The 52,500-nt window shown below is 63.3% G+C and carries 47 protein-coding genes, 1 tRNA gene and 1 riboswitch (1 of these 49 only partly in view); of the genes, 27 read left to right on the top strand and 21 right to left on the bottom strand.

Annotation, left to right across the window (positions count from 1 at the left end; genetic code table 11):
- The 3 genes from NWI01_RS04875 to NWI01_RS04865 all read left to right on the top strand — a co-directional run.
- Positions 1-966: the 3' portion of an FAD-dependent oxidoreductase gene (locus NWI01_RS04875; RefSeq protein ID WP_141382810.1), read on the top strand. Its footprint begins 555 nt before the window's first position; 966 of the gene's 1,521 nt are visible here — the last part of the coding sequence; its start codon lies off the left edge, out of view; it ends in the stop codon at positions 964-966.
- 235 nt (positions 967-1,201) lie between these two features.
- Positions 1,202-1,756 (top strand): methylated-DNA--[protein]-cysteine S-methyltransferase, encoded by a 555-nt coding sequence (locus NWI01_RS04870; RefSeq protein WP_141382809.1) that lies wholly within the window; start codon positions 1,202-1,204, stop codon positions 1,754-1,756.
- A 206-nt stretch (positions 1,757-1,962) separates the two neighbouring features.
- Positions 1,963-4,449, top strand: a complete 2,487-nt coding sequence (locus NWI01_RS04865) for a TIGR02302 family protein (protein ID WP_141382808.1) — start codon at positions 1,963-1,965, stop codon at positions 4,447-4,449.
- On the opposite strand, the gene NWI01_RS04860 is transcribed toward NWI01_RS04865, so the two are convergent.
- Both NWI01_RS04860 and NWI01_RS04855 read right to left on the bottom strand, forming a co-directional pair.
- Entirely contained in the window at positions 4,436-4,828 is a 393-nt protein-coding gene (locus tag NWI01_RS04860) for a response regulator (protein WP_141382807.1), read from the bottom strand. The genes NWI01_RS04865 and NWI01_RS04860 overlap by 14 nt on opposite strands.
- 3 nt (positions 4,829-4,831) lie before the next feature.
- Entirely contained in the window at positions 4,832-5,680 is an 849-nt protein-coding gene (locus tag NWI01_RS04855; protein ID WP_141382806.1) for an MJ0042-type zinc finger domain-containing protein, read from the bottom strand.
- Between NWI01_RS04855 and NWI01_RS20020 the strand changes: the two genes are divergently transcribed.
- The 5 genes from NWI01_RS20020 (at position 5,673) to NWI01_RS04835 (ending at position 9,260) form a co-directional block, all read left to right on the top strand.
- Positions 5,673-5,795, top strand: coding sequence for a hypothetical protein (locus NWI01_RS20020; RefSeq protein WP_283809238.1), 123 nt, complete (start codon positions 5,673-5,675; stop codon positions 5,793-5,795). The genes NWI01_RS04855 and NWI01_RS20020 overlap by 8 nt on opposite strands.
- Before the next feature lie 40 nt (positions 5,796-5,835).
- On the top strand, positions 5,836-6,495 hold the full coding sequence (gene ftsE, locus NWI01_RS04850; RefSeq protein ID WP_141382805.1) for a cell division ATP-binding protein FtsE: 660 nt from the start codon (positions 5,836-5,838) through the stop codon (positions 6,493-6,495).
- Complete coding sequence (locus tag NWI01_RS04845; protein ID WP_141382804.1) at positions 6,488-7,459, top strand: cell division protein FtsX; 972 nt, start codon at positions 6,488-6,490, stop codon at positions 7,457-7,459. The genes ftsE and NWI01_RS04845 overlap by 8 nt, the downstream gene beginning before the upstream one ends.
- Positions 7,460-7,680: 221 nt before the next feature.
- Positions 7,681-8,406: a YdcF family protein gene (locus NWI01_RS04840; RefSeq protein WP_141382803.1), complete on the top strand. Its 726-nt coding sequence runs from the start codon at positions 7,681-7,683 to the stop codon at positions 8,404-8,406.
- 80 nt (positions 8,407-8,486) lie between these two features.
- Entirely contained in the window at positions 8,487-9,260 is a 774-nt protein-coding gene (locus NWI01_RS04835; RefSeq protein ID WP_141382802.1) for a lysophospholipid acyltransferase family protein, read from the top strand.
- A gap of 194 nt (positions 9,261-9,454) precedes the next feature.
- Here NWI01_RS04835 and NWI01_RS04825 read toward each other — a convergent pair whose 3' ends face one another.
- Positions 9,455-10,039: a gamma-glutamylcyclotransferase gene (locus NWI01_RS04825; protein WP_141382800.1), complete on the bottom strand. Its 585-nt coding sequence runs from the start codon at positions 10,037-10,039 to the stop codon at positions 9,455-9,457.
- A gap of 230 nt (positions 10,040-10,269) precedes the next feature.
- Here NWI01_RS04825 and NWI01_RS04820 point away from each other — a divergent pair, with 230 nt between their 5' ends.
- Positions 10,270-11,466, top strand: coding sequence for a DUF2125 domain-containing protein (locus tag NWI01_RS04820; RefSeq protein WP_141382799.1), 1,197 nt, complete (start codon positions 10,270-10,272; stop codon positions 11,464-11,466).
- 102 nt (positions 11,467-11,568) lie between these two features.
- Here the strand turns inward: NWI01_RS04820 and NWI01_RS04815 are convergent, their stop codons facing one another.
- The 3 genes from NWI01_RS04815 to NWI01_RS04805 are packed head-to-tail and all read right to left on the bottom strand — an operon-like array spanning position 11,569 to position 14,489.
- A complete protein-coding gene (locus tag NWI01_RS04815) occupies positions 11,569-12,504 on the bottom strand; it encodes a prephenate/arogenate dehydrogenase family protein (RefSeq protein ID WP_141382798.1) in 936 nt (311 codons plus the stop codon).
- Complete coding sequence (gene hisC, locus NWI01_RS04810; RefSeq protein WP_141382819.1) at positions 12,501-13,598, bottom strand: histidinol-phosphate transaminase; 1,098 nt, start codon at positions 13,596-13,598, stop codon at positions 12,501-12,503. Before hisC ends, NWI01_RS04815 begins: the two co-directional genes overlap by 4 nt.
- A gap of 36 nt (positions 13,599-13,634) precedes the next feature.
- Positions 13,635-14,489: a chorismate mutase gene (locus tag NWI01_RS04805; RefSeq protein WP_141382797.1), complete on the bottom strand. Its 855-nt coding sequence runs from the start codon at positions 14,487-14,489 to the stop codon at positions 13,635-13,637.
- 149 nt (positions 14,490-14,638) lie between these two features.
- A riboswitch (SAM riboswitch) is annotated at positions 14,639-14,718 on the top strand.
- 93 nt (positions 14,719-14,811) lie between these two features.
- On the opposite strand from NWI01_RS04805, the gene metX reads away from it, so the two are divergent.
- From metX to NWI01_RS04790, 3 genes are all read left to right on the top strand, one after another.
- Positions 14,812-16,011 (top strand): homoserine O-acetyltransferase MetX, encoded by a 1,200-nt coding sequence (gene metX / locus NWI01_RS04800; protein ID WP_141382796.1) that lies wholly within the window; start codon positions 14,812-14,814, stop codon positions 16,009-16,011.
- 1 nt (position 16,012) lies between these two features.
- Entirely contained in the window at positions 16,013-16,702 is a 690-nt protein-coding gene (metW, locus tag NWI01_RS04795; RefSeq protein WP_141382818.1) for a methionine biosynthesis protein MetW, read from the top strand.
- A 330-nt stretch (positions 16,703-17,032) separates the two neighbouring features.
- Positions 17,033-17,647, top strand: a complete 615-nt coding sequence (locus tag NWI01_RS04790; protein ID WP_141382795.1) for a TIGR02594 family protein — start codon at positions 17,033-17,035, stop codon at positions 17,645-17,647.
- 68 nt (positions 17,648-17,715) lie between these two features.
- Here the strand turns inward: NWI01_RS04790 and NWI01_RS04785 are convergent, their stop codons facing one another.
- A complete protein-coding gene (locus NWI01_RS04785; RefSeq protein ID WP_141382794.1) occupies positions 17,716-18,492 on the bottom strand; it encodes an MOSC domain-containing protein in 777 nt (258 codons plus the stop codon).
- 217 nt (positions 18,493-18,709) lie between these two features.
- On the opposite strand from NWI01_RS04785, the gene clpB reads away from it, so the two are divergent.
- From clpB to metB, 4 genes are all read left to right on the top strand, one after another.
- Entirely contained in the window at positions 18,710-21,346 is a 2,637-nt protein-coding gene (gene clpB / locus NWI01_RS04780) for an ATP-dependent chaperone ClpB (RefSeq protein WP_141382793.1), read from the top strand.
- Positions 21,347-21,658: 312 nt separating this feature from the next.
- Positions 21,659-23,494: an assimilatory sulfite reductase (NADPH) flavoprotein subunit gene (locus NWI01_RS04775; RefSeq protein WP_141382792.1), complete on the top strand. Its 1,836-nt coding sequence runs from the start codon at positions 21,659-21,661 to the stop codon at positions 23,492-23,494.
- A 10-nt stretch (positions 23,495-23,504) separates the two neighbouring features.
- Positions 23,505-25,235 (top strand): NADPH-dependent assimilatory sulfite reductase hemoprotein subunit, encoded by a 1,731-nt coding sequence (locus NWI01_RS04770; RefSeq protein WP_141382791.1) that lies wholly within the window; start codon positions 23,505-23,507, stop codon positions 25,233-25,235.
- A 230-nt stretch (positions 25,236-25,465) separates the two neighbouring features.
- The gene (gene metB / locus NWI01_RS04765; RefSeq protein WP_141382790.1) at positions 25,466-26,650 is read left to right on the top strand and encodes a cystathionine gamma-synthase; all 1,185 of its coding nucleotides are present in this window, start codon (positions 25,466-25,468) and stop codon (positions 26,648-26,650) included.
- Between the two features lie 155 nt (positions 26,651-26,805).
- On the opposite strand, the gene NWI01_RS04760 is transcribed toward metB, so the two are convergent.
- The 10 genes from NWI01_RS04760 to NWI01_RS04715 form a co-directional block, all read right to left on the bottom strand.
- On the bottom strand, positions 26,806-27,180 hold the full coding sequence (locus tag NWI01_RS04760; protein WP_141382789.1) for a BA14K family protein: 375 nt from the start codon (positions 27,178-27,180) through the stop codon (positions 26,806-26,808).
- Positions 27,181-27,539: 359 nt separating this feature from the next.
- Positions 27,540-28,649 (bottom strand): ATP-dependent DNA helicase, encoded by a 1,110-nt coding sequence (locus NWI01_RS04755; RefSeq protein WP_141382788.1) that lies wholly within the window; start codon positions 28,647-28,649, stop codon positions 27,540-27,542.
- A 110-nt stretch (positions 28,650-28,759) separates the two neighbouring features.
- Positions 28,760-30,139: a sigma-54-dependent transcriptional regulator FlbD gene (gene flbD / locus NWI01_RS04750; RefSeq protein ID WP_141382787.1), complete on the bottom strand. Its 1,380-nt coding sequence runs from the start codon at positions 30,137-30,139 to the stop codon at positions 28,760-28,762.
- A gap of 42 nt (positions 30,140-30,181) precedes the next feature.
- Complete coding sequence (gene fliN / locus NWI01_RS04745) at positions 30,182-30,532, bottom strand: flagellar motor switch protein FliN (protein WP_011313924.1); 351 nt, start codon at positions 30,530-30,532, stop codon at positions 30,182-30,184.
- 17 nt (positions 30,533-30,549) lie between these two features.
- Positions 30,550-31,179 (bottom strand): FliH/SctL family protein, encoded by a 630-nt coding sequence (locus NWI01_RS04740; RefSeq protein WP_141382786.1) that lies wholly within the window; start codon positions 31,177-31,179, stop codon positions 30,550-30,552.
- Positions 31,179-32,270 carry a flagellar motor switch protein FliG gene (gene fliG / locus NWI01_RS04735; protein WP_141382785.1) on the bottom strand — a complete coding sequence of 364 codons (1,092 nt, stop codon included), beginning with the start codon at positions 32,268-32,270 and terminating at the stop codon, positions 31,179-31,181. The genes NWI01_RS04740 and fliG overlap by 1 nt, the downstream gene beginning before the upstream one ends.
- Positions 32,271-32,276: 6 nt before the next feature.
- Positions 32,277-33,902 carry a flagellar basal-body MS-ring/collar protein FliF gene (gene fliF, locus NWI01_RS04730; RefSeq protein ID WP_141382784.1) on the bottom strand — a complete coding sequence of 542 codons (1,626 nt, stop codon included), beginning with the start codon at positions 33,900-33,902 and terminating at the stop codon, positions 32,277-32,279.
- 171 nt (positions 33,903-34,073) lie between these two features.
- The gene (sciP, locus tag NWI01_RS04725) at positions 34,074-34,349 is read right to left on the bottom strand and encodes a CtrA inhibitor SciP (protein WP_002714638.1); all 276 of its coding nucleotides are present in this window, start codon (positions 34,347-34,349) and stop codon (positions 34,074-34,076) included.
- Between the two features lie 184 nt (positions 34,350-34,533).
- Entirely contained in the window at positions 34,534-35,226 is a 693-nt protein-coding gene (locus tag NWI01_RS04720; protein WP_141382783.1) for a flagellar hook assembly protein FlgD, read from the bottom strand.
- A gap of 10 nt (positions 35,227-35,236) precedes the next feature.
- Positions 35,237-36,706, bottom strand: coding sequence for a flagellar hook-length control protein FliK (locus tag NWI01_RS04715; RefSeq protein ID WP_244613643.1), 1,470 nt, complete (start codon positions 36,704-36,706; stop codon positions 35,237-35,239).
- 325 nt (positions 36,707-37,031) lie between these two features.
- Here NWI01_RS04715 and mnmA point away from each other — a divergent pair, with 325 nt between their 5' ends.
- The 8 genes from mnmA to NWI01_RS04675 all read left to right on the top strand — a co-directional run bounded on the left by mnmA (position 37,032) and on the right by NWI01_RS04675 (position 44,813).
- Positions 37,032-38,234, top strand: a complete 1,203-nt coding sequence (gene mnmA / locus NWI01_RS04710) for a tRNA 2-thiouridine(34) synthase MnmA (protein WP_141382781.1) — start codon at positions 37,032-37,034, stop codon at positions 38,232-38,234.
- A gap of 22 nt (positions 38,235-38,256) precedes the next feature.
- Positions 38,257-38,895: a class I SAM-dependent methyltransferase gene (locus tag NWI01_RS04705; protein ID WP_141382780.1), complete on the top strand. Its 639-nt coding sequence runs from the start codon at positions 38,257-38,259 to the stop codon at positions 38,893-38,895.
- Positions 38,896-38,935: 40 nt separating this feature from the next.
- On the top strand, positions 38,936-39,280 hold the full coding sequence (locus tag NWI01_RS04700; protein WP_181410368.1) for a hypothetical protein: 345 nt from the start codon (positions 38,936-38,938) through the stop codon (positions 39,278-39,280).
- Positions 39,281-39,387: 107 nt separating this feature from the next.
- Positions 39,388-39,464, top strand: a tRNA-Met gene (locus NWI01_RS04695).
- Between the two features lie 93 nt (positions 39,465-39,557).
- Positions 39,558-41,282 (top strand): cation:proton antiporter, encoded by a 1,725-nt coding sequence (locus NWI01_RS04690; protein WP_141382778.1) that lies wholly within the window; start codon positions 39,558-39,560, stop codon positions 41,280-41,282.
- A gap of 137 nt (positions 41,283-41,419) precedes the next feature.
- Complete coding sequence (ribB, locus tag NWI01_RS04685; RefSeq protein ID WP_141382777.1) at positions 41,420-42,496, top strand: 3,4-dihydroxy-2-butanone-4-phosphate synthase; 1,077 nt, start codon at positions 41,420-41,422, stop codon at positions 42,494-42,496.
- 88 nt (positions 42,497-42,584) lie between these two features.
- A complete protein-coding gene (locus NWI01_RS04680) occupies positions 42,585-43,799 on the top strand; it encodes an acyl-CoA dehydrogenase (RefSeq protein WP_141382776.1) in 1,215 nt (404 codons plus the stop codon).
- A gap of 84 nt (positions 43,800-43,883) precedes the next feature.
- Positions 43,884-44,813 carry an MBL fold metallo-hydrolase gene (locus tag NWI01_RS04675; protein ID WP_141382775.1) on the top strand — a complete coding sequence of 310 codons (930 nt, stop codon included), beginning with the start codon at positions 43,884-43,886 and terminating at the stop codon, positions 44,811-44,813.
- Between the two features lie 3 nt (positions 44,814-44,816).
- Here NWI01_RS04675 and NWI01_RS04670 read toward each other — a convergent pair whose 3' ends face one another.
- Entirely contained in the window at positions 44,817-45,665 is an 849-nt protein-coding gene (locus tag NWI01_RS04670; RefSeq protein WP_141382774.1) for a DUF1499 domain-containing protein, read from the bottom strand.
- A 117-nt stretch (positions 45,666-45,782) separates the two neighbouring features.
- A complete protein-coding gene (locus NWI01_RS04665) occupies positions 45,783-46,721 on the bottom strand; it encodes a LysR family transcriptional regulator (protein ID WP_141382773.1) in 939 nt (312 codons plus the stop codon).
- Between the two features lie 117 nt (positions 46,722-46,838).
- Here NWI01_RS04665 and NWI01_RS04660 point away from each other — a divergent pair, with 117 nt between their 5' ends.
- Positions 46,839-47,720 carry a pirin family protein gene (locus NWI01_RS04660; protein WP_141382772.1) on the top strand — a complete coding sequence of 294 codons (882 nt, stop codon included), beginning with the start codon at positions 46,839-46,841 and terminating at the stop codon, positions 47,718-47,720.
- Positions 47,721-47,968: 248 nt separating this feature from the next.
- On the opposite strand, the gene NWI01_RS04655 is transcribed toward NWI01_RS04660, so the two are convergent.
- The gene (locus tag NWI01_RS04655; RefSeq protein WP_141382771.1) at positions 47,969-49,576 is read right to left on the bottom strand and encodes a fatty-acid--CoA ligase; all 1,608 of its coding nucleotides are present in this window, start codon (positions 49,574-49,576) and stop codon (positions 47,969-47,971) included.
- A gap of 54 nt (positions 49,577-49,630) precedes the next feature.
- Between NWI01_RS04655 and NWI01_RS04650 the strand changes: the two genes are divergently transcribed.
- Entirely contained in the window at positions 49,631-50,764 is a 1,134-nt protein-coding gene (locus NWI01_RS04650) for an extensin family protein (RefSeq protein ID WP_141382770.1), read from the top strand.
- 201 nt (positions 50,765-50,965) lie between these two features.
- On the opposite strand, the gene NWI01_RS04645 is transcribed toward NWI01_RS04650, so the two are convergent.
- Positions 50,966-51,631 carry a L,D-transpeptidase gene (locus NWI01_RS04645; RefSeq protein ID WP_141382769.1) on the bottom strand — a complete coding sequence of 222 codons (666 nt, stop codon included), beginning with the start codon at positions 51,629-51,631 and terminating at the stop codon, positions 50,966-50,968.
- Between the two features lie 500 nt (positions 51,632-52,131).
- Here NWI01_RS04645 and NWI01_RS04640 point away from each other — a divergent pair, with 500 nt between their 5' ends.
- A complete protein-coding gene (locus tag NWI01_RS04640; protein ID WP_141382768.1) occupies positions 52,132-52,365 on the top strand; it encodes a hypothetical protein in 234 nt (77 codons plus the stop codon).
- The last annotated feature ends 135 nt before the right edge of the window (positions 52,366-52,500 follow it).

Raw genomic sequence — 52,500 nt, 5'->3', positions numbered from 1 at the left:
CGCCCCGATGATTTCTACCAGCAGGCCGGCATCGACCTGCGGCTGCGCACGACCGTTACCGCTATCGATCCGTCCGCGCGCCAGCTTTCGATCAACGGCGATGTCGTTGGCTACGATCGGCTGCTGTTGGCGACCGGCGCCGAGCCGGTTAGGCTGCCGATTCCCGGAGCCAACCTGCCGCATGTCCATACGCTGCGCTCGCTCAAGGATTGCCGCGCTATTATCGCTGCGGCCAAATCGGCCAACCGGGCGGTTGTCATCGGTGCGAGTTTCATCGGTCTGGAGGTTGCGGCCTCGTTGCGCGCCCGCGGGATCGAGGTCCATGTCGTCGCCCCTGAGTCCCGTCCGATGGAGCGCATCCTCGGCGCGGAAATGGGGGATTTCGTCCGTTCGCTCCATGAGGAGCACGGCGTCATCTTCCACCTGGAGAATACGGTCACAGCGATCGGCGAGAAGAAGGTGACGATCTCCAGCGGCGAAGTGCTTGAGGCCGATTTCGTCGTCTTCGGCGTCGGCGTGAAGCCGCGCCTGGAGCTTGCGGAGAAGGCGGGGTTGAAGATCGATCGCGGCGTGCTCGTCAACCAGTACCTGGAAACAAGCGCGCCGGGCATCTTTGCGGCCGGCGATATCGCGCGATGGCCCGATCCGCGGTTCGGAGAGAACATCCGGGTCGAGCACTGGGTCGTGGCGCAGCGCCAGGGGCAGGTGGCCGCGCGCAATATGCTGGGACATCGCGAAAAGTATGACGCTGTGCCGTTCTTCTGGAGCCAGCATTATGATGTGCCGATCAACTATGTCGGCCACGCGTTGAAGTGGGACCAGATCGAGGTCGACGGCAGCGTCGCTGACCGGGATTGCCTGCTGCGCTACAAGCATCAGAGGCGCGTGCTGGCGGTCTCCTCGATCTACCGGGACGTCGACCACCTCAAGGCGGAAGTGGCGATGGAGCGCGAGGTCGCCGCCTGACATTCAGCTTCTCGGTATGCCACCGAGCCGGCCGGCGTCGATGTGATCGCGGGGTTTTCTCAGGGCGCGATCCAACACAGGAATGCGCTATAGCGTTTTCGAGCGAAGCATGTCCTCGGGCTTGTCCCGGGGATGGAATCCGGTTCGCGTGAAGAAAACGCGTCAGATCAAAGTGCTGAAGTCTTTCACCACTTCCGTGAAGCGGTGAAAACTTCAGTTTGCGACGGAGCGATCCGTGAGTGAACCGCCAAATGATCGCAAGTTCGCGCTGTTCGAAACCGCGATCGGGATCTGCGGTATTGTCTGGACCGCGCATGGCGTCGAAGCGGTGCAGTTGCCGCTGCCGGATGAAGACAAGACCCGGATACGTCTTCGCCAGCGTTACGGGAGCCTCGCGGAGGCGGCTCCGCCCGCCGCCGTGCAGGCCGCGATCGATGGCATGATCGCGTTGCTTGAGGGTAAGCCGATCGATCTATCCGGTGTGGTGCTCGATCTCGACAGCGTAGGCGAATTCGATCGCCGCGTTTACGATATCGCACGGACCATTCCGCCGGGCAGGACGATGACCTATGGCGATATCGCCAAACGTCTCGGCGGCGTTGAGCTGTCGCGCGATGTTGGTCAGGCGCTCGGCCGTAATCCGTATCCGATCGTGGTGCCGTGCCATCGCGTGCTTGCCGCCGGCGACAGGCCGGGAGGCTTCTCGGCAAGCGGCGGCGTCGCGACCAAACTGAAAATGCTCGCCATCGAGGGCGCGATCGTCAATCACACGCCCGGCTTGTTCGATTGATCCATTCCGCGCAAAGCGGTTCCGGTCTGCAACCCGGCGGTCCCGGCCAGCCGCCGATGCCTCATTGCCGCCGCCGTGGTAGGATGCTGTTTGACGGCGTTTGCGGTCACCGGTTCGCGTGAAGAAAACGCGTCCAAACAACAATCTGGAGCTTCGCTTTCAATGAGGAGCGAAGTTATTCTAGCTCCAGCGGCGCGGAGAACGAGTTGAGCGGCGTTACCCCCGATCCAACCCGTCAGGACGACGACCGGCGTGCGTCGGCGGAAGTTGAACTGACGCGCGCCCTGCAGCGCGCCAGGTGGGTCATCGCGTGGGAAAGGGCTTGGCCGCATCTTGCGCGGCTGCTCTGCGTCGGCGGGTTGTTTCTGGCGGTTTCCTGGGCCGGTGCCTGGCTGGTTCTGCCGGTTTGGGGACGCGCCGTTGCTCTTGCTGCGTTTGTGCTGCTCGCCGTTGCGGCGGCGGTGCCTGTCGTCAGGTTCCGCTGGCCCAGCCGCGAGGAAGGATTGGGCCGGCTCGACCGCGGCGCCGGCCTTCGCCATCGTCCCGTCACCGCGCTTGCGGACACGCTGGCGACCCGGGATCCGGTCGCGCACGCTTTGTGGCAGGAGCAGCGCGCACGCACGCTGGCGGCGATCAAGCGTCTTCGCGCCGGGCTGCCGTCGCCTCAGCTGCCGCTGCATGACCGCTGGGCCTTGCGAGCGCTGGTGATGGTGCTGATGGTCGCCACGTTTATCGCGGCGGACGGCGAACGGACAGAGCGTGTCGCTGTGGCGTTCGACTGGAATGGCGCGCTGACCTCGGCCCATGTCAGGGTCGATGCCTGGGTGGCTCCACCGCCTTACACCGGCAAGCCGCCGATCATCCTGTCGGCGACCGGCAAGGACGCCAATCCGTCCGATACCGCGCTTCCGGTGCCTGCGGGCAGCACGCTGATTGTGCGTTCGAGCGGCGGCAGTCTCGACGTCGCGCTCAGTGGCGGCGTGACCGAGAAGGCTTTCGCCGACAAGCCCCCGGAGGGCGCGAACGAGCGGCATTTCACCATTGCCGCGGATGGCACGGCTCATGTGCGTGCGCCGTCGGGGCAACCGCGATGGGCCTTCAGCGCAATCGCCGATCGCGTCCCGGCCATTTCGCTGGCCAAGCGGCCGGAACGCCAGGCGCGCGGATCGTTGCAGATGTCCTACCGCCTGGAGGACGATTACGGCGTCACCGAAGCCCATGCGGCATTTTCGACCCGGCCCGCATCCGCTGCAAATGATGGGACGACCGCGCGCCCGCTGTTCGATCCGCCGCAATTCGCGCTGGTGCTGCCGAATGCCAGGCCCCGCAGCGGCATTGGGCAGATGGTCCATGATCTAAGCGAAAGTCCCTACGCCGGCGCCGAAGTGACCTTGACGCTGACGGCGCGCGATGACGCCGGAAACGAGGGTCGCAGCGAGCCGCTCGACCTGCGCCTGCCGGAACGCGTGTTCACCAAACCGCTTGCGCGCGCGCTGATCGAGCAGCGTCGCATCCTGGCGCTGGACGCCAATCAGAACAGGCAGGTCCATACCGCGCTCGATGCTCTCCTGATCGCGCCCGAGCTGTTTACTCCCAGGGCGGGTGAGTATCTCGGTCTTTACAGCGTCACGAAGCAGCTCGAGGAAGCGCGCATCGACGCCCAGTTGCGGGAGGTCGTCGCCAGCCTCTGGGGGCTCGCCGTCAGCATCGAGGACGGCAATATCACCGATGTCGAGAAGGCGCTACGTGCCGCGCAGGATGCCTTGAAGGAGGCATTGGAGCGCGGCGCGAGCGATGAGGAGATCAGGAAGCTCACCGAGAACCTGCGCGCGGCGCTGGATAATTACCTGCGCCAGCTGGCCGAACAGATGCGCAACAATCCGGAGCAACTGGCGCGTCCGCTCGATCCCAACAGCAAGGTGATGCGTCCGCAGGATCTCGACAACATGATCGAGCGCATGGAGCGCCTGTCCCGCTCCGGCGACAAGGAAGCCGCCAGGCAATTGCTCGATCAATTGCAGCAGATGCTTGAGAATCTACAGATGGCGCAGCCGGGCCAGGGCGAGGGAGCGGGCGAGGATGTGCAACAGTCGCTGAATGAACTCGGTGACATGATCCGCAAGCAGCAGCAGTTGCGCGACAAGACCTACAGGCAGGGCATGGATTCGCGGCGCGATCACGATGACGGCCACGAGCGCAGCGGCCAGAATGGGATGGGCGGCCTGCAGCAGGATCAAAAGGCCCTGCATGACAGGCTCAAGACATTGCAGCAGGAACTCGCCCGGCGCGGCATGGGATCGAGCCAGCCGGACGACGATCTTGGCCAGGCTGATTCCGCAATGGGTCAGGCGGGCGGCCAGCTTGGCGAGGGTAACGCCGATGGCGCGGTCGACGCGCAGGGCCGGGCGCTCGATGCGCTACGCAAGGGCGCCCGGAGCCTCGCCGAGGCCATGCAGCAGGGCGAAGACGGGTCGGGCGGTCGTGCGGGCCGGCAGAGCGGCGGTCAGACCGACCCGCTGGGGCGACCGCTGCGGGGTCGCGAGTTCGGCAACGAGACGACGGTCAAGATTCCCGGCGAGATCGATGTTCAGCGGGTCCGCCGTATTCTCGAAGAGTTGCGCCGCCGCCTCGCCGATCCGTCACGGCCGAAGATCGAACTCGATTACATCGATCGGCTGCTCAAGGACTACTGATCGTTCCGCCGGTCTGCGTCGTCAGCGCGCCCGCGACCGCGGCGCGGATATCGGCCACCGAAAACGGCTTGGTGACGACATCGTGCACGATGGCGTTGAGGCCCGACGCGCGCTCGCGCTGATCGGCGAAACCTGTCATCAGCAGGATGATCAGGCCGGGAAAATCGCGCGCGACGGCTAGGGCCAGCGCGATGCCATCCATGATCGGCATCTTGATGTCGGTAAGCAGCAGGTCGAAGTCATGTGCGTCAGCTGATAGAATATCCAGCGCTTCGGCGCCGTCAGCCGCGGTCACGATCTCGTGGCCATCCATGGCGATGGCGCGGGCGACCAGCGAGCGCATCGAGTCCTCGTCGTCGGCGATCAGCACCCGCGCCATGGGTCAGGCTCCATTTCCAGCGGCAAGATCCTGCCGGTTGAAGAAGCGAACATCAATACTGCGGCCTTCAGGTGGCGGCGACGCGAGCCGCGTCCGGAACCAGACGTTTTCACCAGGCTTGAGCGCGGGCTGCTCTAGAACCGCGTTCCACGCGTAGATCTCCGTCTCATGCGCGTCGCGCACGCTGAAGCGCAGGCGCGGCAGTTCGACCGGCTTGCGGGTTTGCGCCGCGATCATGCCCTCGATCACCAGAACCTGCTTGCCGTCGACAGTTTCGGTCGAGGTGGTGACGTCCTTGAACGCCAATCCGCGCAGGTTCACTTCCAGTCCGGCGAGCCGGTAGAACGTTGCGGTTTGCGGAAGCAGGCGCACGATGTCGACGCGCCAGATCACAAGAGCCAGCACGAGGGCGGCCATCGCAACGCAGACAGTGTTCAGGGTGATCGCTGGCGGCCGAAGCACGAACCAGCGTCTGAGGCGGCCGTGGAACCGTGAAGCAGCATGGAACAAGCGCGGCCGCTTGCCGTCCCGGGGTGTGTTGTCCTGCCGGGCCGGTGGCGCAACAACTCTGGCGAGGTCCTGTTGCGGCATCTCGGTTTCGGGAGATTCCGGCAGATCGCTGGCGATCGACGGACTGTCGACCGACGGCATGTCGCCGGTGTTCGGAGGATCGGTCCATCCCGCCATCTCGTCCGCTCCAGCCATCGTGGGGATGCGAACCCGGGCGATATTGTCCGGCGTCGCCCGCCATGTTTCCTTGCAGCGCGAGCAGCGGACGATACGGCCCTTTCCGCCGAGCTTCGCGGGGTCGACCGCATAGGATGTCGTACAGTGGGGACAGACAATGTGCATGGACGAATCGCCGGAAGTGACGCTGTCCGAAATCTACCCGCCGACCGTTAACGAATCGGAAACCATAACCGACGCACAAAAGGATGATGGCGGGGACTCCATGATCTTGATTTGACGCGTTTCCTCACGCGAACCAGGAAATCGGGACACAAGGCTTGATCCGGTTCGAAAATGTCGGCTTGCGTTACGGGCTCGGCCCGGAGATTTTGCGCGACATCAGCTTTCATCTTCCCGCCCGCTCCTTTCAGTTTCTCAGCGGCCCGTCGGGCGCGGGAAAAACCTCCCTGCTGCGGCTTCTGTTTCTGTCGCTGCGGCCGACGAGGGGGCTGGTCAACCTGTTCGGTCAGGACGTCTCGCTGCAGAGCAAGGATGCAATCGCCGATCTCCGCAAGCGTATCGGGATCGTGTTGCAGGACTTTCGTCTGCTTGATCACATGACCACCTACGAGAATGTCGCGTTGCCGTTCCGGGTCATGGGCCGCGATGAGTCGACCTATCGCCGTGAAGTAATCGATCTTCTGAAGTGGGTGGGTCTCGGCGAGCGCATGGATGCGCTGCCGCCGGTCCTGTCAGGGGGGGAGAAGCAGCGCGCGGCGATCGCTCGCGCGGTGATCGCGCGGCCGCAGCTTCTGCTGGCGGACGAGCCGACCGGCAATGTTGATCCGACGCTCGGGCAACGTCTGCTGCGGCTGTTCATCGAGCTGAACAAGTCCGGCACGGCGGTCATCATCGCCACCCACGACATCGCCCTGATGGATCAGTATGACGCGCGGCGGCTGGTGCTGCATCAGGGGCGGCTGCACATCTATGAGTAAGGCAGGGGACGGTCACGATGTACTGATGGATCTCGGGCGCGAGCGCCCGCAGGTGCCGGTCCGCGCGCGCAACATGTCGCCGATCGTGCCGCGTGCGTCGATCGCCGGCCGCGCCCTGGTGGCGGTGGTCGCCATCATGACGTTCCTCGCGTCGATCACCACCGGGGCGGTGCTGCTGATCAACGCTTCGGCCTCGGAATGGCAGTCGGAAGTCGCGAGCGAAATCACCATCCAGGTACGTCCCGCCGCCGGCCGCGATCTCGAGCAGGATGTCGCCGCCGCCGCCGCCGCGGCCCGCGAGCACCCGGGGATTCTCGATGTCAGGCCGTACACCAGGGAGGAGTCGGCCAAGCTGCTGGAGCCCTGGCTCGGCAGCGGGCTGTCGCTCGACGATCTGCCGGTGCCGCGCATGATCGTGGCCCGCGCCGCGCCCGGAACCAGGCTCGATCTGGAAGGGCTCCGCAGCCGCGTGACGCAACTGGCGCCGTCGACCAGCGTGGACGACCATCGCGCCTGGATCGACCGGATGCGATCGATGACCAACGCGACCGTGTTCGCCGGCATCGGTGTCCTCGCGCTGGTCATCATTGCGACCATTATCTCGGTATCGTTCGCGACCCGGGGGGCGATGGCGGCCAATCGTCCGATCGTCGAGGTGCTGCATTTCGTCGGAGCGAGCGACCGATATATCGCCAATCATTTCCTGCGCCACTTCCTGCGGCTCGGGCTGAGGGGCGGCGTGATCGGGTGCGTCGCCGCGATGCTGATGTTCGGATTCTCCGAATCGATCGCGAACTGGTTCTCGGGAACGCCGGTGGGGGATCAGTTTGCGGCGTTGCTCGGCACGTTCTCGCTGCGCCCTTCCGGCTATCTGGTGCTGGCGGGCCAGACAGTCCTGATTGCGGTGATCACCGCCTTTGCGTCCCGCCGCACATTGTTCGCGACGCTTGATGAGATCGATTGAGCGGCCGCTCAGGGCTGGAGCATTTTCGCTTCTGATTGAATCAGAAGCGAAGCTTTCGACTGTTATTTTGACGCGTTTTCTTCACGCGAACCGGATTCCATCCCCGGGACAAGCCCGAGGACATGCTTCGCTCGAAAACGCTATAGCGCGCCATTCTGACGCTGCCGGACTCCACTTCGCCCCAAAACGTATTAGAATCGGGGGCCAGGGACACCGAATGTATGAGTAAAGAAGCAGGTCACGACAATGTGGGAGCTCCGCGCCGGGCGCGGGGCCGCCGGCGTGGCATGTTGCTTGCGACCCTGGTTGCCGCCGCCGGGATCGCCTTTGTCGGCGCGGCGGCTGGCTTCATCGGGTTTCTGTCGCAGCTACGGGGGGTGGAGACAAAGCCCGCCGCTAACGCGGACGGCATTGTGGTGCTTACCGGCGGCTCGTCGCGGATTTCCGATGCCGTCGATCTGTTGGCCGGCGGCTATGGCAAGCGGCTGCTGATTTCGGGCGTTCATCCGACGAACGGGGTCAGTGATATTTCGCGCTCGCTGCCGGACAGCCAGCGGCTGCTGACATGTTGCGTCGATCTCGATCGCTCCGCGGTCAACACCCGGAGCAATGCAAGCGAGACGCGGCGTTGGGTCGACGGGCAAGGCTTCCGCTCGCTAATCGTGGTGACGTCCAACTACCATATGCCTCGCGCCATCGTCGAACTGTCGCATGCGATGCCTGATGTCACCTTGATTCCGTTCGCGGTCATCGGCGAAAAGTGGCGCGAGGAGCCATGGTGGACAAGCGGCGCGACCTTGCGGCTCCTGCTATCGGAGTATGTCAAATACCTCGCCGCCGAGGCGCGGGTCCGACTGGCTCATCTTGGCCTCGACCTCGAACTCCCGCCCGAAAACGGAGATCAGTCGAGTGGGGCATTCCAGCCACGCCGGCCGGCCTCGGGCTGAAGCCCTTTCGCTTCTGATTCAATCAGAACCGAAAAGGTTCTAGAATGCGTGCCAAATAACGCCCCGCCACTGGATGCGTGATGATTTCTATCTTTCTGCGCTCGCTGGTCTTCAACGCTCTGTTCTATGTGACGATGGCGATCTGGATGGTTGCCGCGCTGCCGACGTTCCTGATGCCGCGCGCGGTGCTTGTCAGGATGGCGAAGGCCTGGGCGCGCTGGAACATCTGGCTGATGCGCGTCATCTGCGGCACGCGCGTCAAAATTCTCGGCACCGGGAAAATTCCGAAAGGTCCCCTGATCTTCGCCTCCAAGCATCAGTCGATGTGGGAGACCTTTGCTCTCTTCTGCCTCATCGATCAGCCGGTCTTCATCCTCAAGCGCGAGCTGACATGGATTCCGTTCTTCGGCTGGTATCTACTGAAGACGGGCATGATCGGCATCGACCGCAAAGCCGGCCTGCGCTCGCTCAAGATGCTGGTCCGGATGACGCGGGAGCAGGTGCGTCTCGGCCGTCAGCTCGTCATTTTCCCGGAAGGAACGCGCCGCCCGATCGGAGCCCCGCCGGCCTACAAGAGCGGCGTCGCCATGATCTATGCCGAAGGCGGCGTGCCTTGTGTGCCGGTGGCCCTCAACTCCGGCCTTTGCTGGCCGCGCCGGACGTTCCTGCGCTATCCGGGAACGATCACGGTCGAATTCCTCGATCCGCTGCCGCAGGGTTTGCGGCGTGATGAATTCATGTCGCGCCTGACGGCATCGATCGAAGGAGCGACCGCTTCCCTGGTCGAGGCGGGGTGGCGCGAGCAGGCGCGGCTGTCGGGCCGGGCGCCCGACGCGGGAGCGGCCGGGGATTAGAGCATTTTCCGGCGAAGTGGATACCGGTTCGCCGCAAGAAAATGCGACCAGACAACCATTTCCAGAGCATGATCCCGACCCGAAGGGCTGCGCCAGCGCAAAGTGGGAACCGGTTTTCGGATAAGATCATGCTCCCGAGTGGAGATCTCCCCAAGAGATAACCACGGCTTCCGTTCGACGCTTCCCCAGCGCGCCTACCTCGGCATCGGCGTATCGTTGTACAGCAGTTCAGCCAGCTGGTGCAGTTTAAGATCGCGAAAGCCCTGTGACTCGATCGACCTCACGGTCGACAGGACATAGTCCCGGTTATGCCCGGAGCGGCCGTGCCCCTGCCGGACGTAACGGGCCTGGTCCGCCAGCGTCAGCCGACCGGCGTACTGGACGTGACCGCGATCGACCACATAAGCGAGCGCGCTGACCCGCCGTCGCGCGTCGTCCTCAAGCCAGACGGAGCGCGTCACCTCGCGGTAGACGTGGGTGGTCTGCTCGCGCTCCCGCAAATATGCGATCGTTGCCTCGCGCCGGCTGGCTGCAACCCGGAATGCGATGCCCCGGCAGGCGCCCCCGCGGTCGAGCCCTAGAACCAGCCCCGGTCTCTCGGGCGTCCCGCGGTGGTCGAACGAATAGACGCAGAGCGCCCGGTGCTCGCCGATCAGCCGCGCCGGAACCTGCTCGGCGAAATCGAATCCGGGCCTCCACATCAGCGAACCGTAGGCAAATATCCAGAGATCGTTGCCGGAACTGTCGAAAGCCGTTTCAAATTGTCGCTGCACGCTCATCGCGCCCTGCTCAGGGCGTATTCCGTCATGTTGTGTATGATCAGGATACGCACGAGCTATTAGAAATGAGGATTTTTGACGGCCAACCGGGAGTCTCGCGTCGCCGAATAATGCTTTAACAGAGCCGCGCCGCCAGGCGAAGCGGAACCGAAAGGGGCTGGTTTTGCCGGCGTCGCGCGACTATGGTCAAAGACCCTGCCGAACCGACCCACCAAGAGCCCGCCTTCCGCATGAATGCTGCCAACAACGCCTCCAGCAAGTACCGTCTTTGGCCCATTTTCGTCATGCCCGTGCTGGTGGTCGTCGCTGCCGCCGCCTGGAGCGCGTTCTGGTTTTATGCGGCCTCGCAGGTCGATCAGACTGTTGATGCCTGGCGGGCGCGCGAAGCGGCGTCCGGACGCATCTATGATTGCGCCAAACGGACGGTCGCCGGATTTCCGTTCCGTCTTGAGGTCCGCTGCGAGGATGCGACCGTCGAACTGAGGTCGCAGACAGCCGAGCAGGCCGCGGCGCAGATGCCTCCCTTGACCGCGCGCCTCGGGGAAATCCTGGTGATCGCGCAGATCTACACGCCCAGGCTGCTGATCGCGGAGTTCAAGGCGCCTGCCACGCTATCCCGGCATGGTCAGCCGGTGATGGTCGTCGATTGGCGCGTCGGGCGCAGCAGCATCGTCGGGCTGCCGGATACGCCGAAGAGCGCGGATATCGTTTTCGACGACCTTGCGATCGACCGCATGGTGGAATCGGTTAGGACGCCTGCCGCACGCGCCAGCCATGTGGAGCTTCACGGCCGCACTGCGGAGAAATCCACACTGGACAAGCCCATGATCGAGACCGCCGTGGAGTTGAGCGGAGCCACTCTTGCGGACGTTCACCCGGCGCTGACGCAGCCGTTCAATGCCGAGGTCGGCGCGATCGTTCACGGGCTGAAGGATTTCACGCCAAAACCCTGGCCGGTGCGGTTCCGTGAATTGCAGGCGGCCGGCGGCCGCATCGAGATCAGGCAGTCGCGCATCCAGCAGGGCGATCTGATCGCGATAGCCGCGGGGTCGCTGGGGCTTACCGCCGACGGGCACCTCGACGGCGAATTGCACATGACGGCGACCGGTTTCGAGAAAATGATTCCGGCGCTCGGAATCGATAAAATGCTGGAGCAGGGGGTCCCGCAGGAGACTCTCGATAAGGTCGCGCCCGGCGTGAAAAGTCAGGATATCGACAATCTGTTCGGTGCGCTCGACCGGGCGATTCCCGGCCTTGGCAAGGCCGTGCGCCAGAACGCCAATGTCGGTGTCGCCGCGGGTCTCGCCGCGATTGGACAGGAAGCAACGCTGGAAAACAAAAAGGCGCGCTCCTTCCCGCTGCGGTTCGTTGCCGGCGCGGTCTTCATCGGGCCGTTGAAGGTCGCCCAGACGCCGCCGCTGTTCTGATCGAGCGCTGATATCCACCTCGGCGATCATGCGCGGGCTTGACCCGTGCAGCCATCATTCCTCGTAAAAGAGGGATTGCCGGATCAAGTCCGGCAATGACCACTATGGCTTCTGGGCATCGGTCTGCAGCCGCCCGAAATCGGGAGCCGCGGAATCCTGGCCGATCTCCACGATGCCGCGGCGGATCGCGCGGGTGCGGGTAAAGTGCTCGAAAAGCGCTTCGCCATCGCCGCGGCGCATGGCGCGCGTCAGCTTGGAGAGATCCTCGTTGAAGGTGCCGAGCATTTCCAGCACCGCATCCTTGTTGGTCAGGAAGACGTCGCGCCACATGGTGGGATCGGAGGCCGCGATACGCGTGAAGTCGCGGAAGCCGCCGGCGGAAAACTTCATCACCTCGGAGGACGTCACCTCACCCAGTTCGTCCGCGGTGCCGACGATGGTGTAGGCGATCAGATGCGGCAGATGGCTGGTGATCGCCAGGACAAGGTCATGGTGCTTGGGGGTCATGATCTCGACCCTGGCGCCGATCGCGGTCCAGAACGCGCGCAACTTGTCGACGGCGGCGGCATCCGTTCCGTCCGGCGGCGTCAGGATGCACCAGCGGTTGATGAACAGTTCGGCAAAGCCGGAATCCGGACCCGAATGCTCGGTGCCGGCCACCGGATGCGCGGGCACGAAATGTACCCCGGCGGGCAGATGCGGGGCGATGTCGCGGACGACGGCGCCTTTCACCGACCCGACGTCGGAGACGATGGCGCCCGGCTTGAGGTGAGGCACGATCTGCTGCGCCACTGAACCGCACGCGCCGACCGGAACGCAGAGGATCACGAGGTCAGCGCCGTCGGCGGCTTCGGCGTTGGTGTCCACCACGCGATCGACGATGCCGAGCTCCATCACCCGCGCCCGCGTTTTTGCGGAGCGCGCCGTCGCGACGATCTCGCCGACAACGCCTCGCATGCGCGCGGCGCGCGCGATCGAGCCGCCGATCAGGCCGAATCCGATCAGCGCGAGCCGCTCGAATAACGGTTCTGTGGTCATGTCCGCGCCATGAAGTCGCGCAAGCCGTCCGCGACCAGGCGGTTGGCTTCCTCGGTGCCGACCGTCATGCGTAGCGCATTCGGTAGGCCGTAATTGTCGAGCGCACGCAGCACGAGGCCGCGCCGGGTCAGGAACGCGTCCGCCTCGGACGCCGTCTTGCCCTTGGTGTCCGGAAAATGGATCAGGATGAAGTTGGTCACGCTGGGCGTGACTTTGAGGCCGAGCTTTGTCACTTCGTCCGTCAGCCAGTTACGCCACTTTTCCGTATGCAGCCGGGTCATCTGGACGTGCGCGGTGTCCTCGATCGCGGCCGCGGCCGCAAGCATGGCCGGCGTCGAGACATTGAAGGGGCCGCGAATCCGGTTCATCGCATCGACGATATGCGCCGGGCCGAACATCCAGCCGATCCGCAGCGCGGCGAGGCCGTGGATCTTGGAGAAGGTGTGCGTGAGCACGGTATTTTCCGTCGTCGCCACCAGTTCGATGCCGAACTCGTAATCGTTGCGCGACACATAATCCGAATAGGCGCCGTCGAGCACCAGCAATACGTGCGGCGGCAGCTCCGCGCGCAGTCGCCTGATCTCGTCGAACGGCAGATAGGTGCCGGTCGGGTTGTTCGGATTGGCGAGCCAGACCATTTTGGTCTTTGGCGTGACCCGCTTGAGGATCGCGTCGATGTCGGCGGTGTAGCCGCTCTCCGGCGCCACGATGTTTGTCGCGCCGTTCGCCATGGTTGCGATCGGGTACACCAGAAAAGCGTGCGTGGTCGAAATCGCTTCGTCGCCGTGGCTGAGAAAGGTATGCGCCAGCAGGTTGAGGATCTCGTCCGAGCCCGCGCCGCAGATGATGCGGTCCGGATCGAGGCCGTAGGCGCGTCCGATGGCCGCGCGCAAAACGCGCGAGGTGCCTTCCGGATAGTCTTCAAGGTGAGCCGCGGCATCGCGGTAGGCGTCCATCGCCTTCGGCGAGGGGCCGAACGGTGTTTCATTGGCCGACAGCTTGAACACTTTGCGGCCTGCCTCCGGCACCGGACTCTTACCGGGTGTGTAAGGCGCAATATCGAGAATGCCGGGATTCGGCACCGGTCGGGACATCATGTGCTCCGGACTATAGCGCGTTCGAGCGGGACATTACGGACGATCGGCCCCGTTGGACGAGGGCATCGTATAGCGCGTTGCGTGACTGCCGACGAGAGCCGTCGAGCGCACCGACGCGCCGGCCTCGATCAGCGCGGATTTGATCGTGTCGAGGGTGGTGCCGCCTGTAACGGATACCAATAGCGCCGCGCCGTCGAAGGCGGTATCGGGCACGGCGACAATCTCGGCGAGCGGCGACAGGGTGCGGGCTGTATTGGCATTCCAGCCGGAGACGCGCACGCTCCAGGTCTCCACTTCCGTGACCCGCGCATCGTCGGCGACTCGTGAGATCACGAACACCGGCAGCGCGGCCGGGTGATCGGCGCGCTCGATGAAGGGCAGGCGGGCGATGATCCTCGGCGCGCCGTGGGCTTCCAGAGCAAGCCACCATGGCGTGCGGCTCGATGTCGCCGAGACGAGTCCGAGGTCGCCTTTCGCATTCGCCACCGCTTCCACGGCGGCCTGCGCATTGAAATGCGGCACGAAGGGTATGGTGAAGCCGAAATGGAAACGCGCGGAATCCCGCATCGCGGATTCGCCGAGCGACAGATCGGCGTGCAGCGAAAACGGCGCCTGGACGTAAGTGAAGGTCGCGATGATGACGCGCCAGATGCTTTCGACGGTGTCGAGCGGCAGGATGCCGCGATGACGCTGCGCCAGCCGCCGCATCATGTCGGCCTCGCGCGCCGGCCGGAATGCCGAGCCGACCTCCTGGGTCTGCTTCACCGATATCAGGCGGTCGATGATGTCGCCGCGTTGCATCAGCAGGTTGTGAACCTGCTCGTCGATGGCGTCGATTTCCTTGCGCAATTTCTGCAGGGATGGCGGCGCGGGGGAAGGCTTCGTCATGGATGCAACCTGTCAGCCGCATGGAGGAGCCTCGGCCAGCGGTCCGCTTCTAACATTCGTATCCCGTTTCAGCGAGCCTTGTTGCGAATGCAGGAAGCGATCCCCTGCCGATCCGCTTCTTGACGAGAAGCGCGACGCGGATTATTTTTCTCCTGTTCCGTGGTCATTTGAGCCGGCCGGCTTGCAGCCACGTTAAACAACTCGCTAAACAGGCCGGGGACAGCGAAATCCTGATCCCGGCCGAACCCAAGTTCGGGCCGGGTTTTTTTGTGGCCTGCGATCCGGGGGCTTCCCGCAGCCTCCGGCGGAGGTCAGCGGCAGGATGGTAAAGGTGCAATCGATATCGGGCCCGGCTCACGCCGAGCATCGGGCGCAGGAAGCAGACCATCCCACCTCGCAGGTCGCGACGTTCGATACCGATCAACCGCTCCCGCTCGATTGCGGCGTCGATCTCGCGCCGTTCCAGATCGCCTATCAGACCTACGGTGAACTCAATTCCGCGAAATCCAACGCCATTCTGATCTGCCATGCCCTCACCGGGGATCAGCATGTCGCCAACCCTCATCCCGTGACCGGAAAACCCGGCTGGTGGGTGACCCTGGTGGGACCCGGCAAGCCGCTCGACACCAGCAGGTACTTCATTATCTGCTCCAACGTGATCGGCGGCTGCATGGGCTCGACCGGCCCCGCCTCGACCAATCCCACGACCGGCACGGTGTGGGGGTTGGACTTCCCCGTCATCACCATTCCCGACATGGTGCGCGCGCAGGCCATGCTGATCGACCGCCTCGGAATCGACACGCTGTTTTCGGTGGTCGGCGGCTCGATGGGCGGGATGCAGGTGCTACAGTGGTGCGTGGCCTATCCAAAGCGGGTGTTTTCAGCGCTGCCGATCGCCTGCAGCACGCGCCACTCCGCGCAAAATATCGCCTTTCATGAACTGGGTCGGCAGGCGGTGATGGCCGATCCCGATTGGCGCGAGGGCCGCTATGTCGAGCAGGGCACCCATCCCCGCCGGGGCCTTGGCGTGGCGCGGATGGCCGCGCACATCACTTATCTGTCGGACGCGGCGCTGCATCGCAAGTTCGGGCGGCGGATGCAGGACCGCGAACTGCCGACATTTTCGTTCGATGCGGATTTCCAGGTGGAGAGCTATCTGCGCCACCAGGGATCGTCGTTCGTCGAGCGCTTCGACGCCAACAGCTATCTCTATCTGACGCGGGCGATGGACTATTTCGATATCGCGGCTGATCATGACGGCGTGCTGGCCGCCGCATTTCGCGGGACCCGCACCCGGTTCTGCGTGGTCTCGTTCACGAGCGACTGGTTGTTTCCGACTTCCGAATCGCGGGCGACCGTGCATGCGCTCAATGCCGGCGGCGCGCGGGTCTCCTTCGCCGAGATCGAGACCGATCGCGGCCATGACGCCTTCCTGCTCGACGTTCCCGAATTCTTCGATATCGCGCATGCGTTTCTGGAATCGGCGGGAAAGACCCGGGGCCTTGCCGATGCCGGACAATGAGATGAGCGTGGAGCAGCCGTCGCTGCCGTTGAATGAGGTTGCTCCACGGGCGGACGATCGTTATCGCAGCGATCACCTGCTGTTGGCGGAGATGATCGAGGCTGGCTCAAAGGTGCTGGACGTCGGATGCGGCGACGGCGATCTCTTGCAATTGCTCGAGACGCGAGGCATCGACGGCCGCGGCATCGAGCTGTCGCGCGAGGGCGTCAATCGTTGCGTGGCCAAGGGTCTTGCCGTGGTGCAGGGCGACGCCGATACCGACCTCGTCAACTATCCCGACGACGCCTTCGATTACGTCATCCTGTCACAGACCCTGCAGGCCACGCGGCAGCCGAAAACGGTGCTGGAAAATCTGCTGCGGATTGGCCGCCGCGCCGTCGTTTCGTTTCCGAACTTCGGCCACTGGAAGATGCGTGTTCAGCTTCTGATCGGCGGTCACATGCCGCGCACGGACAATCTGCCGGCGACATGGTACGACACGCCGAATATCCATTTCTGCACCATCAAGGATTTCGTGCAGCTCTGCGACGAGATCAACGTGAAGATGGAGCGCGCGGTCGCGCTTAATCTTTACGGCCGGCCGCTGCGGTTCAACGCTCCCTGGTGGTTCTGGAATATGTTCGGAGAACAGGGCGTGTTTCTGCTCAGCCGCGCGGAGAAGATCGCCAAAACTCCGGGACGGGATGAGTAGGCGCCCTTCGTCCAGTCCATTCAAAACCGGGTTCGATCATCTGCGTGACAGTCGCGTTGCGACGCAGCAGGGAGAGCGGGCCTCGACCCTCGCGACGGCTTGGACGGCCCGGGTTGATCGAAAAAATTCTATTTTAGATCAATGATTTGGAAATATCGCGCTGCGGTGCGCGGATATCGCAACGCAGGTATGCGTTGGGCGCAATGCAGGTATGACTTCAAAAAACCCGATCATATGATTACAAGGCGCCCGCGTTTTTCCCAGCACGACAAAACAGCGGATTTCACCGCGCAGCGGGCGGGAACAGGGAGGTGTCACAGGGGAGCATGAATGTTCCAGTTAGTTGCGTCGCGCTGGATGCCGCGTATTTTGGCACTGGCGGTTTGTTTCCTGGCTGTCGTTGCATTTGCGATGCCGGCCTCGGCAAGACCTTATCATCATCGCGCGGGACATCACGCGCACGTCCATCATTATAAGCACCATCATCATATTCGCCGGCATTACGGATATCGTCATCACCGATACCGCTACGCGCGCGGGTGGAGGAACGCCAGCGCCGCCCTTACGCCGAAGAGCGGATTTTCGGGTGGCGGTCTGGCTTCGAATATCGTTGCCGAAGCGCGCCGTTACATCGGGGGCAACCCGACCGGCCGTCGCCGGCTCTGGTGCGCGCGATTCATGAACATGGTTCTGAAGCGCGCCGGGCATCAGGGGACGGGCTCCGACATGGCGCGTTCGTTCGCGCATTACGGCCGCCGGGTGTCCGGCCCGCAGGTCGGCGCCATCGCCGTCATGACAAGACGCGGTGGCGGCGGTCATGTCGGCGTCGTCAGCGGCCTCGATCGGCGCGGCAACCCCATTGTCGTATCCGGCAATCATGGCCGCCGCGTCGCGGAGTCGGTCTATCCGCGCAGCCGCGTCTACGCCTATGTAGTGCCGCACTGAAGCAATTCGGCACGGACGTTGTCCGTGCCGTTTTGCCTTTGCCCGGGGCATGCTTTGCTCGAAACGCTCTATTCCCGAAACGTTTCGATTCCGTCCTCGATCCTGACCGTGCCGCCGGTAACGACTTCCGCATAGATCCCGCAGTCGCGATGTCCCAGCGTTCTTGCCAGCGCGTTCGGAATATCGAGATCGCGCGCCCCGGTTTCCGGGTCGACATTGGTGGCGGTGCAGCGGACAATCCGCTTGACCACCTTGAGCCTGACGTCTCCGATCGCGAGCGTGTGGCCGAGCAGGTCGAGTTCGCTCCAGGCGGGCCAGCCACGGACGTACAGGTTGGCGCGGAAGCGGAGCGGGTGAACCGGCTGACTCACCATTTGTTCGATCGCGGCGACGCTGCCGAGGTTGATGATCGAGACCACTTTCCTGGCGACGTCCGAAAAGCTGTGTCCGTTGCCGACGAGAACCCGAGGCGGCCCTTTTAGCTCTTGCGCGAAGCTCGTCGCGAAGAACCGTTCAATTGCGGCGCGGCCCTCTGCCGTGCCGAGGTCGGCGCGCGCCGCCTCCTCGCCGCCGGTCAGGATTGTCAGGACCCGGCTGGCGTCGTCATAGCGGCTTTCGAGCGTGGCGAGCCGCTCGTCGCGCATCAGCATCAGAAACCTGGACTTAGGAAAATACCGGGGCGCGGCAGGATCGAATCCGGTCGGGCCGTTCTCGATCGCATAGGAGCGGTCACCGGGAACGGTCCCGCCGGGGTTCAGGACAGCGTGTTGCAGAGGCTCGGCGGACAGGCCTTTGACGGGATAGCGGTAAAGCGCCGCAACGGTCGCATTGGAAGATCCGGACATGATGCTCCTTACAAGATTCCCGCGAGGCGTGTCATCGACGCTGTCTCAACGCCCCTTCATTTTCCGGAAGGCTGTTCCTACATCTGCCGCAGGCCGAATTGAACCATCCCGCGAGCCGGTCGCTGCCGGTTGGGGAATGTCAATGCGGCCGGCGCAGGCAACGAGGATGCTGCTTTCTGTGCTTTCGGGGCAGAGGCGGCAGGCCGGGGAGATTCCCATGAACATTGAAAAATATACCGAGCGGGTGCGCGGGTTCATCCAGTCGGCGCAATCGCTGGCGATGCGCGAAGGCCACCAGCAGTTTACGCCGCTCCATATTCTGAAGGTGCTGCTCGATGACAGCGAAGGTCTGGCGGGAAGCCTGATCGACCGCGCCGGTGGCAATTCGCGCGCGATCCTGAAGGCGACTCAAGCCGCTCTCGACAAGATGCCGAAGGTGTCGGGCGCTGGAGCGGGCCAGATTTATCTCGCGCCGGCAACGGCGCGCGCATTCGATGCCGCGGAGCAGGCTGCCGGGAAGGCCGGCGACAGCTTTGTCACCGTGGAACGGCTGTTGCAGGCCTTGTCGCTCGACACGGACAGCGATGCGTTCAAATTACTGAAGGACGGCGGGGTCACGCCGCAGAACCTCAATGCGGCGATCAACGCGCTGCGCAAAGGGCGGACTGCGGATAGCGCCACGGCGGAAAACGCCTATGACGCGTTGAAGAAATACGCCCGCGATCTGACCCAGGCGGCGCGCGAGGGCAAGCTCGATCCGGTGATCGGCCGCGACGAGGAAATCCGCCGCACCATCCAGGTGCTGTCGCGGCGCACCAAGAACAATCCGGTGCTAATCGGCGAGCCCGGCGTCGGCAAGACCGCGATCGCGGAGGGCCTCGCGCTGCGCATCGTCAACGGCGACGTGCCGGAAAGCTTGAAGGACAAGAAACTGCTCGCGCTCGACCTCGGGTCGATGATCGCGGGCGCGAAGTATCGCGGCGAGTTCGAGGAGCGGCTCAAGGCGGTGCTGCAGGAGGTGACCTCCACCGATGGCGGCATCGTCCTGTTCATCGACGAGATGCACACGCTGATCGGCGCCGGCAAGGCCGATGGCGCCATGGACGCCTCCAATCTGCTGAAGCCCGCACTGGCGCGTGGCGAACTGCATTGCGTCGGAGCGACCACGCTCGATGAGTACCGCAAGCATGTCGAGAAGGACGCGGCGCTGGCCAGGCGCTTTCAGCCGATCTTCGTGTCCGAGCCGACGGTCGAGGATACCGTCTCGATCCTGCGCGGCCTCAAGGACAAGTATGAGCAGCATCACGGCGTCCGCATCGCCGATAGCGCGCTGGTCGCGGCCGCCACGCTCTCCCACCGTTATATCACCGACCGTTTCCTGCCCGACAAGGCGATCGATCTGGTGGATGAGGCGGCGGCGCGGCTCAAGATGCAGGTCGATTCCAAGCCGGAAGAACTCGATTCGCTCGACCGCGAGATCGTGCGGCTGAAGATCGAGCAGGAGGCGCTGAAGAAGGAGAACGACGCCGGCTCCAGAACGCGCCTTGAGAACCTCGAGAAAGAACTGGCCGATCTGGAAAAGCGGTCGGCGGATCTGACCTCGCGCTGGAACGCCGAGAAGAACAAGCTGTCGGATGCCGCCAAGCTCAAGAGCGAGCTTGATCAGGCGCGGATCGAACTCGCCAACGCGCAACGGCGCGGCGAATATCAGATAGCCGGCGAACTGGCCTATGGGCGGATTCCCGAACTCGAAAAGCGTTTGCAGAGCATCGAGACCGGCGAAAGCAATACGATGATGAATGAAACCGTGACGGCGGACAGCATCGCCCAGGTGGTGTCGCGCTGGACCGGCGTTCCCGTCGACAAGATGCTCGAAGGCGAGAAGGAAAAACTGTTGCGCATGGAGGAAAGCCTTGCGGCGCGCGTCGTGGGGCAGGGTGAAGCCGTGCGGGCGGTGTCAACGGCCGTGCGGCGCGCCCGCGCCGGTCTGCAGGATCCCAACCGTCCCATGGGCTCGTTCATGTTCCTGGGGCCGACCGGCGTCGGCAAGACCGAACTGACCAAGGCGCTCGCCGCCTATCTGTTCGACGATGAGACGGCGATGGTCCGCATCGACATGTCGGAATATATGGAAAAGCACTCGGTGGCGCGGCTGATCGGTGCGCCTCCCGGTTATGTCGGTTACGACGAGGGCGGCGCGCTCACTGAAGCGGTGCGGCGGCGTCCCTATCAGGTCGTGCTGTTCGACGAGATCGAGAAGGCTCATCCGGACGTGTTCAACGTGCTGCTGCAGGTGCTCGACGACGGCCGCCTGACCGACGGACAGGGCCGCACGGTGGATTTCCGCAACACGCTGATCATTATGACATCGAACCTCGGTTCGGAATTCCTGGTCAATCAGCCGGAAGGGGAAGACACCGGCGCGGTGCGCGACCAGGTGATGGAGATGGTGCGCGGGCATTTCCGCCCCGAATTCCTCAACCGCGTCGACGAGATCATTCTGTTTCATCGGTTGCAGAAGAGCGAGATGGGCCGGATCGTGGAAATTCAGTTCTCAAGGCTGCAAAAGCTGCTGGAGGATCGCAAGATTGTGCTCGATCTCGACGCCGCGGCGCGTGACCGGCTGGCCGAGAAAGGCTGGGATCCCGCCTACGGCGCGCGGCCGCTCAAGCGCGTGATCCAGCGCAGCGTGCAGGATCCACTGGCTGAAATGATCCTGGCTGGCGTCATCCGCGACGGCGACCAGGTCGCGATTTCAGCCAAGGATGGCGTGCTCACATTCAACGGTGACGCGCCGCCGAGGGCCGATATCGAGCCATTCGCGCGGCCGATGCCCAGGCGCAGGCTGCACTGAGGCGTGCCTGCTCAAGCCTTCCCGCACCCGCGGGAGGCTTGGCGCCGCCGTCAGGCGAATCTCATGAATGCTCCCCAGTGCAATTCTAAAAAAGACCGATTTTGTGAAATAATCATTTCGTTCTGGCCGCTCATGGAAGGGTATTATTCTTTGTTTTCGATAATGCTTGTTTTCTTTGGCGAACCAGCCCTATTCAAAGGGCCGAATTGTCGAAACGGATGCAGAGGCTTTCCATTTCGTGCGGCGTCTCGACCAGACCTGTGAAGTGTCAATCGCGGCGGCCGGCAGTTCGCTCCCGAGGTTTTGCTTGCGATGACAAAATTGGAATTTCCAGGTTCAGCACTCACGACGGATCAGTGGACGCAGGTCAACCAGCTCGCGACGTCTCTCAGTCATGAACAGGCGATCTGGATCAGCGGCTATTTCGCGGGTCTCAGTCATCGGGCTCGGGCTGGCGCCGCGGCAGCGGAGATCGCGGAGCTTGCACCGCCTTCGCAGGCCGGCGTCGCCGGCGCGGCTGCGACGCGGCTCCTGACGGTCCTGTTCGCAAGCGAGACCGGAAACAGCAAGACCCTCGCCAAAGCGCTCGTCGACAAGGCCGCAGCCCAGGGAATCCAGGCGCGTCTCGCCGATATGGCGGAGTACAAGACGCGCGGCCTCAAGGACGAACAGGATCTGCTCGTCATCACCAGCACCCATGGCGAGGGCGACGCGCCGCAGACAGCCGTCGGTTTCTTCGAGTTTCTGGAGAGCCGCAAAGCTCCCAAGCTGCCGCAACTGCGCTTTGCGGTGCTGGCGTTGGGTGATTCGACCTATGAAAAGTATTGCGAGGCCGGCAAGCGGGTCGACCGGCGGCTCGAGGAACTCGGCGCGCAGCGCCTTGCCGATCGCGTCGACTGCGATGTCGATTACGAGGATGCCGCGGACGCGTGGATATCGACGGTCATAGCCGATCTCGCGCCCGCCGCGCAGGCGCCCGTCTCCGCTCCGGTTGCGGCGACGGCGCTGAGCGGTGCACCGTCGCTCGCGGCATTCGATAAGAAGCATCCGTTTCAGGCCGCCGTCATCGACAATATCGTGCTGACCGGGCGCGGATCGACCAAGGAAACGCGCCATATCGAGTTGTCGCTGGCGGATTCGGGCTTGATCTATCAGCCGGGTGATGCGCTCGGCGTGGTGCCGCGTAACGATCCGGCGCTGGTGGACGCCATACTTGAAAAGCTGTCGCTGTCCGCCGACGCCCCTGTCACGGTAAAGCAGGGTACGATAAGCCTTGGTGAGGCGCTGAGCGGCACATTCGAGATAACGGCGCTCACGCCGCGCTTTCTCGATCTTTGGGCCGAGATCACCGGCTCCGATGAACTACAGGCATTACGCGCGCCCGATCAAAAGGAGGCGCGCGCGGCCTTCCAGCACAACCATCACATCCTCGATGTCGTCGGCCGGTTTCCGGCGCCGGGCATCGATGCCGCAAAGTTCGTTGCGGGTCTTCGGCCGTTGCAGCCGCGGCTCTACTCGATTGCCTCGAGCCTTGCCGCCGCCCCGGACGAGGCGCATCTTACGGTCAGCACGGTGCGCTATACGCTGCACGACCTGCCGCGCACCGGCGTCGCATCCGGCTATCTCGCGGCGCGCACCGAGGCGGACGCCACGGTTCCCGTTTATATCCAGTCCAACGATCACTTCCATCTGCCGGATGACGATGTGCCGATCCTGATGATCGGCGCGGGCACCGGCGTCGCGCCGTACCGCGCTTTCATGCAGGAGCGTGAAGCCCGCGGCGCATCCGGCCGGTCATGGCTGTTTTTCGGCGAACGCAATTTCCGCAGCGACTTCCTCTATCAGGTCGAGTGGCAGGAACTGATCAAGAACGGCGTGCTGAGCCGGCTCGATCTGGCGTTCTCGCGGGACGCCGCGCCCAAGACCTACGTGCAGGATCGTCTGCGCCGCCAGGGCCGTGATGTTTACGCATGGCTCGAGGAAGGCGCGTATATCTACGTCTGCGGCGACAGCGCCCACATGGCGCCGGACGTTCACGCGGCGTTGACCGAGATCGTTGCCGAACATGGCGGCCTCGACCGCGACGAGGCGGGCGCTTATCTCTCGGCACTGCAGCGTGACCGCCGCTATCGGCTAGACGTTTATTGAGGCCAGTTTGGTGGACGCAAAGACACAACCCGATCGCAGTCGCGATGTTTCCCAGCCGCTCGACAAGCTTGGGCCGGACGAAACGCTGAAGGCGAACAGCGACTATCTGCGTGGCACGATCAAGCAGAGCCTGGCCGACGAGATCACGTCGGCGGTGACGGCGAACGACGCCAAGCTGATGAAGTTCTTCGGAATCTATCAGCAGGATGACCGGGATATTCGCGACGAGCGGCGTCGGCAGAAGCTGGAAGCGGCTTTTTCCTTCATGGCGCGCGTTCGTCTGCCGGGTGGGGTCTGCACTCCCGGTCAATGGCTGAAGCTCGACGATCTTGCGCGCAACTACGCCGGCGACACGCTGCGGCTGACCACGCGCCAGACGTTCCAGTTTCATCGCGTGATGAAACACGACCTGCGCACCCTTATGCAGGGACTACGCGACGTTCTTCTCGACACCAGGGCGGCCTGCGGCGACGACACCCGCGGCGTCATGAGCACCGTCAATCCTGATCTGTCGAAACTGCACGCCGAGGTTTATGCGCTTGCCAAGCGAGCGAGCGACCATGCGGTGCACAGGACCGGCGCCTACAAGGAAATTTGGTACGAAGCCGAGCGCGAGGAAACGGACGGACCCGAGGAGCCGTTCTACGGACGCACCTATATGCCGCGGAAGTTCAAGATCGGCTTCGCGATTCCGCCCAGCAACGATATCGACGTCTACGGCCAGGACCTCGGCTTCATCGCCATCGCGCATCGCGGCAAGCTGAAGGGTTTCAACGTCGCCATCGGAGGCGGCCTTGGCCGGACCGATCAATCGCCGAAGACCTATCCGCGCCTGGCCAGCCTGATCGGCTATATCGACGCGGACAAGCTGTTTCCGACGATCGACGCGGTGATGTCGGTCCAGCGCGATTACGGCGACCGTCTCGACCGCCTGCACGCTCGCTTCAAGTATACCATCGACGAAAAGGGCCTCGACTGGATCAAGGCGGAAACCGAACGCCGTCTCGGCTTCGCGCTCAAGCCTGAGCAGCCCTTCACCTTCACCTCGAACGGTGATCCGCTCGGCTGGGTCAAGGGCGAGGATGGTCGCGAGCATTGCGTCCTGTACATCCAGAACGGCCGCGTCATCAACACGCCGGACTATCCTTTGATGGATGGATTGCGCGCCATTGCGCAGGTTCACAAAGGCATGTTCCGCGTCACGCCGAACCAGAATCTCATCATTGCCGATATTGATTCGAAGGATCGGCCCGAGATCGAGGCGCTGATGAAGGAATACGGGCTCGATCAGTTCGAGACCCGCAGCGGCTTGCGCCTTAACTCGATGGCCTGCGTCGCGCTGCCGACATGCGGTCTGGCGATGGCCGAAAGCGAGCGCTATCTGCCGGATCTCGTCACCAGGATCGAGGCGATCCTGAATACTTATGGGCTTAAGGACGATCCGATCACCATCCGGATGACCGGATGCCCGAACGGCTGCGCGCGCCCCTATATCGCCGAGATCGGCCTCACCGGCCGCGCGCCGGGCAAGTACAATCTCTATCTCGGCGGCGGCTTCCACGGCGAGCGGCTCAACAAGATGTACCTGGAGAATGTCGGTGAGCCCGCGATTCTGGAGGCGCTTGACAAAACGCTCGGCCATTATGCCCGCGACCGCAAGCCCGGCGAGCACTTCGGCGATTTCGCCATTCGCGCCGGCTATGTCCCTGAGGTGAAGGAAGGCCGGTTCTTCAACGATTGAGCCGGGCCTGCGACTGATTTCCGCGAACCGGCTTTTGCTCGAAGCGAGAAGATAGCGCTTGCGCTATAACGACGCGCTCCTTGTGACCCGCGCGCCGTGAACTGTGCCGGCGTTCCGGAATCGTTGTGTTTCGACGGAAGTGCTTTAAATAAGCCGGGACCGGCTGGCCGTGATATCCTGAACGGAATCGTCGCGGGGCCTCGCATTTTCATCGAAAGTCCACGAACGTCATGTCCGAATCCATGAATCCGAGAACTGTCGCGGCCGCAAACGGCATCGCGGCGGAAGATACTTTCGGAGCGGTGACACCGCCGATCTGTCTGTCGAGCACTTTCACCTGGCCCGGATTCGGGCGCAAAGGTCCGCACGATTATACCCGCACCAGTAATCCCACGCGGACCCTGCTGGCGGATACCCTCGCCAAGCTCGAGGGCGGGGCGGGCGCGGTGGTGGTGTCCTCGGGCATGGCGGCGATCGATCTGGTGCTGTCGCAACTCTCAAGCGACGATATCGTGATCGTGCCGCATGATTGTTACGGCGGCACTCACCGCCTGCTTCTGAACCGCCGCGACCGGGGTCACTTCAAGGTGCGCTTTGTCGATCAGAACGATCAGGCGGCGCTGGCGTCCGCCTTGAAGGAAAAGCCCCGGCTTGTCCTGATCGAGACCCCGAGCAATCCCCTGATGCGCATCGTCGACATCCGGGCGATTGTCGCTCAGGCGAGAACGGTCGGCGCCAAGGTCGCTGTTGACAATACGTTCCTGTCGCCCGCGCTGCAGCGGCCGATCGCACTGGGCGCCGATTTCGTCATTCACTCTACGACGAAATATCTCAATGGCCATTCGGACATCGTCGGCGGCGCCGTGATCGCAGCCGATTCCGCTGACGTCGAAGCATTGGAGACCTGGGCCAATATCGTCGGCACGACGGGAGCGCCGTTCGATTCCTTCCTGGCGCTTCGCGGCATCCGCACGCTGTTTCCACGCGTGGAGTGTCAGCAGCGCAATGCCCAGGCGGTTGCCGAGTTTCTCCTCTCGCATCCCCTTGTCGCGGCCTGTCACTATCCGGGGCTGCCGTCGCATCCGGGGCATGCTGTCGCCAAAGCCCAGCAATCCGGCTTTGGCGCGATGCTCAGTTTCGAGCTGAAAGGAGGCGAGGTGGAAGCTGGCCGCTTCGTTGAGGCAGTGCGGCTTTTCTGTTTCGCGGAATCGCTCGGCGGCACCGAGAGCCTGGTGGCTCATCCGGCCACGATGACCCACGCCGGAATGTCGGACGAAGCGCGCAAGGCCGCCGGGATCACCAGCGGTCTTATCCGGCTTTCGATCGGCCTGGAGGATGCCGCTGATCTGATCGCCGACCTGGATCAGGCTCTTGCCGCGATCGATCGACCGGTTCGATCGCAGGCGAGCGCCTGAATCGCGACGCCGGAGTCATCCGCAAGGCAAGGAAAAACAAAAAAGCGGAGCCGGCTGGCTCCGCGGCAGATCACTCAGGCGCAGGCGGACATATCCGCGAGTTCGCTCCTGATTGAATCAGAAGCGAACTACTTTATCCCTACGAATCTGGGCCGTTACGGACAGGGATGACGATAGCCGTCCGTGCCGAGATACGTTCCGGATGCCGGATCGTAGGAACGGAAACGCTGCGCGCAATAGGCCGCGTTCTGCTGCGCCGCTGCCGCCGCATTGGCCTGACCGGCGGCAATCGCGCCGCCGACAATGGCTCCAGCCGCCAGGCCGCCGATCAACGCTCCGGCTCCTCCGCCGTAATAACCGGGCCCACCGTAATACCCGCGACGATAATACTGAACGGTTTCGATCGAGGACGGGCCAGCCTTGCTCATGCCGGACTGAGCCATGATCGGTGCCGAGGTCGCCGGAACGGAAAACGTAAGTGCCGCGGACCCGGCGAACAGGGCCGCCAACAGAATTTTCGATCGCATCATTCAAGCTCCTCAACGGTGGGAATTATGACCGAGATCATTATTCGAAGCATTTGCTCAGGATGTCACATGTTCAAAGTGTCACATGATCGTGAGGTTACATACCGGCGGGGCTCCGGGTTGCCGCGAGGGCTGTAATTTCATGTGACCGATCATTGCATTGTGTTAGTGCTCGATGGTCACCTTACGGTTCATTTTTCTTAGTTCGATGATGACATGATGGCAAGCTGGCACGTTTGAGCGAATTCTCCGCGACGGATTGTAGCTGTGCGCGAACCGTTCAGCAGCGTACGTCCTGGCGCTGGTCAAGGCCAACTCTGACTGGATATGCGATGCGGTGATGCTGGTGTCCGGATGAACCGTTACACCACGATGCTCAGCCGTTTTGCCGCGCGGGTGATGCCCGTATACAGCCATCGCGCGCGGCTGTCCTGAAATGCGAAGCTCTCGTCGAACAGAACGACGTCGTCCCATTGCGACCCCTGCGACTTATGCACCGTCAGGACATAGCCGTAGTCGAACTCGTCGTAAGGCTTGCGCTGCTCCCACGGAATATCCTCGATGCCTCCGGCGAAACAGTCATGCCGCACCGAGACTTTCGTCACCTTGTGCGCAAATTCCTCATCGGGCGACAGCCGCATCGTGATGATCTTTGACCTTGAGACGGCGCGCGCCTTCACACGCCACAGTCCGCCGTTAAAGAGCGCCTTCTTGCGGTTGTTGCGCAGACAGACCAGCTTGTCGCCGGCCACCGGCAGCGGATCCTCGATGTTCTGTCGTTGCCGCATCCGCATGTTGTAGGCGCGACGGGTGTTGTTGCGCCCGACCAATACCTGGCCGGCATCCATCACGCGCGCCGGATCAAGCTCGCCGCGCGGCACCACTTCGCTTTCGCCGTAGCGGCCGATGTCGAGCTCGCGGCCCTCGCGCACATCCATGGACATGCGCACGATCGGGTCGTCCTTCGCCTGCCGGTGAACCTCGGTCAGCATCGCGTCCGGGCTGGCGTTGGTGAAGAAGCCGGCGCCCTGGATCGGCGGCAGTTGTGCGGGATCGCCCAGCACCAGCAGGGGACAGTCGAACGACATCAGATCGCGGCCCAGCTCCGCGTCGACCATCGAGCATTCGTCGATCACGATGAGCCTGGCCTTCGAGGCGGGCGCGTCGTCCCATAGCTCGAAACTCGGCTGCTCCTCGCCGGATTCGCGGGTGCGGTAGATCAGCGAATGAATCGTCGATGCGCCTTCGCAGCCCTTGTTGCGCATCACCAGCGCGGCCTTGCCGGTGAAAGCCGCGAACTTGACCTCTCCGTCGACGCCGTCAGCGATATGACGCGCCAGCGTGGTCTTGCCGGTCCCGGCATAGCCGAACAGGCGAAAGACGGCAGGCGTGCCGTTCTTGCCGGGTTTGGCTTTGAGCCAGTCGGCGACGGCTTTCAGCGCTGTATCCTGATGTGGCGTGAAGGAGGTCATGATCTCGAAGAGTGAGGGAGCCGGCGAGGCGATGCCGCGACTCAGGTCTTCGAAAGCTAACCATTCGCGGAGCGGGCGCAAGACGCCCTGTTCTCGCGGTGGACCGGTTGTCAGGTCGTTGCGACGAATGCACGGGGGTCGCCGCTGCCGGCGGGCGTGATCGCGATGCCGTCGTCAGCGTATTCGTTCAGCTTGTTGCGCAGGGTGCGGATCGAGATGCCGAGGATGTTGGCGGCATGAGTCCGGTTGCCGAGGCAATGCTTCAGAGTTTCAAGGATCAGGTCGCGCTCGACGTTGGCGACGGTGCGGCCGACCAGCGCGCGTGTCACCTGCTCAGCGGCGAGCGTGGCATGGGCCACGGCCGGTGCGGTTCTGATGAGATCGAGACGGTCGCCCTCCGGCGTCAGGATCGCGTCGGCGCCGATTTCGTCGCCATTGGCCATCAGCACCGCGCGGTGGATGGTGTTTTCCAGCTCGCGGACATTTCCCTGCCAGCGGTTGGCGCTCAGCACGCACCGCGCGTCCGCTGAAATCGGACGTACCGGCACGCCGTTGGCCGCGGCATACTTCCTGATGAAATGCTGCGCCAGTTCGAGAATGTCCGCGGGACGCTCGCGAAGCGGCGGTATCTTCAGGTTGACGACATTGAGGCGGAACAGCAGATCCTCGCGGAAGGTGCCCTGCCGCACGGCGTCCGCAAGGTTGCGGTTGGAGGTCGCGATGATGCGGATATCCACCGGCACCGGCCGGGCGCCGCCGACCCGGTCGATCACCCGTTCCTGGATCGCGCGCAGCAGCTTGGACTGAAGCCGGACGTCCATTTCGGATATTTCGTCGAGCAGCAGCGTGCCACCGCTGGCCTCCTCGAATTTGCCGATCCGGCGCGCGATAGCCCCGGTGAACGCGCCTTTCTCATGGCCGAAGAGTTCGGATTCCAGCAGGTGCTCGGGGATCGCCGCGCAGTTGATCGAGATGAACGGCCGTTTGGCCCGGTTCGAGCGGGCATGCACATGGCGCGCCAGGACTTCCTTTCCGGTCCCGGATTCGCCGGTGATCATGACCGAGGCGTCGGAGCCTGCGATCTGCTGCGCCAGCTTGATGACCCTGGCCATCGCCTCGTCGCGGTAGACCAGATCCCGGGAATCGTTCGCCACCGCGGCAAGGACCGCCGCGATCAGTTCGGGGTCAGGCGGCAGCGGGATGTATTCCTTGGCCCCGGCGTGAATCGCCGCGACCGCCGCGCGCGCATCGCTGACGATGCCGCAGGCCACGATCGGAACGTGGATATGCTCCGCCTCGAGCCGGAGCACGAGGTCGCGGATATCGAGACCGACATCCACCAGCAGGAGATCGGCGCCCTTGCCGCCGCGCACCACCGCCATCGCCTGTTCGTTGTTCTCGGCGTGCGTGACGGAGGCGCCATTATCCATGGCGATCTTGGTGGCGGTCGTGAGCTGGCCTTTCAACGAGCCAACAATGAGAAGCCGCATGATCTGCTCCTGTTAATATTCCCGTGCCCGTAGCGCTGGCGTTCAGGCTTTCTCGGCCTTGATGATTTCAGTCATGGTCACGCCGAGCTTGTCTTCCACGAGAACTACCTCGCCGCGCGCCACGAGCCGGTTGTTGACGTAAATATCGATGGCTTCCCCGACCCGCCTGTCGAGTTCCAGGACGCTGCCGGGTCCGAGCTTGAGCAGCGCGCCGACATCCATCCTGGAGCGGCCGAGCACGGCGGAGACCTGGACGGGCACGTCGAATACGGCCTCGAGGTCGGAGGCGACCCGCGAGACCTGCTCGTCCTCGCTGTATCCGACGTCGTCGATCGACGGCGCGTCGGCGGCGTTGAGGTCGGGAAGCGGAACCTGGGTGTCGTTATCGCTCATTGTTCGCTACCATGCCTTCAGGGGGTGCTGCTCGGTTTGCGTGACGCCATGTAGCCTCGCACCAGTTCGTCGATCCTGGCGTCGATGGCCGCCCGTTCCAGCACGATCCCTCCGTCGGCCCATTCGATCCTGCAATCGCCGGTCGCGACATCGGGCTCGGCGAGGATGACGAGTCGTCCGGTGAACCCGGTTTGTTTGGCCAGGCGTTCGATCTGATCGCGCGCCGCGTCGTAGAGCTGATCGTTGATCCGGACCACGAGGTGCGGCGTCGACACCAGGTGCCGGATACTGTCGCGGACCAGTGCGATGATATCAGCCGATGGCTCGGCTGCGATCAATGCGCCGCACAGCTTGCGCGCGGCCGCAACCGCGACATCGACCGCTTCGGTCTCCATCCGCGCTTCGATGCCTGCAAATCGTTCGGCAACAGCCTTGATGCCCGCGGCGATGCCCTCGATCGCCGCCGCCATGCGGCGATCGCTCTGCACCTTGGCTTCGCGCTGCGCGGCGTCAAATCCCTTTTGATAGGCCGCGGCCTCGGCGGCGGCGATCTTCTGCGCAATCTCAAGAGCCGTCGGCGCCCGCTCCCTCGACTTATGAGGAGCCGAGAAGTCCGTATCGAACAGGAATTTCGCTGGAGCGCCCATCAGTAGACCAGCTCGTCGTCGGCGCGGTTTTTCGAGAGCATGATCTCGCCCTTGGCCGCGAGGTCCTTGGCGAGATTGACGAGCAGCGCCTGCGCCTCATCGACGTCGCGCAGCCGCACCGGGCCAAGCGCCGCCATGTCGTCCATCAGCATCTTGGCGGCGCGTGTCGACATGTTGCCCATGAAGAAGGCGCGGACCTCTTCGTTGGCGCTCTTCAGCGCAATGCCGAGCTTGTCCTTATCGACATGCCGCATCAGGGTCTGCGCCGAACCCGCATCGAGCTTCACGAGATCGTCGAAGGTGAACATCAGCGCCTTGATGCGTTCGGCGGCCTCGCGGTTCTCGTCTTCCAGCGCGGTGATGAAGCGGGTCTCGGTCTGGCGGTCGAAGTTGTTGAAGATTTCCGCCATCACCTCGTGGGCGTCCCGGCGGCGGGTCTGTGACAGGTTGGACATGAATTCGCTGCGCAGCGTCTGCTCGACGCGCTCGATCACTTCCTTCTGCACGGCTTCCATCCTGAGCATGCGGCCGACCACATCGAGCGCCATGTCCTCGGGGAGGATGGCCAGCACCCGCGCGGCATGTTCGGGCTTCAGCTTCGACAGCACCACCGCGATGGTTTGCGGATATTCGTTCTTGAGATAGTTCGCGAGAACCTCCTCCTGAACGTTCGACAGCTTCTCCCACATGTTGCGACCGGCAGGACCCCGGATCTCATCCATGATGCCGCTCACGCGTTCTGCGGGGAGATATTGATTGAGAAGTCGCTCGGTCGCATCGAAATTGCCCATCAGCGCGCCGGACGCCGACATCCGTGAGACGAATTCGAGCAGCAGGTCCTCGACCACATCGGCCTCGACCGTGCCGAGGGTCGACATGGCCAGCGACAGATCGCGCACCTCGTCATCGTCCAGCATGGCCCACACCTTGCCGCCGTGCTGTTCACCCAGCGCCAGCATCATCACCGCCGCCCGTTGTGGCCCGCTCATCGGCTTGGACTTGGGCCGGGTGCTTTGCCGGCTCGCAAGCGAGGCGACGACGCTGTTGATGTCGTTGACGTTCTGGTTGGTGGTGGTTTGCGGGACGGTCATGTCAGGTTATGCGGGTTCTGCGAGCCATTGGCGGATGATGGAAGCGGTTTCGGCCGGGTTGCGCTCCGCCAGTTCACCGACCCGGTGCACCGACTGCGCATGGACCTGCCCCTGCACCTGGGCAACGTCGATCAGTTGCGCGGTGGCGTTGCTGCCGGGGATGAGATTTTGCCCGGTTTCCGTGGGGTGAGCGCCGGCGTCGGCCGGGACCGGAAGCGCGGCGGCCGGTTGGGCGCTGGGCGCGGCCGGCTCAGCGGCGAGGATACGCTGGACCAACGGGCGGATCACCATGAACGTCACCACGAGGCCAAGCAGCGCCATGACGCCGAGTTCGACGACATACATCACGTCGTCCTTCGTCAACGTCATCATTCCCAGCAATCCCGCCGGCTCGGCGAGCGGCACGACCACGGGCGGATCGGCGAATTTGAGGTTGACGACCTCGACCTGGTCGCCGCGCTTCTGATCGAAACCGATCGCCGAGCGGACCAGCGTTGCGATGCGGTCGAGCTGTTCCCGGCTGCGTTCCTCGTAGACCATCTGGTCTTTGTCGTTCCTGGCATAGGTGCCGTCGACGAGAACGGCGACCGAAATGCGGTTGACGCGGCCTGCCTCGGTCACCTCGGTTTTGGTGGTGCGGGAAATCTCGTAGTTGTTGGTTTCTTCGCTCTTCTTGCTCTGGTCGCGCGCGGTGTTCGGATTGTCCGATGGCTGATTGCCGGGCAGTTCGTTGTTGACCGTGACCTGGCCGTTATTGTCGGCCGTCAGGGAGGATTCCTCGCGGGTCTGGCTGGATCGCAGCACCCGTCCTTCCGGATCGAATTTGTCCGAGGTCTGGGTGATCTTGTTGTAATCGAAGTCGGCGGAGAGCTGGACGCGGGCGCGGCCGTTTCCAACCACCGACGATACAATCGCCTCGACCTGACTGCGCATGCGCTTTTCGAACGCGGCGCGTCGCTCGTCTCCTGTCACGCCGTCGGCATCGGTCGTCGAGCCGTCGGCAAGCAACTGGCCGGTTTCGTCCACGATGGAGACCCGCTGCGGCTTCAGCCCGTTGACGGCGGAGGCGACGAGATGGCGGATGGCGCGTATCTGCTGCGGTTCGAGGCCGCCCCGGACGCGCAGCACGATCGAAGCCGAAGGCTGAGGCGCTTCGCGCGTGAAGAGCGGCCGCTCGGGCAGCACCAGATGGACGCGGGCGTCCTGAACGCGGTCGATGGCGCGGATGGTGCGCGCGAGTTCGCCTTCCAGCGCGCGCAGCCGATTGATGTTCTGGACGAAGCTGGTGGTGCCGAGCGCATCCGACTTGTCGAAAATCTCATAGCCGACGCCGCCGCCCTTGGGCAGGCCCGCTTCGGCGAGCTTCATCCGCAGCCGCGTTACCTTGTCCTTCGGCACCATGATCACGGCGCCGTCGTTACGAAGCTCGAAGGGAATGGCCTGGCGTTCGAGGTCCTTGATGATGCCTGAGGAGTCCTCGACGCTGAGGTCGGTGAAGAGAGTCGTCATCTGCGGCGTCGTGACGCGCATGATGACGAATGCGAAGAAACCGATCAGCACGGCGGTGACCGCGACCATCGCCATCAGCCGCGATGCTCCCAGGCCTTTCAGAAATGCCAGCAGACCTTGCAACGAACCAGCCCCTCGGACCCGGCCCTGGAAGGCCGGCTCGGCAAATATTGCCTACGGTATGGTTTCGATATGGTTAACGGTGGTTAAGACCCGTGACGAAATTGCAAAACAAAAGAACCGGCATTCGTTCGAATGCCGGTTCTGAATGCGAAGCATCCTGAAGGAGACGCCCTATTGGCGATACTGTTGAATACGGGTGGTGCGCAGCCCGGCAAGGCCATGCTGGTCGATCGAGAACTGCCACGACAGGAATTCATCGACGGTCAGTGTGTAGCGGCTGCAAGCTTCCTCGAGCGAGAGGAGACCGCCACGTACCGCGGCGACGACTTCGGCCTTGCGGCGGATGACCCAGCGTTTGGTCCCGGGCGCCGGCAAATCCGCGATCGTCAGTGGACTGCCGTCTGGCCCGATGACGTATTTCACCCTGGGGCGGTGAGGTTCTGTCATGGCGTACTCACAAACTCTAAACCATTGAACTCACCGACATACCTACGCTACGCGGCTTAAAATTTGCCTAAGTTCAGGGCTTCAATACGATTCTCCTTTGAAAGGCCTGTTCTGGACGCGTGTCTGGCCGGGCGTCGGATCGCCGGATGGGAGTATGAGTGGACCCGCCGCGAGCGATCCGTTGTCAGTTCACGATGCGCCTGATCTGGTTGATGGTGTAGGTCTGGCCGCCGATCGACAGCAACGGAGGGGACTGGGTCAGATCGACGGAATTGACCTGGCCCTGAATCTGGGTCGAGACCGCGACCGGATTTCCCGACGCATCGACAGCCGTGGCGGTCAGCGTGTATTGGCCGTCCGGCCATTGGGTGCCGTCATTGCCGAGGCCGTTCCAGGAGAAGGCCTGATCGTCGCCGGCATCGACGCCGTAAGAGCCGGAGAAGACATTCTGGCCCGTGCTGCTTGCGATGTTGATCGTGAGGGTGGAGGCGGTCGGAATACCGAGATGCCATGTGACCGCATTGTTGGTCATGGCGGCGGTGCTGCCGTCGATCACGGCGTTTTTTCCGACGAAGTCGAGCGCCTGCGTGGCCTGCGTGGTCTGCTGCAATGAAACCAGGTTCGAAAGCTGGTCGTTGGTCCTCAGTTGCTGCTCGACGCCCGCGAACTGGACGAGTTGCTGAGTGAACTGGTTGGTGTCCAGCGGGTCGAGCGGATTCTGGTTCTGCAATTGCGTCGTCAGCAGTGTGAGAAATGTCTGGAAGTTGCCGGCCAGCGTGCCGGTGCTGGATGTTGCCGATGAAGCGGCGGAGGAGGCAGGCTGCGCCGTCGTGCCGGACACCACCTGCTGAACCGCAGAACCCACTGACGTCGTCATCTCCGTCTCCTTAAACCCTGATGTCGAGGCCGCGATTCGATCCGAGGATCCGGCCATAATCCCGTCCGGCTGCTGCGACCGGGATGTCCTCCTCCGTCACGACCAGATGGTGGTTATGACGCCCGGCGCCGTCACGCGCGGTGTGCTCCTGGGAGGATTGATCCCGCAGGCTGAACTGGAGGCCGCCGTCGCCCGTCCTCAGGCCGGCGTCCTGTAGCGCCCGCTGGAGGTGCGGCGCATCCTGCCGCAACATCGCAAGCGTTTCCGGCTTCTCCACCGTCAGGTGCGAGGTCACTCGGCCCTGGCGGTCGACGTCGAGGCGGACATCGATGCGGCCGAGGTCGGCGGGGTCCAGCCGGATTTCGAAGCGGCTCTTGCCGCTCAGGGCCGTGACGGCGATCTGGACCGCAAGCCCGTTCAGCGGCACGGCCGGGCCGGTGGCCACCGCGACATTGTATTGCGGCGTCGCGGCTACTGTGGCGTTGGACGGAATCTGCGGCTGCGCGGGGACGCCGTTGATGCCCAGACTCTCGACCTGACCTGATTGCGGCTGCGTCGCCGCGGCGTCGAGCGCGCGGGTGGGATGCGGCGCACTGGTTTCCGTTTGCGTGGAGAATGTGCCGGTCTCGGACGCAGCCTTCTTCGCACTCTCGGCGGCATCATGCTTGTGATCGGAGAGAGTGGCGTCGTGCGACGGGACGGGATCGCCGCCTGCCGCCGGCTGGGCTGGCACGGCCGGCATATCCGGTTCGGGCTGGATTTCCGTGGCGACCGCCGCCGCGAGGGCGCCTTCGGTTTGCATGACGGTCCGCACCGCCTGCCCGGTATCGGGCGTCTCTTGAAGGACCGCCGCGGCGACGGCTTCAGTATCCATCGCGAGGGTCGGATCGATGCCGGCATTCGCGGGCGATGTCGCCATCGCGCGGGTCTGCTGCGCCAGCGGCCCTCCCACGGCATCGGGAATCGGCTCGGCGGTTGAACCGGCAGGAGCTACCATGACAGGTGTCGTAACCGGCACGACCACCGCAGGCGGCGTTGCCATCGTCTCCGGCGAAGCGCTGGGGTCGGCCGTGTCCGAAACCTCCTGTGGAGAGTCGAAAGCATTTCCGGCCGGCGCGATTTCGGGATCGTCGTATTTGGGACCAGGGCGGCTCTCGGCGCCCGATTGTTCTGCGCTCAAGGAGGATTGCCGGATATCCCTGCCGGCTTCCACTGGATTTGACTGAGGTGGCGGGGCGGACGATGCCCGGGAGTTGCCCGCCGGCTCCCGCATGACGCGGTTCGGACCGGTAACAGAGGGACGTGCATTGAGCGGATCACGCGAATTCCCCGGCTGCGCGACCGTGATATCCGAACCTTGCATGCTGGCATCGACCAGCGTTCCGAAAGCATCGCCGGATGGCCGGTCGCCGCGCTGAGAATTCGGTGGCGCGCTATGCAAAGACACACTGGCGGTGGGTTTCGTCGTCACGCTACGCACAGCCAACCTCTTGCTGATAGAGTCGTCGAGGCAAGCAGCAAGGACCGGGCCATGTTGCGGGAGAAAAAATATTGATGACGGTCAATGAGTTATAGAGCCGGACGGGCTGAACCCGCCGGTCCGGACTGCTTTCTTTCTGCCCGGCGGCAAGATTTGCCGTCCGCTGTCGTCGTCTGGCCGTGATTGCCTCGCAGGAATACGGACTATATTAAGGGCTGGTCTTTCGGTTGGCTTTGACGGGGCGGAATCCGCTCCTGAACACTGAGAGGTTTCCGATCCGCAAGGCGGATGTGATCTTGCGCGGTCTCATGAATTGACGGGATCAATGCTCAACAGTCTGGATTTGGAAGGTCGTCCTCAGGACACGCGGGTCGTGGTCGCCATGTCGGGCGGCGTCGATTCGTCGGTGACGGCCGCGCTGTTGAAGTCGGAAGGGTACGATGTCGTCGGCATAACCCTGCAGCTTTACGATCATGGCGCCGCGACTCATCGCAAGGGCGCCTGCTGCGCCGGCCAGGACATTCATGACGCGCGAAACGTAGCAGCGCGGCTTGGCGTCCCGCACTATGTGCTGGACTATGAAAGCCGCTTCCGCGAAACCGTGATCGAGAATTTCGCGGACAGCTATGCGTCGGGCGAGACGCCGGTGCCTTGCATCGAGTGCAACCGGCTGGTCAAATTCCGCGATCTGCTCGCCACCGCGCGCGAGCTTGGCGCGGCCGCGCTGGCGACGGGTCATTACGTCTCCTCGCGCCGTTTGGCCGATGGATCGCGCGCGCTGCTCTGCGCGGCGGACACGGACCGCGACCAGAGCTATTTCCTGTTCGCCACCACGAGGGAGCAGCTCGATTTTCTGCGCTTTCCGCTCGGCGATATGACCAAGCAGCAGACCCGCGAACTGGCGCGCAGCTTCGGGCTTTCGGTTGCCGACAAGCATGACAGCCAGGATATTTGCTTCGTGCCGACCGGCCGCTACACCGATATCATCAGCCGGTTGAAGCCGAACGCGATGGTATCAGGCGATATCGTCGATCTCGACGGGCATGTCATCGGCCACCACGAGGGTATCGTGCATTTCACGGTGGGACAGCGCCGTGGCCTCGGCATCGCCTCCGGCGCGCCGCTTTACGTTCTCAGTCTCGATGCCGCGAACCGGCGCGTCGTGGTGGGGCCGCGCGAGGCGCTCAAGATGCATCGCATCGTCCTGCGCGATGTCAACTGGATTGGCGACGGCGCGCTTGATCGCGCGATCGGTGGCGGGCTTGAGCTGTTCGTGCGGGTGCGTTCGACGCGTAAACCCCAGCCGGCATGGCTGCGTGTCGTCGATGGCCGCTACGAGGTCGAACTTGTGGCCGGCGAGGAGGGCGTATCGCCCGGTCAGGCCTGTGTCTTCTATGACGGGACGGAAGGGCAGTCGCGGGTGCTCGGCGGCGGATTCATCGCGCAGGCCATGGCGCAGCGCGCTGACGAAGCCGCGGCTCAGAACGGCACGCTGGCACAATCTTTCGCCGCCGAGTTGCGCGGGTAGACATCCGGGACGCACGGGAAGCATGGGTAACGACATCGACCGCGCGGGCGTCGCCAGGGCCTATGGCCTCTGGGCGCCGGTATACGATCTGGTATTCGGCAAGGTCTTCGATCCCGGGCGTCAGTCCACGATCGAAATCGCCAATGCAATCGGCGGGCACATCCTCGATGTTGGCGTAGGCACCGGACTGTCGCTGTCGGATTATGCCTCCACGACGAAACTGTATGGCGTGGATCTTTCCGAGCCGATGCTGCGCAAGGCGCAGCAGCGGGTGCGCTCGCTGAACCTCGCCAACGTCGAAACGCTGGCGGTGATGGATGCCAGGAATCTGGCGTTTCCCGATGCTTTTTTTGACGCGGTGGTGGCGCAGTTTGTCATCACGGCGGTGCCGGATCCCGAAGCGACGCTTGACGATTTTGTCCGCGTGCTGAAGCCGGGTGGAGAGCTGATTCTGGTCAATCATATTGGCGCCGACGGCGGGCCGCGCCGCGTATTCGAACTGGCCTTCGCGCCGTTGGCCCGGCGGCTTGGCTGGCGTCCGGAGTTCCCCTGGGCCCGCCTCGTGAACTGGGCCGCGAAACATGGCGGCGTCACTCTCTCGGAACGCCGCCTGATGCGGCCGCTCGGACATTTTTCGCTGATCCGCTACCGCAAATCCTGACGGCATCGGAACCTCCGCTGCCGCCATTCGTTGCCGCTCCATGCGGATGAGAAATCTTTCCCTGTTGATCGCTTTTGTGGCGTTCGCCGATGTTGCGTTCGCGCAGGCCCCGCCGACAGTGGCAACTCCGCCCGGTGCGACGGCGGCACCGCCACCTTCGCCGAATTCTCCGAAATGCGCTCCTCACGATGCGCCCGCGCAGAACGGAACGGCGGACGAGCGCAAGGAGCAGCTGGGCGACAAGCTGGCGAAGTCCGATGGCGTGCTGTGCCCACCTCCGGGGATCGATCCGGAGATTCGCGCGCCGACCCCGGAAGGCGGCAATACGCCGGTGATTCCACCGCCCGGCACTCCCGGCGGCGACCCTGCCGTGCGGCCGAAATAAGCCTGATCCAATCGGTAAGCTGGCATATCCCGCGGCTTTGCTTGACACACCCGTGAGCGGCTTTTTATATGCCGCGCGTTCACGTCGTCGTCGATCGTGAACACTGTGGCGAGGTAGCTCAGCTGGTTAGAGCACGGGAATCATAATCCTGGGGTCGGGGGTTCGAGTCCCTCCCTCGCTACCATTCCTTCTCACATGTAGTGTTGAAGGCTCGGCGAAGTCGGCGGCGACGGCGCACCTTGCCTGAGCGTTTGAGATATGCGACCGGCTGAGGGGAATGCACCAACTCATCGGCGACATCACGCTTTGCATCCTGTTTGCCTGGGGTCTCGGGCTGGCCGCGCATTTCTCCCGGCAGCCGCTGATCCTGGCCTATCTGCTGGCCGGGTTCTTCATCGGCCCGTTCGGAATGGGATGGGTCAAATCGCAGGAATCGATCCGGACCATTTCCGAACTCGGCCTGATCTTCATGCTTTTCATGATCGGCCTGGAAATCGACCTGAAGAAGATCATGCGCGCGGGGCCGGTGATCCTGATCGCCGGCGGCGGCCAGTTGCTCGGGGGCTGTATTCTCGGCGCGCTGTTCTTCCTGGCCATCGGTCTGCCGGACGGCGGGTTCGACGCGCTTTATCTCTGCGTCGCATGTGCGCTCTCGAGTACGGTCATCATCGTCAAGGTGCTTTACGAAAAGCATGAGCTCGATACGCTGCCGGGCCGCGTCACACTCGGCGTGCTGGTGCTGCAGGACGTCTTCGCGATCCTGTTCCTGGCGGTCCAGCCCAGTCTCGACGATCTTCACATGTCCATTGTCCTGCTCTCGATCGCGCGGGTCGCCACGCTGGTCGCGACCGCGCTGATCGTCAGCCGCTATGTTCTGCCTTTCCTGTTTCATCAGATCGCGCGCCGTCCCGAACTGGTGCTGCTCGGCGCGCTGGCGTGGTGCTTTCTGATCGGCGAAATCGCTGAACAGTTGCATCTATCCCGCGAGATGGGTTCGCTGGTGGCCGGCGTCTCGCTTTCGACCTTCCCCTACGCGCTCGATGTCACCGCCAAGGTGACGACGCTGCGCGACTTCTTCATCACGCTGTTCTTCGTCGCGCTGGGCATGACCATTCCGATTCCGAACGGATCGGTGATCGGGCTCGCGCTGATGATCGCGGCCTTCACCGTGGCGAGCCGTCTCGCCACCACCTTCCTGCCCCTGTACCTGATGAAGCAGGGTCTGCGCGCCAGCCTGCTGCCGGCCATCAATCTGGCGCAGATCAGCGAGTTCTCGCTCGTCGTGATTCAAACCGGACTGATTGCGGGTCATATCCAGAGCGAGACAGCGAGCGCGGTGTCGTTCGCGTTCGTGGTGTTGGCGGTGCTGAGCACGTTCGCCATAGGCCGGAGCGATCAACTCTCGCGGCGGGCCATCAGGCTTCTGAAGCGGCTCGGCTTTCGGGATCTCGACCGCCTCCAGGCAGGGGAGGGAGGACATGGCGCAGGGGCTCATGGCGAGCCGCGACGCATTGTCATTCTTGGATTCTTCCGGGCCGCCAGCGCGCTGCTGAACGAGATCGAACGCCGGGACGAGGCGATGCTGGACCAGATCGGGGTGGTCGACTTCAATCCGCTGGTGTTCAAGACCCTCTCCGGCCGCGGCCTTCAAGTTACTTATGGCGACATCAGCAATGTGGATACGCTGGTCCATGCCGGGGTCGGCAGCGCCGAGATCATCATTCTGAGTGTGCCGGACTCGCTGCTCAAGGGCGCTAATAATGAAAAGCTCGTCCGTCACGTCCGCGCGCTGAACCCGACGGCGAAGATCATCTCGAGAGCGGACCGGTTGTTGGACGTCGAGGATCAATATGCCGCCGGCGCGGATTACGTGACGCTCACCCGCCTGACCGACGCGCAGGAATTGTTCGCGGCGATCGAGGCTGCGGAAAACGGGCTGCTGGCCGACAAGCGCGCAGAGACCGACGCTCTCCTGGAAGGGCGGCGGGAGGTGCTGCCTTAGCTGATCCAGGCGCGGGTTCACCCTGCCGGATCATCTATGATGGCATGATGGCGCGACCGCTTTTGCGGATCGCCTCGGTTGCGCCGCCGGCCGCTCTGCGTCATACGAGCTTCCGTCAAACGGGAACGCGCAGAACCATGCCCCATCCGATACCGGAAATCCTCCAGGCCTTCACCAGCGGCGAAATCGTCGTGGTCACCGATGACGAGGATCGCGAGGGGGAGGGCGACCTGATCGTCGCGGCCTCGCTGTGCACCGCGGAGAAGATGGCGTTCGTCATCCGGCATACGTCAGGCATCGTTTGCGCGCCGATCACCATGGAGGACGCGCAACGGCTGCGGCTCGATCCGATGGTCGCGCATAACGAGTCCAACCATACCACGGCCTTCACCGTCTCGATCGACTACAAGCCGGACGGCGGCACCGGCATTTCCGCCGAAGAGCGGGCTTCCTGCTGCCGCGCGCTCGCCAATCCCAACTCCGGCGCCAGCGATTTCGCGAGGCCCGGACACATCTTCCCTCTGATCGCGCGTAACGGCGGCGTGCTGCTGCGCGCGGGCCATACCGAAGCGGCGGTCGATCTTTGCAGGCTGGCGGGCCTGCCGCCGGTCGGTGTCATCAGCGAACTGATGAACGACGACGGCACGGTGATGAAGGGCGAGCAGGTGGCCCGGTTCGCTGACGCGCACGGGCTCAGGCATGTGACCATCGCCGATATCATCGCGTATCGTCAGGCGCGCGAGAAACTGATCGAACGGGTCTCGGAGTTTGCAATCGACAGCCCGATAGGGCCGCTGCAGGGCTATGCCTACCGCTCGCCGTTCGATTCCATAGCTCACGTCGCGTTCGTCTATAACGGCATCGGCGACGGCAGGAATGTCCTGACCCGTTTCCACAAATCCAACATCGTGCGCGATATCTTCGCCGGGCCGAAGCGCATGGAGAAGGTGCTCGAACACTTCAGGACGGACGGCCGTGGTGTGCTGGTCTATCTGAGGGACGGCGCCGCGGGAGTGCCGGTGGCGCCGCTCCCCGAAGAGGGTTCAGCGGAAGCCGATCGCAACAGGCAATGGCGAGAGGTCGGCGTCGGCGCGCAGATCCTGCGCGATCTCGGGGTGACGTCGATCCGGCATCTGACATCGTCGGCGTATGACTACAAGGGACTTTCCGGTTTCGGCATCGAGATCGTTTCGAACGAACACCTTGAAACCTGACGGTGGCTGTAGCGTTGGATTACGGATATACTTTCATCGATCGTGACCTTGCCGACATCGGTATCCGGAACGGCGTGAAGGGATTGTCATGAGTGTTCGTCCGCAGAGCAAGGACAAGCCCGCACCGGTCAGTTTTCAATGGGATGATCCGTTCAGGCTGGACGATCAGTTGACCGAAGACGAGCGCATGATCCGCGACACCGCGCGGGCCTATGCGCAGGACAAGCTGCTGCCGCGCATCGTTAAAGCCTATCAGGACGAGAAGACCGACCGCGAGATCTTCAATGAGATGGGCGAGCTTGGTCTGAACGGCATTACCCTTCCGCAGGAATATGGCTGTGCGGATGCCAGCTACGTCGCCTACGGCCTCGTCGCGCGCGAGATCGAGCGTGTGGACTCCGGCTACCGCTCGATGAATTCGGTGCAGTCCTCGCTGGTGATGTATCCGATCTATGCCTATGGCGACGAGAACCAGCGCAAGAGGTATCTTCCCCGGCTTGCGACCGGCGAATGGGTCGGCTGTTTCGGCCTGACCGAGCCGGACGCCGGTTCCGATCCCGGCGGCATGAGAAGCCGCGCCGAGAAGGTGTCGGACGGCTACCGGCTGACCGGCTCGAAAACGTGGATCTCCAACGCGCCGATCGCGGATTTGTTCGTGGTCTGGGCAAGGTCGGCGGCGCATGACAACCAGATCCGCGGCTTCGTGCTCGAAAAAGGAATGAAGGGCCTGTCAGCTCCGAAGATCGGCGGCAAGCTCAGCCTGCGGGCGTCGGTCACCGGCGAGATCGTGATGGATGGCGTCGTGGTGCCGGAGGAGAACCTGCTGCCGAACGTATCCGGCCTGAAAGGCCCGTTCGGTTGCCTGAACCGCGCGCGCTACGGCATTTCATGGGGCGTGATGGGCGCGGCCGAAGACTGCATGCACCGCGCGCGGACGTACGTGCTGGAACGAAAGCAGTTCGGCCGCCCGCTGGCGGCGGCGCAACTGGTGCAGAAGAAACTCGCGGACATGCAGACCGACATCGCGCTTGGACTTCAAGGTACCTTGCGCATCGGACGGTTGATGGACGAGGGCAGGATGACGCCGGAGATGATCTCCATCATCAAGCGCAACAATTGCGGCAAGGCGCTCGATATCGCGCGGGCCGCGCGCGATATGCACGGCGGCAACGGGATTCAGATCGAATATCACGTGATGCGCCATGCTGCGAACCTTGAGGCCGTCAATACTTATGAAGGCACCCACGACGTCCATGCGCTGGTGCTGGGCCGCGCCATCACCGGCATCCCGGCGTTTTCGTAAGGTTTTCGGGAGCGATGCTGCCTTAGTTTCGTCACGGCCGGGACGAGTTCGGCCATGACAGCATAAATGTAGGCATTCGCCCTAATGTCCGAACCGCCTGACACCGAAGACGACCTTTCGTTCAACCGTGACTTTCCGCTGAGGCCAGGCGTTGCCGAGGAGGTCGTGCCCGGCGTCCGCCGCGTGCTGTGCGATAATCCCGGTCCTTTCACGTTCACGGGAACGGTGAGCTACATTGTCGGGCGCGGCAAGGTGGCGATCATCGATCCCGGACCTGACAGCGAGGCTCATGCGAAGGCGCTGCTCGATGCGGTGAGGGGCGAGACCGTGACGCATATCTTCGTCACGCACACCCACAAGGATCATTCCCCCAATGCTGTGCGCATCAAGGCCGCCACGGGCGCGCGGGTTTATGCCGAGGGGCCGCATCGCGCCGCGCGCCCGCGCTTTGAAAGCGAAATGCATAAGCCGGAATCGGGCGCGGATCGCGACTTTGATCCGGACGTCCGGCTTGGCGATGGCGACGTCGTGACAGGCAAGGGGTGGACACTGGAAGCCGTGACCACCCCGGGTCATACGGCGAACCACATGGTTTTCGCCTGGAGGGAGCGCGGTCTTCTTTTTGCCGGCGACCACATCATGGGCTGGTCCACCTCGATCGTGGCGCCGCCGGACGGGTCGATGACGGACTACATGGCGTCGCTGGAAAAACTCTCGATGCGCGACGAGCATCTGTATTTCGCCGGTCATGGCCCCGAGATCCGGGATGCGCCCCGCTTCGTGCGCTTCCTTGCGCGGCATCGCAGGGCGCGCGAGGCTTCGATCTTGCATCGGCTGGCGAAAGGCGAGGCCGATATCGCGACTTTGGTTCGCGCCATCTATATCGGGCTCGACTCGCGGTTGTCCGGCGCCGCCGGCTATTCGGTGCTTGCGCATCTGGAGGATCTGGTGGCGCGCGGCCTCGTGCTCACCGATGGCGATCCCATTATCGAGGGGCGCTACCGGCTGGCGTGAGCCTTATCGCTTGCCCTTTGCCGGCGGTTTGACCGGCACGGGCGGCTCCTTCACCGGTTTATCGACGACGTTTTCAGCGGCGATATTGATGTCGTCGATCAGGCTGCTGACGCGGGCGGCGTTGCTGCCGAGATCGTGCTCGAAATAACGCGAGGAGGAGCGGATATCGATGCGTGAGCCGTCCTCTGTCGGCATGATCCGGATCACGATGTCTTCACGAAAACCCATGACCGGCGTTCTCGCCACGGCCTCGATATGGCCGGGCTGCCGCGGCGGCTGCGGCGGGCGTTCATCGATCATCAGCCATTTGCGCCGCGTGACGAGTCGCCGGACGATGTCGAAGGCCTGCTGGGCCGTGAGGTCCAGTTCCACAGGCTCGATCGCGGGATAGGCCACGCGTTGCTGCTCGGCTGAATAAAGGCCGGCATAAACGGCGGAATTGGCGCCGTCGGTGCCGCGCAGCCGCGCCAGCGCTTCGAAGTGCGGCGGGTTGACCGGATCGGTGGTGATATCGTGGATCGGCGGCAGGTTGCGATATCTCACGGCGAGGAATGCCGGATAGGCAAGGATCAACACGTTCAGCAGCAGGGCTGTCAGGATACGGCCTATGCCGCGTGAGCCGTCGCGCCACAGCGCCACAAGGCCTGCGAACGCCAAAAGGACCGACAGCCCGGCGCAGGCGAGCGCGCCCAGCAACGTCGCGAGCGCGGGCTTGCTCTCGAGGATGCCGAACCTCACGGCGGCGACGGACACCACCGTCGCGACCGCCGAGAACACTGCGAGCCGCCGCGCCCAGGTCGCCAGCGCGGAGAACGGTTCGATTTGATAGCGTGCGGAAAACCTGCGGGCCATAAGAGCGGTTCGTTGCGGCGGCTCGTCTTCGCCGGGATCGTCTATAGCGTTTCGAGCAAAACGAGTGTTCGCGTAAACAAAGGCCTGATCCTGATTCCATCAAAGCCGGAAAATTTTCTAGCGCATTTTGTGCGGCGGAGAAACGTCGGTGTCCGCGCGTGTCAGCACGGCGAACTCCGCCGCCAGGAAATCCAGAAGCGCTCGCACCGAAGGCAGGAGACCGCGCCGCGATGAAAACACGGCGTGGACGATTCCGGCGCGCGGCGTCCAGTCCGGCAGTACATCCACCAGCGCGCCGCTTTCAAGATCGGCCTTCACCATCATTGTCGGAAATTGTCCGACGCCGATGCCGCGCAACGCCGCGAAGCGCAGCGCCACCATGTCCTCGGTGATGAAACGGGGCGTGTGAGGGATCCGCGCGGCGCCCGCGTCGGGACCGTCGAGGGACCACTCATGACGTTGATGCGGCGACTGCCAGCCGATACTCGGCAGGTGAACGAGATCGGCGGGAACGGGCGGGTGGCTCAGTTTCTTCAGCAGCGACGGGCTCGCCACCAGCCGCTGAGCGCTCTCCGCCAGCACCCGCATCACGAGGTCGTTGTCTTCCAGCGGCGGAAACCGCACCCGGAGCGCGATGTCGATCCCATCCGCGATGACATCGACGCGGCGCGGCGTGCTCTCCAGATGAACCTCGACATCGGGACACTCGGCCATGAATCGGGCGATCATCTCGCCGACCTGGAAGTAGAGGAGCGGCGGCGGGCAGCTTATCCGCACGATTCCCTGCGGCTTGGTGCGCGAGCGCTCGATCAGATCCTGCGCGGCCTCCGCCTCCACCAGCATCGCGACGCAGTGGTGGTAGTAGTCCTGGCCGATGCCGGTGACGGTGAAGCGTCGGGTGGAGCGCTGGATCAGGCGGACGCCAAGCCGGGCTTCGAGCGTCGCCATGCGCCGGCTGAGTCGCGATTTCGGAATGCCGAGCGCGCGGGCTGCGGCGGCGAAGCCGCCGTGATCCACCACCTGGACGAAAAAGTAGAGGTCGTTGAGATCATGCATATCGTTCTATCAATAGAACGTTGAGGCGCGATATTGCCAGCTACCGGGTACTTTGTCTCGCTCATATTGTTGGTGCCAAGACAGCGGCCGATCCGGCCGCGTTATGGAGTAACGGTCATGAGAAAGGTTCTCGGTGTTTTCAGCGCCCCCCGCCAGCATTGGGTCGGCGATGGCTTTCCGGTCCGCTCGCTGTTTTCGCACGCCAGCCACGGCGACCATGTCAGCCCGTTTTTGCTGCTGGATTATGCCGGCCCTGCCGATTTCACCCCGGCGGAGCGGCCGCGCGGCGTCGGCGTTCATCCGCATCGCGGTTTCGAGACCGTCACCATCGTCTATCAGGGCGAGGTCGAGCACCGCGATTCCACCGGCAACGGCGGCCTGATCGGGCCTGGGGACGTGCAATGGATGACGGCGGCTTCGGGCATCCTGCACGAGGAGTTCCACTCCCGCGCCTTCACGAAGAAGGGCGGCGCGATGGAGATGGTGCAACTCTGGGTCAACCTGCCGGCCAGGGACAAGAACGCCGAGCCTGGCTACCAGACCCTGCTCAACGCGGACATTCCCTTGGTCGATCTGCCGGACGGCGCGGGTAAATTGCGGGTGATCGCGGGCGAGTTCGACGGCCGCAAGGGGCCGGCGAAAACCTTCACGCCGGTCGGCATCTACGACGTGAAGCTCAATCGCGACGGCGTTGCGACGCTCAACCCGCCGGAAGGGCACACCGTTGCGGTGGTGGTGCTGAAGGGCACCGTACTGGTTGGTGGCAGCGAGATCGCCCGCGAGGCGCAGTTCGCGCTGCTCGACCGTAATGGCGGCGAGGTGACCATCGAGGCCAATGGTGATGCCTCGGTGCTGATCCTGTCCGGCGAGCCGATCGACGAGCCGGTGGTGATGCGCGGTCCCTTCGTCATGAATACGGAGGGTGAGATCCGCCAGGCCATGATCGATTTCCAGAGCGGCCGTTTCGGCACTCTGGAGCCGGTCGGGGCTGACGCCTGATCAACAACGCTTGCGGGAGGCGGCACGCCGCTTCCCGCTTTTCTTTTGTCTTTTCTCAATCAAGGTGCGCCGGTCTCGTCACCCGCCGCGCGCAATACGCGCGTTTGTGATTTGCGCCGCCGCGTTCGGGAATCCACGGAGCATCTTCCGGCTAAGTGGAATCCGGTTAGCCTGAAGAAAATGCTCTCGATCAAAAACGTGCGCGTATTCTGATCGAAAAACCGGTATCCACTTTTGCGGAATACGCACTAGCTGCCCTTGAACTTCTCGCGCAGCGCCGCTTTCAGGATCTTCCCGGTGGCGGTGTGGGGAATGCTGTCGACGAATGCGACGTCGTCAGGCATCCACCATCTGGCTATCTTGCCGTCCATGAAATCGAGAATTTCCTCGCGCGTTACGCTCTCACCCGGCTTGACGTGCACGATCAGGAGCGGACGTTCGCCCCATTTCGGATGGGGCACGCCGATCACGGCGGCCTCCGCCACCTTGGGATGACCAACCGCGAGGTTCTCCAGATCGATCGACGAAATCCATTCGCCCCCCGATTTGATCACATCCTTCGATCGATCCGTAATCCGCAGGTAGCCGTAGCTGTCGAGCGTGGCGACGTCGCCGGTGTCGAAGAAGCCGTCCGCGTCAAGGATACTGTCATCGACGCGATAGTAGGCGGCGGAGATCGCGGGGCCCCGCACCTTGAGCCGGCCGGGGGTCTTGCCGTCCCACGGCAGCTCTTTGCCGGCGTCATCGGTGAGTTTCATTTCGACCATGAACGGGGCGTATCCCTGCATCTGCAGCCGATCGAGCCTGGCGTCTCCCTTGAGGTGGCTGAACGCGCCTTGCAGTGCTCCGACGGTGCCGCGCGGCGACATCTCCGTCATGCCCCAGGCGTGGCGCACCTCGATGCCCATGTCGTCGAACGCCTTGATGATCGAGCGCGGCATCGCCGAGCCGCCGCAGATCACGACCTTGAGGTCCGGCAGCCTGAGGTTGTCTGTCTCCATATGCTGCAGCAGCATCAGCCACACGGTGGGGACGCCCGCCGCGAACGTGACCTTCTCGTCAGACAGCAGTTCGTAAACCGATGCGCCGTCGAGCCTGGCGCCGGGCATGACCAGCCTGGTGCCCATTGATGGCGCGGAGAACGCGGTTCCCCAACTGTTGGCATGGAATAGCGGCACCACCGGCAGGAGCGTATCCTTCGAACCAGCGCCGAGCGCGTCAGCGTTGTTGACGATCATCGAATGCAGCACATTGGAGCGGTGCGAATACACCACGCCCTTCGGATCGCCCGTGGTTCCCGATGTGTAGCACATCGCCGCCGCGGTGTTCTCGTCAAAGGTTTTCCAGGCAAAGTCGCCGTCGGCTTCCGCGATCCAGTCTTCGTACGCGACCGCATTTTTCAGCGAGGTCCGCGGCATGTGAGCCCCGTCGGTGAGAACGACATAGCGCTCGACGCTCGCCAACTTGCCGGCGATCTTTTCCAGAATCGGGACGAAAGTGATATCGGTCATCACGATGCGATCTGTCGCATGATTGATGATCCAGGCGATCTGGTCCGGAAACAAGCGGGGATTGACGGTATGGCAGACCGCGCCAATACCCATGATGCCATACCAGGCTTCGAGATGACGCCAGGTGTTCCATGCGAGGGTGGCGACGCGGTCTCCCAGCCTGATGCCCTGGCGATCGAGTCGTTGCGCGAGTTTCAGCGCGCGCCCGCGAATCTCGGCGTAGTTGGTCCGATGGATCGGACCTTCGACCGATCGCGTGACAACCTCGCGCCCGGCGTGAATCCTGGCCGCGTGATCGATGATCCGATGACACAGCAGGGGCCAGTCCTGCATCAAGCCGAGCATTCGAGCGTTCCTCTTGATTCGCGCTCCGGATTATCCTTCTTCCGCAGGAGCGCCATGACATTTAACGCGAGGCTTGCCCGCCGCAAACCGCAGGTTGGCGCGGCAGGCCGCGACCGATGGGTCGTGGCGGCGATCGCGATCCTGTTTATGCCAGCAGCGGTGTTGGCTGAAAGCAGGACGCCGTTGCCGCAACCTCGCCCGGCCATCGGTCCGGCCTCTGACGGAAGCGACAGCAAGCATGCGGTGGCGCCGGTGACGTCCCTGGCTCCGCCGGCGCCTTCCGCCTGCCGTCTGGCGCTGACCGATGCGGTCGCCATCGCTCCGAGCATTCCGGCGATCACAGGGCCTGGCGCGTGCGGTGGCGCCGATCTGGTGCGGCTCGAGGCCGTCGTGCTGCCGGATCGGACGCGTGTTCCGGTCAAGCCAGCGGCCACGCTGCGCTGTACGATGGCTTCGGCGATCGCAGACTGGGTTCGCGCCGATATAGCGCCGCTGGCGGAAAGGCTCGGAAGCCGCTTCAGCGAACTCGACAATTTCGATTCGTTCGAGTGCAGGGGACGCAACCGGGTTGCCGGGGCGAAGCTGTCCGAGCATGGGCACGCCAATGCGCTGGACGTTCGTTCAGTCAGAATGTCCAACGGCCGGACGATTACCCTGACCGATCGCAACGTCCCGCGCGAGTTACGTGAAAAGCTGCTGAACTCGGTATGTGCGCGGTTCACGACCGTCCTGGGGCCGGGTTCGGACGGCTACCACGAGGATCATATTCATCTCGATCTGGCCGAACGCCGTAACGGCTACCGGATATGTCAATGGAAGATCGACGATCCGATGCCCGAGGTCGCGCCGTTGCTTCCGCCCGAGCGACCGGCGGAGGCTTCGCTGCGTGAAACGGCGGAAGAAAAGAATGAAAAGCATAAGCTGCAGGAAGGGGCTTCCGAGCGTGCTGCGGCGGCGTCTGGCGCCGTTTCCCAGGCTTCGGGTGATCCGCCCCAACTCCCGGCTGCGGTGCCGATACCGCAAAAGCGGCCCTTCTCCGGCACGAGATCAGGCAAGGTTGCGGAGGATAAGAAGCCGTCCTCTTCCGCTTCGATGCCGTCGACCAGGCTTTCCGCCGCCCGTTCGGCGAAGCGTAAGCACAAGCCGCGCCTCGACCTGCCGCCGTTCCTCAGACCTCTGTTCAACTGATCGTCAGCAAGGGTGGGTCAGGGTCATCCTCGGGATTGACCCGAGAATGATCCTGTTTGGTGGGAAAACGCGTCAGATCAAGATCAACGCATCAGATTGATTATGGCGTCCCGCTTTGCGAGAGGCGGAAAGAATCTGGCGCGAGATGAGGAAAGAGTGATGCGGTTTTCAGCCAGCATCCCGCTTTTCACGACGCCTTCGTCAGTTCGTGCTTCCGCTACCGCCCCACGATGCCATCCTCGCGCTGCGTCGCGGCTCAAGCACGACCACCATCGTTCCGACCTTGACGCGGTCATAGAGATCGATGGCGTCCTCGTTGGTCATGCGGATGCAGCCCGAGGAGATCGAGGTGCCGATATACTCCGGCTGGTTGGTTCCGTGGATACGGAACAACGTGTCCTGGTTGCCCTGATAAAGATACAGCGCTCGCGCCCCAAGGGGGTTATCCGGTCCGCCCGCCACACGTGACGGCAGTCCACCCATTCGCTTGTGAATGTCGGCCGTCGGAATCCAGTCCGGCCATTCGCGCTTGTTGCCGACCCTCGCGATACCGGAGAACGCCAAGGCTTCCTCGCCGACCGTGACACCGTAACGGATGGCCTTGCCGTTATCGAGCACGTAATAGAGGTAATGGCTATCGGAATCGACGAGGATCGAGCCTGGCGCTTCCTTGCGATGATAATCGACGATCGCGCGGCGGAACGAGGCGGCAACCGGCGTCCTCGCGTAAGAGGCCTTGGATAACAGATCCTTGTCGCGCGGCTTGAAGCTGCTGGTGTCGGCGGACTGGTATTGAGTGGCCATGCAGCCCGACAGCATCAGGCCCGCGACCAAAATCCCGAGCTGCTTGATTCGAAGAAACGACATGTTGTTTTCCAAATGCCCACTGAAATCCGGACGGAGCTAAGATTCTTCTGGGCGTATTATTGTCGAATCTCCCTCGAATTCCAGTGCTCAGAAGCCTCGGCCCCTACGTGGGGGTGCGGCTGTGGTATTTTTGCCGCAAATACTGAGCCTTAACGGGGTAGCGCGGCATTCAAGACGGGAGAAGGGGCACATTCCCGCGCACTGGAAATCAACAAGCGGCATTCGCGGCCCGTTGCGGTGGAAGCTCTTGCAAATGTCGGGATCAATCGTGCCGACATCGATTCCGATAACGCGAAAACCTGGCCTCGATAGATCATCCCGTTTGCTGCGGTGCAGCCTTCATAATCTTCAAATGGAAAGGTGGCTGGAGTATCTGCTCCCGGGCGCGGTGCTTGCGACAGCACTTGCCACAAGTTTCCTCGTAAAATTTGAGTGTTCGCCTGAACGCTTTCCAAGAAAAATTGCTGCCATAACCCGAGCGTGAAATCTCGGGAGTTACAATGGTTGAGAAAGTCGTAACGGAGGATCGCAACGTCCTCGATTTTCGCAGCTATCAACGGTTGCGTAGGTTCAGCGCGGTGAAGGCGGTCGCGGATGGTTCGTCTGCTTCCATGCGCACCTGCCGGCATTGCGGTGCTGCCTTGCTCGACGGCGAGGACGACGACGACTGCTCCAGCGCGGGTCTTGCCGCGCCGGCATTGCGAGCGCCGCCGCGAAGGTCTTGCGCGGAGTGAAGTGCTTTGTCGGCGAGCGCTCCGCGATGACGTGAGCCCTCTCCTGCTTGCGGGCCTGACGGGCAGAGCTCGCTTTGAGAGCGTTGGAGAGGCAACTCCGTCCACTAGAGCATGATCCGATCAAGTTGAATCGGA

It is taken from the genome of Nitrobacter winogradskyi, from assembly GCF_006539545.1.
Classification (GTDB): domain Bacteria; phylum Pseudomonadota; class Alphaproteobacteria; order Rhizobiales; family Xanthobacteraceae; genus Nitrobacter; species Nitrobacter winogradskyi_A.
The sequence above is the reverse complement of the archived record's forward strand: the minus strand, read 5'-3'. Positions and strand labels throughout refer to the sequence as shown.

Coding starts and splice junctions, on each gene's coding strand:
- metW (WP_141382818.1), top strand. CDS start 16,013: ATGAGCGTGGAGCAGCCGTCGCTGCCGTTGAATGAGGTTGCTCCACGG.
- fliG (WP_141382785.1), bottom strand. CDS start 32,270: ATGACCGTCCCGCAAACCACCACCAACCAGAACGTCAACGACATCAAC.
- mnmA (WP_141382781.1), top strand. CDS start 37,032: ATGCTCAACAGTCTGGATTTGGAAGGTCGTCCTCAGGACACGCGGGTC.
- NWI01_RS04660 (WP_141382772.1), top strand. CDS start 46,839: ATGAGAAAGGTTCTCGGTGTTTTCAGCGCCCCCCGCCAGCATTGGGTC.
- NWI01_RS04835 (WP_141382802.1), top strand. CDS start 8,487: ATGATTTCTATCTTTCTGCGCTCGCTGGTCTTCAACGCTCTGTTCTAT.
- NWI01_RS04755 (WP_141382788.1), bottom strand. CDS start 28,649: ATGACCTCCTTCACGCCACATCAGGATACAGCGCTGAAAGCCGTCGCC.
- metX (WP_141382796.1), top strand. CDS start 14,812: ATGGTAAAGGTGCAATCGATATCGGGCCCGGCTCACGCCGAGCATCGG.
- NWI01_RS04860 (WP_141382807.1), bottom strand. CDS start 4,828: ATGGCGCGGGTGCTGATCGCCGACGACGAGGACTCGATGCGCTCGCTG.
- sciP (WP_002714638.1), bottom strand. CDS start 34,349: ATGACAGAACCTCACCGCCCCAGGGTGAAATACGTCATCGGGCCAGAC.
- hisC (WP_141382819.1), bottom strand. CDS start 13,598: ATGTCCCGACCGGTGCCGAATCCCGGCATTCTCGATATTGCGCCTTAC.
- NWI01_RS04675 (WP_141382775.1), top strand. CDS start 43,884: ATGTCCGAACCGCCTGACACCGAAGACGACCTTTCGTTCAACCGTGAC.
- NWI01_RS04640 (WP_141382768.1), top strand. CDS start 52,132: ATGGTTGAGAAAGTCGTAACGGAGGATCGCAACGTCCTCGATTTTCGC.
- NWI01_RS20020 (WP_283809238.1), top strand. CDS start 5,673: ATGTGCATGGACGAATCGCCGGAAGTGACGCTGTCCGAAATCTACCCG.
- NWI01_RS04680 (WP_141382776.1), top strand. CDS start 42,585: ATGAGTGTTCGTCCGCAGAGCAAGGACAAGCCCGCACCGGTCAGTTTT.
- NWI01_RS04690 (WP_141382778.1), top strand. CDS start 39,558: ATGCACCAACTCATCGGCGACATCACGCTTTGCATCCTGTTTGCCTGG.
- NWI01_RS04815 (WP_141382798.1), bottom strand. CDS start 12,504: ATGACCACAGAACCGTTATTCGAGCGGCTCGCGCTGATCGGATTCGGC.
- clpB (WP_141382793.1), top strand. CDS start 18,710: ATGAACATTGAAAAATATACCGAGCGGGTGCGCGGGTTCATCCAGTCG.
- NWI01_RS04790 (WP_141382795.1), top strand. CDS start 17,033: ATGTTCCAGTTAGTTGCGTCGCGCTGGATGCCGCGTATTTTGGCACTG.
- NWI01_RS04775 (WP_141382792.1), top strand. CDS start 21,659: ATGACAAAATTGGAATTTCCAGGTTCAGCACTCACGACGGATCAGTGG.
- NWI01_RS04720 (WP_141382783.1), bottom strand. CDS start 35,226: ATGACGACGTCAGTGGGTTCTGCGGTTCAGCAGGTGGTGTCCGGCACG.
- NWI01_RS04705 (WP_141382780.1), top strand. CDS start 38,257: ATGGGTAACGACATCGACCGCGCGGGCGTCGCCAGGGCCTATGGCCTC.
- NWI01_RS04740 (WP_141382786.1), bottom strand. CDS start 31,179: ATGGGCGCTCCAGCGAAATTCCTGTTCGATACGGACTTCTCGGCTCCT.
- NWI01_RS04805 (WP_141382797.1), bottom strand. CDS start 14,489: ATGACGAAGCCTTCCCCCGCGCCGCCATCCCTGCAGAAATTGCGCAAG.
- NWI01_RS04655 (WP_141382771.1), bottom strand. CDS start 49,576: ATGCTCGGCTTGATGCAGGACTGGCCCCTGCTGTGTCATCGGATCATC.
- NWI01_RS04700 (WP_181410368.1), top strand. CDS start 38,936: ATGCGGATGAGAAATCTTTCCCTGTTGATCGCTTTTGTGGCGTTCGCC.
- fliN (WP_011313924.1), bottom strand. CDS start 30,532: ATGAGCGATAACGACACCCAGGTTCCGCTTCCCGACCTCAACGCCGCC.
- NWI01_RS04670 (WP_141382774.1), bottom strand. CDS start 45,665: ATGGCCCGCAGGTTTTCCGCACGCTATCAAATCGAACCGTTCTCCGCG.
- NWI01_RS04645 (WP_141382769.1), bottom strand. CDS start 51,631: ATGTCGTTTCTTCGAATCAAGCAGCTCGGGATTTTGGTCGCGGGCCTG.
- NWI01_RS04825 (WP_141382800.1), bottom strand. CDS start 10,039: ATGAGCGTGCAGCGACAATTTGAAACGGCTTTCGACAGTTCCGGCAAC.
- NWI01_RS04845 (WP_141382804.1), top strand. CDS start 6,488: ATGAGTAAGGCAGGGGACGGTCACGATGTACTGATGGATCTCGGGCGC.
- ribB (WP_141382777.1), top strand. CDS start 41,420: ATGCCCCATCCGATACCGGAAATCCTCCAGGCCTTCACCAGCGGCGAA.
- flbD (WP_141382787.1), bottom strand. CDS start 30,139: ATGCGGCTTCTCATTGTTGGCTCGTTGAAAGGCCAGCTCACGACCGCC.
- NWI01_RS04820 (WP_141382799.1), top strand. CDS start 10,270: ATGAATGCTGCCAACAACGCCTCCAGCAAGTACCGTCTTTGGCCCATT.
- NWI01_RS04665 (WP_141382773.1), bottom strand. CDS start 46,721: ATGCATGATCTCAACGACCTCTACTTTTTCGTCCAGGTGGTGGATCAC.
- NWI01_RS04840 (WP_141382803.1), top strand. CDS start 7,681: ATGAGTAAAGAAGCAGGTCACGACAATGTGGGAGCTCCGCGCCGGGCG.
- NWI01_RS04855 (WP_141382806.1), bottom strand. CDS start 5,680: ATGCACATTGTCTGTCCCCACTGTACGACATCCTATGCGGTCGACCCC.
- metB (WP_141382790.1), top strand. CDS start 25,466: ATGTCCGAATCCATGAATCCGAGAACTGTCGCGGCCGCAAACGGCATC.
- NWI01_RS04760 (WP_141382789.1), bottom strand. CDS start 27,180: ATGATGCGATCGAAAATTCTGTTGGCGGCCCTGTTCGCCGGGTCCGCG.
- NWI01_RS04785 (WP_141382794.1), bottom strand. CDS start 18,492: ATGTCCGGATCTTCCAATGCGACCGTTGCGGCGCTTTACCGCTATCCC.
- NWI01_RS04650 (WP_141382770.1), top strand. CDS start 49,631: ATGACATTTAACGCGAGGCTTGCCCGCCGCAAACCGCAGGTTGGCGCG.